General features: G+C 61.6%; 50 protein-coding genes, 1 other RNA gene and 2 pseudogenes (2 of these 53 running past the window's edge). 10 read left to right on the top strand and 43 right to left on the bottom strand.

From position 1 onward, the window contains the following. Positions 1-626, bottom strand: part of the annotated coding region (locus tag A9762_RS27780; RefSeq protein WP_305778323.1) for a biotin/lipoyl-containing protein (this coding region is incomplete at its 3' end). The annotated region extends 15 nt beyond the left edge of the window; 626 of its 641 annotated nt are in view. Positions 627-721: 95 nt separating this feature from the next. Further along, on the bottom strand, positions 722-3,409 hold the full coding sequence (gene aceE, locus A9762_RS27775) for a pyruvate dehydrogenase (acetyl-transferring), homodimeric type (RefSeq protein WP_069345160.1): 2,688 nt from the start codon (positions 3,407-3,409) through the stop codon (positions 722-724). A 343-nt stretch (positions 3,410-3,752) separates the two neighbouring features. Between aceE and A9762_RS27770 the strand changes: the two genes are divergently transcribed. From A9762_RS27770 to A9762_RS27755, 4 genes are all read left to right on the top strand, one after another. After that, positions 3,753-6,236: a PAS domain S-box protein gene (locus A9762_RS27770; protein ID WP_240493738.1), complete on the top strand. Its 2,484-nt coding sequence runs from the start codon at positions 3,753-3,755 to the stop codon at positions 6,234-6,236. Then, positions 6,233-6,901, top strand: coding sequence for a response regulator transcription factor (locus tag A9762_RS27765; RefSeq protein WP_069345158.1), 669 nt, complete (start codon positions 6,233-6,235; stop codon positions 6,899-6,901). The genes A9762_RS27770 and A9762_RS27765 overlap by 4 nt, the downstream gene beginning before the upstream one ends. A gap of 271 nt (positions 6,902-7,172) precedes the next feature. After that, the gene (gene folD / locus A9762_RS27760; RefSeq protein ID WP_069345157.1) at positions 7,173-8,024 is read left to right on the top strand and encodes a bifunctional methylenetetrahydrofolate dehydrogenase/methenyltetrahydrofolate cyclohydrolase FolD; all 852 of its coding nucleotides are present in this window, start codon (positions 7,173-7,175) and stop codon (positions 8,022-8,024) included. Between the two features lie 342 nt (positions 8,025-8,366). Continuing rightward, a complete protein-coding gene (locus A9762_RS27755) occupies positions 8,367-10,445 on the top strand; it encodes a M3 family metallopeptidase (RefSeq protein WP_069345156.1) in 2,079 nt (692 codons plus the stop codon). Between the two features lie 232 nt (positions 10,446-10,677). Here the strand turns inward: A9762_RS27755 and A9762_RS27750 are convergent, their stop codons facing one another. The 17 genes and pseudogenes from A9762_RS27750 to ndk form a co-directional block, all read right to left on the bottom strand. Then, a complete protein-coding gene (locus tag A9762_RS27750; RefSeq protein ID WP_069345155.1) occupies positions 10,678-11,310 on the bottom strand; it encodes a DUF4189 domain-containing protein in 633 nt (210 codons plus the stop codon). Positions 11,311-11,609: 299 nt separating this feature from the next. Then, positions 11,610-12,146, bottom strand: coding sequence for a phosphoribosyltransferase (locus tag A9762_RS27745; protein ID WP_069345154.1), 537 nt, complete (start codon positions 12,144-12,146; stop codon positions 11,610-11,612). Between the two features lie 27 nt (positions 12,147-12,173). Continuing rightward, a complete protein-coding gene (locus A9762_RS27740; protein ID WP_069345153.1) occupies positions 12,174-13,514 on the bottom strand; it encodes an adenylosuccinate synthase in 1,341 nt (446 codons plus the stop codon). Positions 13,515-13,587: 73 nt separating this feature from the next. Further along, positions 13,588-14,748: an ATP phosphoribosyltransferase regulatory subunit gene (locus A9762_RS27735; RefSeq protein WP_069345152.1), complete on the bottom strand. Its 1,161-nt coding sequence runs from the start codon at positions 14,746-14,748 to the stop codon at positions 13,588-13,590. A 42-nt stretch (positions 14,749-14,790) separates the two neighbouring features. Beyond that, on the bottom strand, positions 14,791-14,979 hold the full coding sequence (locus A9762_RS27730) for a DUF2065 domain-containing protein (protein WP_069345151.1): 189 nt from the start codon (positions 14,977-14,979) through the stop codon (positions 14,791-14,793). Between the two features lie 71 nt (positions 14,980-15,050). Next, complete coding sequence (hflC, locus tag A9762_RS27725) at positions 15,051-15,950, bottom strand: protease modulator HflC (protein ID WP_069345150.1); 900 nt, start codon at positions 15,948-15,950, stop codon at positions 15,051-15,053. Between the two features lie 12 nt (positions 15,951-15,962). Further along, positions 15,963-17,300, bottom strand: a complete 1,338-nt coding sequence (gene hflK / locus A9762_RS27720) for an FtsH protease activity modulator HflK (RefSeq protein WP_240493737.1) — start codon at positions 17,298-17,300, stop codon at positions 15,963-15,965. A 326-nt stretch (positions 17,301-17,626) separates the two neighbouring features. Next, positions 17,627-18,706, bottom strand: a pseudogene (gene hflX, locus A9762_RS27715) (GTPase HflX); the annotation flags it as partial. Positions 18,707-18,805: 99 nt separating this feature from the next. Beyond that, entirely contained in the window at positions 18,806-19,042 is a 237-nt protein-coding gene (hfq, locus tag A9762_RS27710; protein ID WP_010807283.1) for an RNA chaperone Hfq, read from the bottom strand. A 126-nt stretch (positions 19,043-19,168) separates the two neighbouring features. Next, positions 19,169-20,506, bottom strand: a complete 1,338-nt coding sequence (gene der / locus A9762_RS27705; RefSeq protein WP_069345147.1) for a ribosome biogenesis GTPase Der — start codon at positions 20,504-20,506, stop codon at positions 19,169-19,171. A gap of 79 nt (positions 20,507-20,585) precedes the next feature. Then, positions 20,586-21,779: an outer membrane protein assembly factor BamB gene (gene bamB / locus A9762_RS27700; protein ID WP_069345183.1), complete on the bottom strand. Its 1,194-nt coding sequence runs from the start codon at positions 21,777-21,779 to the stop codon at positions 20,586-20,588. A 98-nt stretch (positions 21,780-21,877) separates the two neighbouring features. Then, on the bottom strand, positions 21,878-22,507 hold the full coding sequence (locus tag A9762_RS27695) for a tetratricopeptide repeat protein (protein WP_069345146.1): 630 nt from the start codon (positions 22,505-22,507) through the stop codon (positions 21,878-21,880). 32 nt (positions 22,508-22,539) lie between these two features. After that, entirely contained in the window at positions 22,540-23,916 is a 1,377-nt protein-coding gene (hisS, locus tag A9762_RS27690) for a histidine--tRNA ligase (RefSeq protein ID WP_069345145.1), read from the bottom strand. Positions 23,917-23,992: 76 nt separating this feature from the next. Then, the gene (gene ispG / locus A9762_RS27685) at positions 23,993-25,273 is read right to left on the bottom strand and encodes a flavodoxin-dependent (E)-4-hydroxy-3-methylbut-2-enyl-diphosphate synthase (protein WP_069345144.1); all 1,281 of its coding nucleotides are present in this window, start codon (positions 25,271-25,273) and stop codon (positions 23,993-23,995) included. Positions 25,274-25,291: 18 nt separating this feature from the next. Continuing rightward, a complete protein-coding gene (locus A9762_RS27680; RefSeq protein ID WP_170836347.1) occupies positions 25,292-26,359 on the bottom strand; it encodes a RodZ domain-containing protein in 1,068 nt (355 codons plus the stop codon). 261 nt (positions 26,360-26,620) lie between these two features. Continuing rightward, on the bottom strand, positions 26,621-27,742 hold the full coding sequence (gene rlmN / locus A9762_RS27675; RefSeq protein WP_069345143.1) for a 23S rRNA (adenine(2503)-C(2))-methyltransferase RlmN: 1,122 nt from the start codon (positions 27,740-27,742) through the stop codon (positions 26,621-26,623). A gap of 59 nt (positions 27,743-27,801) precedes the next feature. Continuing rightward, the gene (ndk, locus tag A9762_RS27670; protein ID WP_039399079.1) at positions 27,802-28,227 is read right to left on the bottom strand and encodes a nucleoside-diphosphate kinase; all 426 of its coding nucleotides are present in this window, start codon (positions 28,225-28,227) and stop codon (positions 27,802-27,804) included. Positions 28,228-28,633: 406 nt separating this feature from the next. Between ndk and A9762_RS27665 the strand changes: the two genes are divergently transcribed. Beyond that, a complete protein-coding gene (locus A9762_RS27665; protein WP_069345142.1) occupies positions 28,634-29,335 on the top strand; it encodes a Bax inhibitor-1/YccA family protein in 702 nt (233 codons plus the stop codon). Between the two features lie 291 nt (positions 29,336-29,626). Here the strand turns inward: A9762_RS27665 and rlmD are convergent. The 12 genes and pseudogenes from rlmD to A9762_RS27610 all read right to left on the bottom strand — a co-directional run. Beyond that, positions 29,627-31,024: pseudogene (rlmD, locus tag A9762_RS27660) on the bottom strand (23S rRNA (uracil(1939)-C(5))-methyltransferase RlmD); the annotation flags it as partial. Between the two features lie 130 nt (positions 31,025-31,154). Then, positions 31,155-31,931, bottom strand: a complete 777-nt coding sequence (locus A9762_RS27655) for a 3'-5' exonuclease (protein ID WP_069345140.1) — start codon at positions 31,929-31,931, stop codon at positions 31,155-31,157. Positions 31,932-32,083: 152 nt separating this feature from the next. Next, positions 32,084-33,184 (bottom strand): RNA polymerase sigma factor RpoS, encoded by a 1,101-nt coding sequence (gene rpoS, locus A9762_RS27650; RefSeq protein ID WP_069345139.1) that lies wholly within the window; start codon positions 33,182-33,184, stop codon positions 32,084-32,086. Positions 33,185-33,199: 15 nt separating this feature from the next. Next, positions 33,200-33,988, bottom strand: coding sequence for a peptidoglycan DD-metalloendopeptidase family protein (locus A9762_RS27645; RefSeq protein WP_083254346.1), 789 nt, complete (start codon positions 33,986-33,988; stop codon positions 33,200-33,202). Positions 33,989-34,073: 85 nt separating this feature from the next. Further along, positions 34,074-35,210: a protein-L-isoaspartate(D-aspartate) O-methyltransferase gene (locus A9762_RS27640; protein WP_069345137.1), complete on the bottom strand. Its 1,137-nt coding sequence runs from the start codon at positions 35,208-35,210 to the stop codon at positions 34,074-34,076. Next, complete coding sequence (gene surE / locus A9762_RS27635; RefSeq protein ID WP_069345136.1) at positions 35,207-35,968, bottom strand: 5'/3'-nucleotidase SurE; 762 nt, start codon at positions 35,966-35,968, stop codon at positions 35,207-35,209. The genes A9762_RS27640 and surE overlap by 4 nt, the downstream gene beginning before the upstream one ends. 159 nt (positions 35,969-36,127) lie before the next feature. Further along, on the bottom strand, positions 36,128-36,946 hold the full coding sequence (locus A9762_RS27630; RefSeq protein ID WP_069345135.1) for an ABC transporter permease: 819 nt from the start codon (positions 36,944-36,946) through the stop codon (positions 36,128-36,130). A gap of 45 nt (positions 36,947-36,991) precedes the next feature. Then, entirely contained in the window at positions 36,992-37,114 is a 123-nt protein-coding gene (locus tag A9762_RS29310) for a hypothetical protein (RefSeq protein ID WP_256388795.1), read from the bottom strand. A gap of 6 nt (positions 37,115-37,120) precedes the next feature. Continuing rightward, the gene (locus A9762_RS27625) at positions 37,121-37,933 is read right to left on the bottom strand and encodes an ABC transporter ATP-binding protein (protein WP_069345181.1); all 813 of its coding nucleotides are present in this window, start codon (positions 37,931-37,933) and stop codon (positions 37,121-37,123) included. Continuing rightward, positions 37,933-38,964, bottom strand: coding sequence for an ABC transporter substrate-binding protein (locus A9762_RS27620; RefSeq protein ID WP_069345134.1), 1,032 nt, complete (start codon positions 38,962-38,964; stop codon positions 37,933-37,935). Before A9762_RS27620 ends, A9762_RS27625 begins: the two co-directional genes overlap by 1 nt. Before the next feature lie 108 nt (positions 38,965-39,072). Further along, complete coding sequence (locus A9762_RS27615; protein WP_083254345.1) at positions 39,073-40,371, bottom strand: CaiB/BaiF CoA-transferase family protein; 1,299 nt, start codon at positions 40,369-40,371, stop codon at positions 39,073-39,075. A gap of 246 nt (positions 40,372-40,617) precedes the next feature. Beyond that, entirely contained in the window at positions 40,618-41,343 is a 726-nt protein-coding gene (locus A9762_RS27610) for a LuxR C-terminal-related transcriptional regulator (RefSeq protein WP_069345133.1), read from the bottom strand. Between A9762_RS27610 and A9762_RS28770 the strand changes: the two genes are divergently transcribed. Together A9762_RS28770 and A9762_RS27605 are read left to right on the top strand one after the other, a co-directional pair. Continuing rightward, entirely contained in the window at positions 41,342-41,539 is a 198-nt protein-coding gene (locus A9762_RS28770) for a hypothetical protein (protein WP_139133438.1), read from the top strand. The two genes, A9762_RS27610 and A9762_RS28770, sit on opposite strands and share 2 nt — an antisense overlap. 195 nt (positions 41,540-41,734) lie before the next feature. After that, positions 41,735-42,205, top strand: coding sequence for a hypothetical protein (locus tag A9762_RS27605; RefSeq protein WP_069345132.1), 471 nt, complete (start codon positions 41,735-41,737; stop codon positions 42,203-42,205). Between the two features lie 209 nt (positions 42,206-42,414). Here A9762_RS27605 and A9762_RS27600 read toward each other — a convergent pair whose 3' ends face one another. The 12 genes from A9762_RS27600 to ffs form a co-directional block, all read right to left on the bottom strand. Then, a complete protein-coding gene (locus A9762_RS27600; protein ID WP_069345179.1) occupies positions 42,415-43,746 on the bottom strand; it encodes a hypothetical protein in 1,332 nt (443 codons plus the stop codon). Between the two features lie 333 nt (positions 43,747-44,079). Next, a complete protein-coding gene (locus tag A9762_RS27595; protein WP_139133437.1) occupies positions 44,080-44,829 on the bottom strand; it encodes a peptidase C39 in 750 nt (249 codons plus the stop codon). A gap of 12 nt (positions 44,830-44,841) precedes the next feature. After that, positions 44,842-45,552 carry a C39 family peptidase gene (locus A9762_RS27590; protein ID WP_240493735.1) on the bottom strand — a complete coding sequence of 237 codons (711 nt, stop codon included), beginning with the start codon at positions 45,550-45,552 and terminating at the stop codon, positions 44,842-44,844. Between the two features lie 52 nt (positions 45,553-45,604). Beyond that, complete coding sequence (locus tag A9762_RS27585) at positions 45,605-46,984, bottom strand: hypothetical protein (RefSeq protein ID WP_069345129.1); 1,380 nt, start codon at positions 46,982-46,984, stop codon at positions 45,605-45,607. A 30-nt stretch (positions 46,985-47,014) separates the two neighbouring features. Beyond that, positions 47,015-47,650 (bottom strand): hypothetical protein, encoded by a 636-nt coding sequence (locus A9762_RS27580; RefSeq protein WP_069345128.1) that lies wholly within the window; start codon positions 47,648-47,650, stop codon positions 47,015-47,017. Next, positions 47,647-48,153: a hypothetical protein gene (locus tag A9762_RS27575; protein WP_139133436.1), complete on the bottom strand. Its 507-nt coding sequence runs from the start codon at positions 48,151-48,153 to the stop codon at positions 47,647-47,649. The genes A9762_RS27580 and A9762_RS27575 overlap by 4 nt, the downstream gene beginning before the upstream one ends. Before the next feature lie 5 nt (positions 48,154-48,158). Next, positions 48,159-48,725, bottom strand: coding sequence for a hypothetical protein (locus A9762_RS27570; protein ID WP_069345126.1), 567 nt, complete (start codon positions 48,723-48,725; stop codon positions 48,159-48,161). Positions 48,726-49,428: 703 nt separating this feature from the next. Beyond that, positions 49,429-50,787, bottom strand: a complete 1,359-nt coding sequence (locus tag A9762_RS27565) for a sigma-54 dependent transcriptional regulator (RefSeq protein WP_069345125.1) — start codon at positions 50,785-50,787, stop codon at positions 49,429-49,431. A 250-nt stretch (positions 50,788-51,037) separates the two neighbouring features. Further along, the gene (gene recR, locus A9762_RS27560; protein ID WP_069345124.1) at positions 51,038-51,640 is read right to left on the bottom strand and encodes a recombination mediator RecR; all 603 of its coding nucleotides are present in this window, start codon (positions 51,638-51,640) and stop codon (positions 51,038-51,040) included. A gap of 34 nt (positions 51,641-51,674) precedes the next feature. Further along, positions 51,675-52,001, bottom strand: a complete 327-nt coding sequence (locus tag A9762_RS27555) for a YbaB/EbfC family nucleoid-associated protein (protein WP_010807314.1) — start codon at positions 51,999-52,001, stop codon at positions 51,675-51,677. Positions 52,002-52,170: 169 nt separating this feature from the next. Then, positions 52,171-54,081: a DNA polymerase III subunit gamma/tau gene (dnaX, locus tag A9762_RS27550; RefSeq protein WP_069345178.1), complete on the bottom strand. Its 1,911-nt coding sequence runs from the start codon at positions 54,079-54,081 to the stop codon at positions 52,171-52,173. A 312-nt stretch (positions 54,082-54,393) separates the two neighbouring features. Next, an RNA gene (ffs, locus tag A9762_RS27545) (signal recognition particle sRNA small type) lies at positions 54,394-54,492 on the bottom strand. Between the two features lie 302 nt (positions 54,493-54,794). On the opposite strand from ffs, the gene trxA reads away from it, so the two are divergent. From trxA to A9762_RS27530, 3 genes are all read left to right on the top strand, one after another. Further along, positions 54,795-55,121: a thioredoxin TrxA gene (trxA, locus tag A9762_RS27540; protein WP_069345123.1), complete on the top strand. Its 327-nt coding sequence runs from the start codon at positions 54,795-54,797 to the stop codon at positions 55,119-55,121. 190 nt (positions 55,122-55,311) lie between these two features. Further along, entirely contained in the window at positions 55,312-56,574 is a 1,263-nt protein-coding gene (gene rho, locus A9762_RS27535; RefSeq protein WP_039399112.1) for a transcription termination factor Rho, read from the top strand. Positions 56,575-56,809: 235 nt separating this feature from the next. Then, on the top strand, positions 56,810-57,671 hold the 5' portion of the coding sequence (locus tag A9762_RS27530) for a lipopolysaccharide assembly protein LapB (RefSeq protein WP_069345122.1). The gene runs 152 nt beyond the window's last position; only the first 862 of its 1,014 coding nucleotides appear in the window; its start codon is at positions 56,810-56,812; the stop codon falls past the right edge of the window.

Here is a 57,671-nt window from a genome sequence, read left to right as displayed (position 1 = left end):
GCAGGTGCCGCCGCTGCGGCACCTTCGAGCACCAGAATCAGCGAACCTTCGGAGACCTTGTCGCCGACGTTCACCTTCAGTTCCTTCACAACGCCAGCGGCCGGGCTCGGCACATCCATCGACGCCTTGTCCGACTCCAGCGTCACCAGCGATTGCTCGGCCGTCACGGTGTCGCCCACCTTGACCAGCACTTCGATCACAGGCACATCGTCGTAGCCACCGATATCCGGCACCTTCACGTCGATCTTGCTCGTGCCACCGGCCGCCTGCGGCGCCGCCGGCGCGGCAGCCGGTGCAGGCGCTGCGGCAGGTGCTGCCGGTGCGGCTTGCGGTGCAGCAGCAGGCACAGGTGCCGCGGCACCATTAGCTTGCGCGGCCGAGCCGTTCGCCGTCTCGAGCGTCAGAATGACGGAACCTTCGGATACTTCGTCGCCAACCTTCAGGCTAAGCGCCTTGATGACGCCCGCGGCCGGGCTCGGCACATCCATGGTGGCCTTGTCCGACTCCAGCGTGATCAGGGCCTGCTCGGCGTCGATCTTGTCGCCCGCCTTCACCAGCACTTCGATTACGGGCAAGTCCTTGAAGTCACCGATATCGGGGACTTTCACTTCGATCACTTGACTCATTTTCCACAGTCTCCTCGAGGCTGCGCTTGACATGCAGCATGCGCCTGCCTGCCGCTGGGGGGCGGCCAACAGGCGCTCGCTGCATGCAGCGGCCTTTAGACGGTCATCGGGTTGGGTTTATTCGGATCCAGGTTGTACTTGGCGATGGCTTCGGCAACCTTGCTTGCCGGCAGCGTGCCTTCGTCGGCCAGTGCCTTGAGCGCCGCAACCGTGACCCAGTTACGATCCACCTCGAAGAAGTGACGCAGCTTTTCACGCGTATCCGAGCGACCATAACCGTCGGTACCCAGGACCACGTAGCGGCCACGGACGAACGGACGAATCTGATCTGCGTAAGTACGGATGTAGTCGGTCGATGCAATGACCGGACCACGCGTTTCATTGAGGCACTTCTCGACATGCGACAGGCGCGCCGTCTCGGTCGGGTGCAGCAGGTTGTGACGCGTGACGTCGTTACCTTCGCGGGCCAGCTCCGTGAAGCTCGGGCAGCTCCACAGGTCCGACTCGACGCCCCAATCGTTCTTGAGCATTTCAGCGGCGGCAATCACTTCGTTGAAGATCGTGCCCGAACCCAGCAGTTGCACGCGCGGTGCCTTGCCGTTGTCCGTACCGCGACGGAAAGCGTACATACCCTTCAGGATGTCCTGCTCCACGCCTTCCGGCATGGCCGGGTGTGCGTAGTTTTCGTTCATCACCGTCAGGTAGTAATACACGTCCTCCTGATCCTGCACCATGCGACGCAGGCCATCCTGAACGATCACAGCGAGTTCATACGCGAACGTCGGATCGTACGGCAGGCAATTCGGGATCGACGATGCCCACAGCAGCGAGTGACCGTCTTCGTGCTGAAGACCTTCGCCGTTCAGCGTCGTACGACCGGCCGTGCCGCCCACGAGGAAACCGCGAGCGCGCATGTCGCCAGCAGCCCACGCCAGATCGCCGATACGCTGGAAGCCGAACATCGAGTAGAAGATGTAGAACGGGATCATCGTCTCGCCGTGCGTCGAGTACGACGTCGCGGCTGCGATCCAGTCGCACATACCACCGGCTTCATTGATGCCTTCCTGCAGAATCTGACCGTTTTCAGATTCCTTGTAGAACATCAGTTGATCCTGATCCTGCGGGATGTAGCGCTGACCGACCTGGCTCCAGATACCGATCTGGCGGAACAGGCCTTCCATACCGAAGGTGCGGGACTCGTCCGGCACGATCGGCACGATGCGCTGGCCCAGCGCCTTGTCCTTGAGCAGCACATTGAGAATACGCACGAACGCCATCGTCGTCGAAATCTCACGGCCTTCGGCGGTCGCCTTGAGCAGTGCATCAAACGCGTTCAGCGCCGGGACCGGCAGCGAGGCAGCCTTGGTACGGCGCTGCGGCAGATAGCCACCGAGCTCCATACGGCGAGCGCGCATGTACTCCAGTTCCTTCGAACCATCCTCAAACTTGAGGTACGGCACGTCGGCAATCTGATCGTCCGAAATCGGCAGCTTGAACTGGTCGCGGAACTTCTTGAGCGACTCCACCGGCATCTTTTTCTGCTGGTGGGTGATGTTCATGGCCTGACCGGCTTCACCCATGCCATAGCCCTTGATGGTCTTGGCCAGAATGACGGTCGGCTGACCCTTGTGGGTCGTCGCAGCCTGATACGCGGCGTAGATCTTGTGCGGATCGTGACCACCACGGTTCAGCGCCCAGATGTCCTCATCCGACCAGTCAGCCACCATGGCCTTCAATGCCGGCGTATTGAAGAAATGCTCGCGAACGAAAGCGCCGTCCTTGGACTTGTACGTCTGATATTCGCCGTCCACGCATTCCATCATGCGCTTCATGAGCAAGCCCTGCTTGTCGCGGGCAAGCAGCGAATCCCAGCGGCTGCCCCAGATCACCTTGATCACGTTCCAGCCGGCGCCACGGAATTCGGATTCGAGTTCCTGAATGATCTTGCCGTTACCGCGCACCGGACCGTCCAGGCGCTGCAGGTTACAGTTGATCACGAACACGAGGTTGTCGAGCTGCTCGCGACCGGCCATGCCGATCGCGCCCAGCGATTCCGGCTCATCCGTCTCACCGTCGCCGAGGAACGCCCAGACCTTGCGGCCTTCGGTCTTCACGATGGAACGCGACTCGAGGTACTTCATGAAGCGCGCCTGGTAGATCGCCATGATCGGACCCAGACCCATCGACACCGTCGGGAATTGCCAGAAGTCCGGCATCAGCCACGGGTGCGGATACGACGACAGACCGCCGCCGTCCACTTCCTGACGGAAGTTCTCGAGCTGGGTCATTTCGAGACGGCCCAGCAGGAACGCGCGGCTGTACACGCCCGGCGACGAGTGACCCTGGACGAACACCAGATCACCACCGTGCTTGTCGGACGGCGCATGCCAGAAGTGATTGAAACCGACGTCGTAAAGCGTTGCGGCCGAGGCGAACGAGGCGATGTGACCGCCGACGTTCGTGTCCTTACCGGCACGCAGCACCATCGCGATCGCATTCCAGCGGGTGTACGAGCGAATCGTGTGCTCGACGTCCTGATCACCCGGAATACGGGCTTGCTGGTCGACGGGGATGGTGTTGATGTAGGGGGTGTTTGCCGAGAACGGGTGATGCTCACCGTTGATACGAGCGAACTCGATCAGCTTCTCGAGCAGGTAGTGCGCGCGCTCCGGGCCTTCGGCAGCCAGCACGCCTTCGAGCGAGGCCAGCCATTCTTGCGTTTCTTGGGGATCGGCGTCCGCAGGGGATACGATCTTCAGGGCTTCTTCAGGTACGGCGGACATGGTGTCTCCTTGTCTGTCGTTAGCGGGTTGGCATTAATGGTCGTAACCCGCTTCATGGACGGGCCTACCGGCATTTTTACCGGGGCATTGTACGAAGGATATTCCCGCCTTCGCAAGCGAAATTTCAGATTACGATAGCAATTTTCACAATACGGAATTCTGCTGCGGTGCACATAAAATCAAAGGGTTGCCGACCCCATCAGATCACGAATCGCAAGCGTACCGGTCGGTCTTGAGAGGACTTTGAGCGGCATTCTTACCGAAAAGATCGGACACTTCCGAAAAGCAGCGCTCGACCGACTATGACAGCGGGAAACGGGCTGGCCTGCGCTACAATCTCGCCATGCTTTCGCCACGCCTCGCAAACTCCTCCCCGCCGTCCCGGTCCGCTGCTACGCCAGCCCGCTCCAACCGTTGGTTGCAGGGGTTTGCGGAGTCGCATTACTACTTGCTGGTGCCGCTCGTCTCCATTGTGATCTTCCTCGTGGTGATGAGCTTGATCCTGTGGAGTCTGAACCGCCGGGAAACGGAGCAGCAGCAGGACACCCTGTATCGGAACGTCGCGTGGGCGCAGCAGCAGATCCGCCTTAACATGCTGGCCATCCAGGACCAGATCAGTTCCCTTGCGCGCGACACGGCTGCCAAACCTCAGGACGTCGCGCACTTCCAGAACACGGCTAGCGAGTTGATGCAGAATCATGCGGACATCGTCTTCATGAACTGGCTCGACGCGTCGCAGCGACCGAAATGGGCCGTCCCCGCCGACTCCCCGTTCGCCTCGCGTCTGCAAGGCTCGGCGCAACACCCGATGGAGGACGAACTCCTGGTGGCGTTTCGCGCAGCGCGCGACTCCCGACGCTCCGCCTATTCCACGCTGATCTACGACGCCTCCGGGGCAAGCTACATCGTCGTGCAGGTGCCGGTATTACGGGAACGAGAGTTTCTCGGCACCATCAGCGCGGTTTATTCGGTCGAAGGGCTGCTGATCCACGAACTACCGCAGGAACTGGGCGACAAGTTCAAGGTGTCGTTCATCGACACGCATAACAACGAGCTCGCCACGACCCCCACCCGACCGCCGTTGCCTCGCGACGTCTCCTACGAACTGCTGCTGGATCCACCAGGGCATAGTCTCGCGGTGCGGATCTACTCGTATCCGGCCGTCGGCAACTTCGTCAACAACACGCTGGTATGGTTGATCGCGGGGCTGTCCTGCTTCGTGCTGTGGAGTCTATGGAGCCTGTGGCGGCACACTCGCCAGCGATTCGAGGCACAGCAGGCGCTGTTCAATGAGACGTCTTTCCGACGCGCGATGGAAAACTCCATCGTGATCGGGATGCGAGTGCTCGACCTTCAGGGTCACATCACCTACGTGAACCCGGCGTTTTGCCGCATGACGGGCTGGGACGAGCCCGATCTCATGAATCGTGCACCGCCCTATCCGTACTGGCCCAAAGACGATATCCACGAAATGCAACGCCGCATCGATATGACGCTGCGTGGCAAAGCGCCGTCTCATGGCTTTGAAATTCGAGTGCAGCGCAAGGACGGTACGATTTTCTATGCGCGCATGTTCGTCTCGCCGCTCGTGGATGCCCACGGCCGCCAGACCGGCTGGATGTCCTCGCTCACGGACATCAGCGAACCCAAGCGGGCGCGCGAAGAACTTGCCGCCGCCCACGAACGATTCACGACGGTGCTGGAAAGCCTTGATGCCTCGGTGTCGGTGCTCGCCGTCGACAAGGCCGAACTGCTCTTTGCAAACCGCTACTACCGGCAATTGTTCGGCACTCGCCCCGAGGGCCATCTCGAATTGTCCGGCGGCGGCGAACTATCACCGACATCGCTCGACCACATCGACATGGTCGACGCGTTTGCCGGACTGCCCGCAGCGTCGCTGACCGATACGGCCGCAGAAACGCAGGAAATCTACCTGCCCACGCATCAGAAATGGTTCGAAGTCCGACGTCAATACATCCAATGGGTCGACGGACACCTCGCGCAGCTGCAGGTGGCGACGGACATTACGGCGCGACGCCACGCGGAAGAGCTCGCCCGCCAGGAAGAAGAACGCCTGCAATTTACGGGACGTTTGACGACGATGGGCGAAATGGCCTCCTCGCTCGCCCACGAGCTGAACCAGCCGCTTGCCGCCATCAACAATTACTGCATGGGCACCGCCGCGCTGGTGCGTGCGGGCCGCACGTCGCCGGAAACCTTACTGCCTGCGCTCGAAAAAACGTCTCAGCAAGCCGTACGGGCTGGCATGATCATCAAGCGGATTCGCGCGTTCGTGAAGCGTAGCGAACCGAAACGTCAACCGTCATCGATCTATGAGATCGTGGCAGATGCCGTGGGCCTCGCCGAGATCGAGGCACGCAAACGCCGCATTCGCATCGTCACCGAGCTTCCGGCAGGACTGCCACAGATCAACGTCGACCCGGTGCTGATCGAGCAGGTCCTGATGAACCTGCTCAAGAACGCTGCGGAGGCCATGCACGGCTATACGCCGCCGCCCGGTCAGCGACGCGATCCGACCGTGCGCCTGCACGTGGAAAGACGGGACAAATCCGTCGAATTCCAGGTATCCGATCACGGGCCTGGCGTCGACGAAGCGACTATCGAACGACTGTTTGAACCGTTCTTTAGTACTAAGTCGGACGGCATGGGCATGGGCCTGAATATTTGCCGTTCGATCATCGAATCGCATCACGGCCGTCTGTGGGTAGAAAACAATGAAATCGACGGCGTGCGGAATGGTTGTACTTTTTGTATTCTGTTACCGTTAGAAAGCGATACGACATCCGGATCCGGGGGAGGACTATGACGACACCCAATATCAATACCGATCAAGAAACCGTCTTTGTCGTCGATGACGACGAGGCTGTCCGCGACTCGCTTCGCTGGCTTCTCGAAGCCAATGGGTATCACGTGCGAGGCTTTGGCAGTGCAGACGATTTTCTTCAGTTCTGCGGCGACGTGACCCAGAGCAATCGCCCCAACAACCTCGTGGGCTGCCTGATCCTCGATGTCCGCATGCCGGGCATGAGTGGTCTTGAGCTCCAGGACGCGTTGATCGAGCGAAACATCAATCTTCCGATCATCTTCGTGACAGGGCACGGCGACGTGCCGATGGCCGTCGAGACGATGAAGAAGGGTGCGATGGATTTCATCGAAAAGCCGTTCGACGAAGCCGAACTTCGTTTGCAAGTCGAAAAGATGCTGTCGAAGGCTCGCCAGGAAGCCAGCAGCCATCGGGAACAGCAAGCGGCAGAGGAATTGCTGAGAAAGCTCACCAGCCGCGAGCATCAGGTATTGGAACGCATCATTGCCGGCCGCCTGAACAAGCAGATCGCCGACGATCTCGGCATCAGCATCAAGACGGTCGAAGCGCATCGCGCCAACATCATGGAAAAGCTGAACGTCAACACCGTTGCCGATCTGCTTCGTCTCGCGCTGTCGAAGCGTTCGAGCGGCTCGCCCCGCCCCTGAGTCAGTCGAAGGCATGACTGCCGTTGCATGAACAGCGCCGCGCTCATTCGTTGACCGGCGTCTGATTTGGCAGCACCGACGGGCGCATCAGCCGCCCGTCGCTCCCTTCCGCGCTTGCACGCGCCTATCCCGCCGGGACGGCCGACAGCCCTCTCCCGCCGGCCCCATCGCGCCGCTATAATACGGTCTTTGCTCATGTCACCCACGTGACTGGCGCTGCTGCATCCGGCCTGCGGGCCTGCCCCCATCCTTCATACGACATCCACGCATCATGACCGCCACCCTCATCGACGGCAACGCCCTCGCCAAACGCATTCGCGCCGAAGTCGCCACGCGCGCCGCCGCCCTCACTGCCCGTGGCCACCAGCCAGGCCTCGCCGTGGTCCTCGTTGGCGAGGATCTCGCCAGTCAGGTCTATGTGCGCAACAAGGTTAAGGCATGCGAAGACAATGGCCTGTATTCGTCGCTCGATCGCTACCCAGCAGACCTGACGGAAAGCGCCCTGCTCGCGCGTATCGATGAATTGAACCGCGATCCGAAGATCAACGGCATTCTCGTGCAACTGCCGCTGCCCAAGCACATCGACAGCCACAAGGTGCTCGAAGCCATTGCACCGGAAAAAGACGTCGATGGCTTCCACGTGTCGAACGCTGGCGCGTTGATGACCGGTGCACCGCTTTTCCGCCCGTGCACGCCTTATGGCTGCATGAAGATGCTCGAATCGGTGGAATTCCCGCTGCGTGGCGCGGTCGCCGTCGTGATTGGCGCATCGAACATCGTGGGCAAGCCGATGGCCATGATGCTGCTTCAGGCAGGTGCGACCGTCACGATTTGCAACAGCAAGACTCGTGATCTGGCCGCGCACACCCGCAACGCCGACGTGATCGTGGCAGCCGTGGGCAAGCGCAACATCGTCACCGCAGACATGGTCAAACCGGGTGCCGCGGTCATCGACGTGGGCATGAATCGTGACGACGAAGGCAAGCTGTGCGGCGACGTCGACTTCCAGGGCGTCAAGGAAGTGGCAGGCTTTATCACGCCGGTTCCCGGCGGTGTTGGCCCCATGACCATCACCATGCTGCTCGTCAATACGATCGAAGCCGCGGAGCGCGCGCTGGGCTGATCATCAATCACCGGCACGAGATGGCTGCATGGCAGGGCGCGCACGACCGAGCGGTCGTGCGCGCCCTTTTCATTGGGGCTCAAAACAGCCCACAGGTTTTGACGGCGAAATGTCCGGCAATTGCATCGGAACATCCCGAAAAACACGTCCGCGGTGAGTGACAAATTGTGCGCTCACCCCAGCGTCTGTTGCATCTGCTTTGCCGAAAATCCATACAAAACAAGGTTTGGCAGCGTTTTCCCACCGATTATCACCAATCGCTTCGGTTGAAAAAAACGACTGGAAAATTCGACAGGTTGCCCCCACACTCTTCGTAAGCCCCTTCAAGTGGATAACGAACGCATGAATACGCCGCAAACCAATCCTCTTCTCGATATCGAAGGACTTCCGCGTTTTGCCGAAATCCGCCCGGAACACGTCACGCCTGCTGTTGACGTGCTGCTCGAGCAGGCACGCGCAGCGGTGGACCGGGCAGCAGATCCCACTACGCCGGCGACCTGGGCCAATATTCTCGACGCCGTGGAAGACGGCACCGAAGGCCTGGGCCGCGCATGGGAGATCGTCGGACACCTTAACGCCGTTGCCGACACGCCTGAGTTGCGCGCGGCCTATAGCGAGAATCTGCCCCGCGTGACGGAGTTTTCGGCAAGCGTCGGCCAGAACCTCGCGCTGTTTGATAAGTACAAGGCGATCGCCGCCGGGACGGAGTTTGCCGAACTCTCGTCTGCGCGCAAGAAAATCCTCGACAACGAGATGCGCGGCTTCCGGTTGGGTGGCGCAGAGCTCCCAGAGGATCAGAAACCGCGATTTGCCGAGATCCAGGAAGCACAAGCGGATCTGGCCAAACGATTTTCCGACCACGTGCTTGACGCCACAAACAAGTTTTCGCTGGTCATTACCGACGAACAGGAAATTGCTGGCCTGCCAGACGACGACAAGGCGGCCGCACGTGCGGCTGCGGAGCGCGATGGCGTTGAAGGATGGAAATTCACACTGCATTTCCCGTCGTATTTCCCGGTCCTTCAGTACGCAGACAATCGCGCTCTGCGGGAAAAGCTCTATCTCGCGAACGTGACTCGCGCCTCAGAACTCGGTCCCAAGTTTGGTGATGGTGATGCGGGCTGGGACAATACCGGCATCGTCGTCGAGCAGTTGGCGCTGCGTCGAGAAGAGGCGCAAATGCTCGGCTTCAAGAATTACGCCGAGGTATCGCTCGAACCGAAGATGGCCGAATCGCCGGCACAAGTCCTTGAGTTCCTCGAAGATCTCGCTCGCCGCGCGCGACCCTATGCCGAACAGGACTGGGAAGAACTCCAGGCTTTTGCCGCACAGTCGCTCGGCATCGACAAACTGCAACCTTGGGACACGGCTTACGCGTCGGAGAAACTGCGTCAGCAGCGTTACGCTTTCTCCGAAACAGAAGTTCGCCAATACTTCCCGCTGCCCAAAGTGCTGGACGGTCTGTTCCGTGTCGCCGGCACTTTGTTCGGCGTCACGATCCGCCCGCAAGACGCCGAAACCTGGCACCCGGACGTGCGCTTCTTCCGCATCGAACGCGATGGCGAACTGGTCGCGCAGTTCTACATGGACCTGTTCGCACGCGAAGGCAAACGCGGCGGCGCATGGATGGACAGCGCCCGTACGCGCAAGCGCCTGCACGATGGCTCGCTGCAAACGCCTGTCGCCTATCTCGTCTGCAATTTCCCGGCACCGGTTGGCGACAAGCCTGCATTGCTGCCGCACGACGACGTCATCACGCTGTTCCACGAATTCGGTCACGGCCTGCATCACATGCTGACGCAGGTCGAAGATGCCGGTGTCGCAGGCATCAACGGTGTCGAATGGGATGCGGTGGAGTTGCCGTCGCAGTTCATGGAGAACTTCTGCTGGGAATGGGATGTGCTCGAACACATGACGGCACATGTCGAAACCGGCGCTCCGTTGCCTCGCGAGTTGTTCGACAAGATGATCGCGGCACGCAATTTCCAGAGCGGATTGATGATGCTGCGTCAGCTCGTGTTCTCCGACTTCGATATGCACCTGCACTACGACTTCGATCCGCACGGCAAGGAGTCTGTGCTCGAGGTTGCGCGCCGCATCAACGATCGTTTGCATGTGACGCCACAGGCAGAATTTTCGCGTTGGCCGAACACGTTCAGCCATATCTTCGCCGGCGGTTATGCGGCAGGGTATTACAGCTACAAATGGGCCGAGGTACTGTCCGCAGATGCTTACTCGGCGTTCGAAGAAGCAGCCAAGGTCAGTGGGTCGGTGCTGGATACCGCGACCGGTGCGCGCTACCGCGATGAGATTCTTGCGGTCGGTGGAAGCCGGGAGGCCATGGAGTCGTTCGTTGCCTTCCGCGGCCGCGCTCCGCAAGTGGACGCCCTGCTTCGCCATAGCGGCATGTCGGCAAGCTGACACTCGGCGAGCGTGTCGATAAAAAACGGGCGTCTGACGAAAGTCGACGCCCGTTTTCCGTTCCCACACATGATGAGAGCAAGCCGCTACGTACAGGGTTGTGCTTCGCACTCACGCACGCGGCCCACACGGACGTCTTACCACCGCCCAGTCAGCGCCCTTGAGTCTACGATCGTGTCGCCCCCCTCCAGTTTTCTGCAAGCGGCACACTCCCTTACCGTTCACGCTGCCATTAGCTATCGTCGTCACATCCGTTGGGACGCCAGACGTAGCTATGCGTTTCCTTATCCAGGCATCTGGCCGCCTGAAACCGAACGGTGCAGCCATTCTCGTACGTCCGGGTGCATTCGCCGTTAATACACTGCGTCTGCATTCGCACCACCTGCCCCGTCGGGATCCGGCATTGCGTCGGTGCCGCCTGTGCCGCTTTGGGCGGCGGCAAACGCCGTCCCGGACGTTGCCCGCTGTCGAACCAGACCTGAGCGCTCTCCAGAGCGCATTGCCCTCCCCGCTGGCAGACCACGAACGCATCCTGCACGGCGGATTCTTGCGTGTCACCCAACGCGACACCTACCTCACCGTTGCTGGCACGCACAACAGCCCAATAGGCCGGGCCGTTCCCTGCCATCAGCACGTCGCACCGCCCGCCCCTGCTGCCCGGCGCCAATTGCGTCCGGCATCGATCCAGTGCCGCCACCTTGGCTTTGGCCATCGACGTCTGGTTGGTCACGTAGACATAGCGCAATCCATTCGCCGTGCGTAGCCCAGCCACGGCAGAGGCCGCGTGTGCCGACACGCTGATCAACGCGATCGCACTCGCAATGCCTACGGTACAAAGCAAGAAGAGGTGAAACAACCTGTTCATGACGAAACAGTCGGCCCGGAGTCAGCCATCAACGGAAGCAATAGCGCATCAGACCATACGACAAGCCCAAATGAAGCGGCAAACTAAAGGGGTTTTGCCCGCCTAATACACTGCCGATGGGGGATCAGTCCCGCGCAGCGCGTCTTCGATGGGGTCACCGCACACCGTCCAATGCGCGAACAATCCGTGGCCAAAAACAAAACAGGCGGTGCATCTTTCGATGTCACCGCCTGTCATGACCGGAGAGACCCCGATCAGGCATACCGGCATTCCGGCAAGCCCAGGTACCTCAGAACCTGTTAGGTCCCACGTTTGATCCACGCCGACAGGTTATGCGGGCGCAGCGTGTCGTACTCTTCGAACGGCTGGTGAATCCACGGATTCGTCGGCAGGAAATCGACCGCGTAGTCCGGCGCCACCTTCGAGCACGCCTTGTGCCACAGCACCGCCGAACGCACGTCCGTCACCTTCGGGAAACGCTCCTTGAGGTGCTTGCCAACACGCTCAAGCGTCACCCCGGAATCGACCAGATCATCGACCAGCAGCACACGGCCCTCAAGCTCGCCGCGCGTGATGGTGATGTACTGAGCGATGTCGAGGTCACCACGAATGGTGCCTTCGGCTTCCCGATACGAACTCGTTGCCAGAATCGCGAGCGGCACGTCGTAGATGCGCGCGAGCTGATCGCCCACGCGCAAGCCACCACGGGCCAGACACAGGATCTTGTCGAACTTCCAGTTGGACTCATAGACCTTGAGCGCCAGGCGCTCAACCAGTCGATGGTATTCGTCCCACGAGACCCAGAGGTTCTTATCGTCGTTTTGGGGCTGATTCATGGTGTGTCTTGCCAGTCCTGCTGTTTTTCAGTTCTTGAAGGGGTGGCGCAACAGGATCGTTTCGTCACGATCCGGACCCGTCGACACCATATCGATCGGAATACCGCTCACTTCCTCGATACGCTTCAGATAGTTCTGCGCCTGAACCGGCAGTTGATCCCACGACGTCACACCCACAGTGCTTTGCGACCAGCCCGGGAAGTCCTCGTACACCGGCTCGCAACGCGCCACGTCGACAGCGCCGCGCGGCAGGATATCCACCGACTTGCCGTCGATCTTGTAGCCCACGCACAGACGCACCGTCTCCAGGCCATCCAGCACATCGAGCTTCGTCATGCACAGGCCCGTCACACCGTTGATCTGGATCGAGCGCTTGAGTGCGGCGGCATCCATCCAGCCCGTGCGGCGCGGACGGCCCGTGACCGAACCGAACTCCTTGCCGACCGTTGCCAGTTGCAGACCGATGGCTTCCTGACGGGCGGCGTTATCCGCGTCGTACAGTTCGCTCGGGAACGGACCAGCGCCAACGCGCGTGCAATAAGCCTTCGTGATGCCCAGCACATAGTGAAGCTGCTGCGGGCCCACACCAGCACCTGCCGAAGCCGCGCCAGCAACACAGTTGCTGCTCGTCACGAACGGATAGGTGCCGTGATCGATGTCGAGCAACGTGCCTTGTGCACCTTCGAACAGCAGTTTGCCGCCAGCGCGGTTGACCGCGTAAAGCTCTTGAGAAACGTCAGCGATCATCGGACGCAGACGCTCGGCGTAGCTCAGCATCTTATCCAGCGTTTCCTGGAAGTCGACAGCCGGCGCGCCCAGATACTGGGTCAAAACAAAGTTATGGTAATCGAGGTTTTCGCGCAGACGTTCGGCGAACGTCTTCGGATCGAACAGATCCTGCACGCGCAGCGCACGGCGACCGACCTTGTCTTCGTAGGCCGGGCCAATGCCGCGACCGGTCGTGCCGATCTTGCTCGCGCCGCGACGGGCTTCGCGCGCCTGGTCGATGGCAACGTGATACGGGAGGATCAGCGTGCAGGCCTCGGAAATGCGCAGACGGCCACAAACGTTCAGGCCGGCGCTTTCGAGCTCTTCGATTTCCTTGAACAGCGCTTCGGGCGACAGCACGACACCGTTACCGATGTAGCACGTGACGTCCTTGTGCATGATGCCCGACGGAATCAGACGCAGGATGGTCTTCTTACCGCCGATGATGAGCGTATGTCCGGCATTGTGGCCCCCTTGGAAACGCACCACGCCTTGCGCGTGATCGGTCAGCCAGTCGACGACCTTACCCTTACCTTCGTCGCCCCATTGGGTTCCGATAACGACGACGTTGCGTCCCTGATTCAAAGCATTGCCGGACATAACAATAGTTGGTTTGGTTAAAAACGTATTCTACCCGTGTTGGCGCAGGCGAGTGCCGCTTTTTTCAGCGAATTCACCGGGGCGTCACAACCCACTGGCCATCTTTTTCGACGAGAACACGGTCTCCCGTGAATTCCTCGAAATCCTGAGCGTGGCCCGGCAGCATGCGGATGACGACCTCCCCCGCATCACGCAGGCTGTCGATTTTGGTACGCAAGCCCGGCACATCGTCCGCCGGCGCCAAAATCGCGTTACTACGCGCTTCGACTGGCGAAATCGCCGCCAACTCGCGCAAATCGAGCGAAAAACCGGTCGCCGGCCGATCACGACCGAACGCTTGACCGACCTTGTCGTAACGGCCTCCGCGAGCGATGGCGTTGGGAATGCCGTCCACGTAGGCGGCGAACATCACACCGCTGTGATATTGATAGCCACGCAGATCGGCCAGATCGATCGACAGTACCGCCGGGCCACCCTGGCCTTGCGATTCAGCCAGATATGCCAGGTCGTTCAATGCCGACGTCACGCCGGGCAGGTCCGGCAGAACCTTACGCGCACGAGCGAGTGTTTCGGCCGGCTCACCATACAACGTGGTCAAGCTTAGCAGGGCATCGCGAACATGCTCGGGAAGGTCGCGCGTCAGCTCCTGCAACTGCGGCACGTCTTTGGTCGCCAGTGCGCCAAACAATTGGCTTTCAATAGCTTCGGCCGCCGGAACCCCCTCCAGCAACGCCTCCAGCACGCCCGCGTGGCAGAGATCGATACGAATCTGTTTCAGGCCAGCCAGTTGCAAGCAGAACAGCAACAATTCCTGAATTTCGAGATCGGCCTCCAGCCCACTGTGACCGAAGATTTCGGCACCGATCTGGAACGGCTCGCGCGTCGCAAGCAGATTGCGCGGACGGGTGAACAACACGCTTCCCGCATAGCACAGACGCGTCACGCCCTTCCGGTTCAACAAATGCGCATCGATCCGCGCGATCTGCGGCGTGATGTCCGCGCGCAGGCCCATGGTACGCCCCGAGAGCTGATCGACGAGCTTGAACGTGCGCAGATCGAGGTCATGACCGGTACCGGTGAGTAGCGACTCGACGTACTCGAGCATCGGCGGCATCACGAGTTCGTAGCCATAGGTACGGAAGCGATCGAGCATGAGACGGCGCAGATCTTCGATCTTGCGCGCCTCGGACGGCAGCACGTCGGCGATATTTTCGGGAAGTAGCCAGTTAGGCATGGGAATTTCGGAATTCAGACGGCGCGCAAAAAGCGCCTTTGATTAATCGACCAGCAGCATCAGAACCAGCCCTAGCAGGACAGCGGCCAGGCCGAAGAAACGAATCTGGCCGGACGGCATTTCCGTTATTTTACGAAAACTTTGCCGCCACCGGTCCGGGGCGACAAACGGAAACAGTCCCTCGACGATCAGCATGAGGGCGAAAGCGAGAATGATTGTGCTGCTGGTCACAGGGGGACTCGGCCAAAACGCCACCGCCCGCGTTGACGCGGGCGGTGGCAGCTACTCGGATGTCAGAGGCGTTATTTTCCCGCTTTTCCGGCCGGCGCGCCAGCACCACCGGAACCGCGCATAAATCGGAAGAAATCGCTGTTCGGGTCGGCGATGATCACGTCCCTCTTGTCACGGAAGGTCGCCTTGTACGCTTCGAGACTCTGATAGAACTGAGCGAACTGCGGATCACGGCCGAATGCCTGCGCATAGATGTTTGCGGCAGCGGCGTCGCCCTCACCCTTGACCTGCTGGGCTTTGGCATACGCTTCGGCAACAGTCACATCACGCTGACGATCGGCGTCGGCACGGATCTGCTCGGCTTCGGCAGCGCCCGTCGAACGCAGTTCGTTCGCCACGCGCTTACGCTCGGCGGCCATCCGGCTATACACCGAATCGCTGATACCGGCGGCGAGGTCGACCCGACGCATACGCACGTCGACAATTTCGATACCCACCTGCGCAGCTTCGTCGCCCACCTTCTGCTTGACCCACTGCATCACCTGATCACGCTGCGTCGACACGACTTCAGTCACAGTGCGCTTCGTGAACGCTTCCTGCAATGCCGAGCGAATCTGCTGCGTCAGACGATCCTGTGCAAGGCGGTTATCGCCCTTGAAGCTCACATAGAACTTGCGCGGATCGATGATGCGCCACTTCACGTACGAGTCGACAATCAGGTTCTTCTTCTCGGCCGTGATGAAGCGCTCCGGCTCCGGGTTGTCGATGGTCATGATGCGCTTGTCCAGATACAACACGGTCTGGAGCGGCGGCGGCAACTTGAACTTCAGGCCCGGCTGGTTATAGACATCCTTGATCTCGCCAAGCGAGAACACTACGGCATAACGGCGCTGGTCCACCACGAACATGGTCGAGGCGAGCACGATCAGCAAGACGATCAGCGCGACAATAACGGTTCCAATACGGTTCATGCGCTTATCCCCTTAGCGTGAATCGCGGTCGCGGTTGCGCAGTGCCGCGCGCGATCGATCATGGTCGACATCATTGTTGTCATCAGCGGCAGGCGCTCCCGCAGCCGCCCCCGTACCTGCACCGGATGCCGGCGCCGGGGTCGACGCGTCGCTGCGCGTGCGTTCCATGATCTTGTCCAACGGCAGATACAACAAACTGTTGTTCTTCGAATCCACCATGATCTTGGTGGTGCGCGAGTAGATCTGCTGCATCGTATCGAGGTACATACGCTCGCGGATCACACCGGGCGCCTTGGCATAGGCTTCCTGCACCGACTTGAAGCGATCGGCGTCACCTTGAGCCTGTGACACCACACGCGCCTTGTAACCGGCGGCCTCTTCCGTCAGACGCGACGCCGTACCCTTAGCACGCGGAATCACGTCGTTGGCATAGGCTTGCGCTTCGTTCTTCGCACGCTCCAGATCCTGACCGGCCTTCACGGCATCGTCGAACGCCGCTTGCACCTGCTCAGGCGGTTGAACGCTCTGCATCGTGACGCTCGTTACGAGAATGCCCGTCTTGTAGCTGTCGAGAATGCGTTGAATCGACGTCACGAGTTCGTTCGCGATTTCTTCACGACCGGCGTAGAGCACGAAGTCCATCTTGCTCTTGCCGACGATCTCGCGCACAGCCGTTTGCGCCGCCAGATTCACCGACGCTTCGGCGTCCACGTTATTGAACAGGAACTCGGTCGCGTCCTTGATCCGGTACTGCACGGCGAAGCGCACATCGATGATGTTTTCATCGCCCGTGAGCATCGACGAGTCCTTGAGATCCGTATCCCGAATCGTGTTGGAACGACCGATTTCCACGGACCGGATCTGCGACATGTTGACGACCTCGACCGACTGGAACGGGTACGGCAAACGCCACTGGATACCCGACGTCGTCGTGTACTTGTACTTGCCGAACTGGGTGACGACACCGACCTGACCTTCCTGGACGATGAACACGCCCGTCGCCAGCCAGATCAGGAACGCGAGTGCGACGACAACGCCGACACCGATACCCGAACCTCGCGAGCCACCGGAGAAACTATTGTTCGAACCGCCATTACCGCCCCCGCCGTTCTTACGGCCGAAGATACGGTTCAGACGGCGATTGAAATCGCGCCACAACTCGTCGAGATCAGGCGGGCCGTCCTGCTGCGGGCCTTGCGGTCCGCGCTGCGGTTCCTTCTGATCTTGCGAATTCGGATTGTTCGCCCGGTCGGGGCGATTCGGCTCCTGATTGCCGGACGGCGTATCGCCGCCGCCGTCCCGCCCCCAGCGCGGGTCGTTCAGGGAGAAAATCAGGCCAACTCGTCGCATCAAAGCTCTTGGAAGCATAGGTAGAAGCGTGGTGACTGAAGCGGGTTGGGCGTTGCGACCGGCGCGCCTCGCATCGGAGCACGCATGTTGCCGGTTCGCGCGTGGTTCCCGAATCTGGTTTGCCGATCGGCGGCCTTTCCCGGCCTCCGTCTAGTCTCTTGCCAGTTCGTCACCCGCGTCGGAGTGCTGCCGGTATTCCCCGGGGCAACCCACCCTTCGCGGTGCGACGTCTCGTGTTATCTGTCTTCTGCGCGCGGCACATCGTCCCAACGGTCGATGAGCCGGACATCGGGCGCTTCGTGCTGCGATTGTAACCCACCAGTGCCGGCCACAACCGCCTCGCTGATGGCCTCGCGTAGCAGGTCCAGACCCTGGCCAGTACGCGCGCTCAAAAAGACACGCGTAATGCGCCCGTCTTCGTCCCGCTCGATTCTCGGCCCTTGTGCCGCCAGTTCCGGTACTGCGTCGATCTTGTTCCAGACGAGAATCTGCGGGATGTCGGCCGCATCGATCTCCGCCAGAACGGCATTGACCTCGGCCATTTGCTCCTTGCGCACCTGACTCGACGCATCCACCACATGCAGCAGCATGTCGGCGTGCACCGTCTCCTCAAGCGTCGCCCGGAACGCCGCGACCAATTGGTGCGGCAACTCGCGGATGAATCCGACAGTATCAGACAGCACGATGTTCCCGACATCGCCAAGATAAACGCGACGAGAGGTCGTATCGAGCGTGGCAAACAACTGGTCGGCGGCGTAGGCATTGGCCTTCGTCATCGCATTGAACAGCGTGGATTTGCCTGCGTTGGTATAGCCCACGAGCGAAATCGACATCGTGCCGCTGCGCTGACGAGCGCGGCGCTGCGTGTCGTGCTGGCGCTGGAGCTTTTCGAGCCGGACCTTGAGCGACTTCACACGCTCGCCCAGCAGACGACGGTCGGTTTCCAGCTGCGTCTCACCCGGCCCCCGCAGACCGATACCGCCCTTCTGGCGTTCCAAGTGAGTCCAGGCGCGCACCAGACGCGTAGATAAATACTGCAACTGCGCGAGTTCGACCTGCAACTTGCCCTCATGACTCTTCGCGCGTTGGGCAAAGATATCGAGAATCAAGCTAGTACGGTCGACCACACGGCGTTGCAGAAGGTGTTCGAGGTTACGCTGCTGACCGGGTGTCAGTGCGTGATTGAAAATCACCAGGTCGACGTCGAATTCGGCAATGGCTTCGCGCAGCTCTTCAGCTTTACCGCTGCCGATGAATAATTTGGCATCGGGGCTGTGGCGACGACCTGTAATGGTCACGACAGGCGTCGCGCCTGCGGATTGCGTCAGAAGGTCGAGTTCCTGGAGACTGGCTTCGAAATCGAGTTTGCCGAAATCGATGCCGACGAGCGCGGCGTTGGTGGTCAAGCTACGCTGGGAATGGGTATTGGGACTGTTGGACAAGAGCGGGCGGCGGGGAAGATAAATTCGCCCGGCCGGAGAGACTCCCGGTCGGGCGAGCCTGAATCAGGACTGCTCGGCTTCCGGATGGAAATTCACCGGACGCGCAGGAACGACCGTCGAAATGGCGTGCTTGTAGACCATTTGGGTGACCGTGTTGCGCAGCAGGACGACATACTGGTCGAACGACTCGATGTTTCCCTGCAGCTTGATACCGTTGACCAGATAGATCGAGACGGGAACATGCTCCTTACGCAAGGCGTTCAGAAACGGGTCTTGTAGAAGTTGCCCTTTGTTGCTCATAAGTTACTCCATTGTATTTTTAGCAAATGACCGTAAGCCAGGGCGTGTGCGCGCTTCCCACCCTGACTTCCACACTATAGCCGATTTTGCTAGCGTCGCCAGCAAAACCCCGCCCCGGACTGGCTTTCACTCGCCCTTGGCGTAAGGGTTCGCGCTGTTGCGGAACTCTATGCGTAATGGAGTGCCCTTCAACTTAAAAGTTTCGCGGAAACGGTTCTCGAGATAGCGGCGATAGCTATCGGTCACACCATCCAGACTATTCCCGTGGATGACGATGATCGGGGGGTTCGAGCCCCCTTGGTGTGCGTAGCGCAACTTGGGACGCGAGAAGCCCGAGCGGCGCGGTTGCTGGTGTTCCACGGCCTCAATGAGCGCCTTGGTCAGCTTCGGCGTCGGCAGCTTGCTCATCGCCGCTGCGTACGCTTCGTCCACCGAGCGCATCAACGGGCCAATACCCGTCGCCTTTACGGCCGAAATGAAGTGGAAGTTCGCAAAACCGAGGAATTTGAGCTTTCGCTCAAGTTCCTGCTTCGCCTGCTCACGCGTGTACTCGTCCAGGCCATCCCACTTGTTCACGCCCACGACCACGGCACGGCCGGACTCCAGAATGAAGCCCGCGATGTGCGCGTCCTGGTCCGAGATGTCCTGACGGGCATCGAGCATGAGGATCACGACGTTCGCATCCGCGATCGATTGCAGCGTTTTCACAACCGAGAATTTCTCGATCGCCTCGAAGACTTTTCCGCGACGACGCAGACCCGCCGTATCGATCAACGTGTAGTTCTTGCCCTGACGCTCGAAATCGATATGAATCGAATCGCGCGTAGTGCCGGGCATGTCGAAGGCGATCACGCGCTCTTCGCCGAGCAGCGTGTTGACCAGCGTCGACTTACCGACGTTCGGACGCCCAACGATGGCGATCTTGACGCGCCCGTCGTTCTTGCCGTCGTCTTCGCTTTCATCCGGGTTGGCGTAGAACGGCGCAATCGCCTCGTCGATGACTTCCTTCACGCCATCGCCGTGGGCGGCCGAAATCGCCAGCGGGTCGCCGAGACCCAGCTCGTAGAAGTCGTTCGCCACCGTGGTGTACTTCATGCCCTCGGCCTTGTTGACCACGAGCATGATCTTGCGCCCCGTCTTGCGCAGGTAGTCGGCGATGATCTGATCTTGCGGCGTGAGGCCCTGACGGCCGTCGACGATATAGATCACCACGTCGGCTTCGACCACGGCCTGCCGCGTCTGCTTGGCCATTTCGTGGAAAATGCCTTCCTTGGCCACGGGCTCAAAGCCACCGGTATCGATCACCAGATACGGATGCTCGCCAACGCGCCCCTCGCCATAGTGACGGTCGCGCGTGAGCCCGGGCATGTCGGCGACGAGCGCGTCGCGCGAGCGGGTCAAACGGTTGAATAGCGTCGATTTGCCGACGTTGGGGCGCCCTACGAGCGCGATCACGGGTTTCATGAATAAGCCCTAAAAACGAAGACGGCCGGCGCGCTGCCGGCCGTTCCCGGAAAATGCCCGGGTGCTTGCCGGTTACCGGTTATTCCGGACGGAAGCCATAAATATTGCCATCGCGGGTTTGCACGACCAGTGTCTGGCCGGCAATGACCGGCTGCGCACTGATGGCGCCGCTCAGCTTGACGCGGGCGAGGAACTCACCGTTGTCCCGCGACAGGAAATGCAGATAGCCCTGCTTGTCGCCCACGACCACGACACGGCCGAGCGCCAACGGCGCCGACAGATCGCGGTACTTGAGCTTGTCGTTCTGCCACAGTGTACTGCCATCGGCAGCGTTGAACGCGTAGACGGCGCCATCGGTATTGACAGCCGCCACCACCCGCTCATCCTGCGTCACACCATTCGGCGACGAGAAATCACGCGCCCACAGGCCGTTGCCGGTCTGCACGTCGGCACATCCCACACGACCCTGGAACGTCGCGCCACACACCTGACGACCGAACACGACCGGCGCGCCCGTCACGTCATTCACACGCTCGACCTCGGTCACACCCTTCGGATACGAGAGCGGCGTGATCCACTGGGGGTTGCCCGTATTGGCGTCGAGTGCGACCAGTTTGCCGCCGGGGAAACCGGTAATGACCGAACGATCGCCCAGGAACGTCATGCCGGTACCCGTGCGCAGCGTCAACGTCGTCGACGGCTGCGAGTACGACCAGCGCACCGAACCGGTGCCCGAGTCGAACGCCGTGACGCGGTTGTTGATGGCACGCACCACCACCAGCCCCCGCCCGACCAGCGGTGCAGTGAGGACTTCGCTGCCCGCGTTTGCCTTCCATGCCGGCTTGCCGTCGTGGTCGAACGCGATCACGTCGCCCTTGTGCGTGGCCACGACGGTCGTCTCACCATCGCTGCCCGGCCCGGCCGTAATGTCCGTATCGGCCTTGGCGGACCAGTTCGAAGCGCCCGTTTCCGCATCCACACGTACGATGCTGCCGTTTGCACCTGCCGCGAACACGGCGTTGCCAACGGCCACCGGCGCGAAGCTGTAAGCACCGGCCTTGCCAACGCTCGCCGTCCAGATCTGCTTGACGGTCAACGCTTGCTTGATCTCCGTGAGGGGCGTCGGTTCATGCGCGGGCTTGCTGCCGAAGAGTCCGCAACCACCCAGCGTGCCGAGTACGGCCAGCGTCAGCACCGCAGTGCCCGCACGCTTGAAAATGCCCCGGCGCGACGAGGCCGCCAGGCTAACCTGTGCAGACTGAGACGTAGCCATCGTTTGCGGCATCGATCGACGGAAGTCGTTAAGGATCATCATGTACCCGGTTATGCGTTATGGGAGGGTAATACTTGCCAACGGATTGCCGACGCGCGTCAGGCCCCCAGCGCGTCGAGCTTGAACTGAACAAACTGGCGCATGCCCGAGTCCTGCTTGTCGAGCTTGTCGAGCGCGAGCTTGTAAGCCGTACGAGCGTCGGCCACTTTGCTCTGCGCGACGAGCACGTCGCCGCGACGGTCGGCAAACACGCCAGCGTACGGCGCCGGCGGATTGTCCAGTAGCTTGAGCGCCTCGTCATACGCCTTCTCGTCGAGCAACACCCCCGCCAGACGCAGTTTGGCGAGTTGCTTGTACTCGTCGTCCTTGGCATTCGACACGGCCCATTGCAGTTGCGCCTTTGCACCTGCCGCATCGCCAGCATCCGCCAGCGTCTTGGCGGCGAGCAGTGCCGTCATTTGCGCATACGGCGTACCGCTGAACTTGCTCTCCATATCGGACGCGATACGCGTGACCTTCGCCTTGTCCTTCGCGTCGATGGCGGTTTCCAGCTCGCCATACAGCACACCGGCTTCCACCGTCTGCTTACGCTCGTAATAGCGCCACAGATTCCAGCCGCCATAGGCGAGCATGATGACGACGAGCGTCCAGATAACGTAATTGCCGTACTGCTTCCACCAGGCCTTTACGTTCTCGATCTGTTCCTGTTCCTCGTGATAGCTGCTCATTCGCCGGTATTCTCCGTGTCTGGCGTCGTGAATTAATGAAGGGTTTCGTTGCCCGGACCGTCTTCGCCCAGGCTTTCGTTCACGCTTTCGTCCGCACTGGCGACGATAGCGTCGATCAGATACTCGGCGAGCCCGTCGAACGGCACGCTCGTCTGATTGTTCGTCTGCTCGGCGGCACGCAGATGCTTGACTTCGGCAGTGCCCGAAGCCACTTCGTTCTCACCGATAATGACCGCGAAATTCGCACCGCTCGCATTTGCGCGCTTCATCTGCGACTTGAAGCTGCTGCCATTGCCATCCGGGCTGCAGTGGAACACCACGTTCAAGCCCGCGTCGCGCATGCGTTCCGCAGCGATCAGCGCCGGCGCCACCGCCGATTCCCCCTGATGCACGACGTAGACATCGGCACCTTCGGCCTGCGGCACGAGATCGTCTTCGCGCAGCAGTTCGAGAATACGTTCGACGCCCATCGCCCAGCCGCATGCCGGCGTGGCGTCACCACCCAGTTGTTCGATGAGCGGATCGTAACGGCCGCCACCGGCCACCGTGCCCTGCGCACCCAGCTTGTCGGTCACCCACTCGAACACGGTCAGATTGTAATAATCCAGACCACGCACCAGACGCGGATTGATCGTGAACGGAATGTTGTTTGCCTTGAGCAGCGACTGCACGCCCTCAAAGTGCTTGATGGACGCTTCGCCGAGGTAATCGATGAGCTTCGGCGCTCCTTCGACCATCTCCTGCATTGCCGGGTTCTTCGTGTCGAGCACGCGCAGCGGGTTCGTGTAAAGGCGACGCTTGCCGTCTTCATCCAGCAGATCGACGTGCTTCTCGAGGTAAGCGATCAGATCGGCACGATGACGCGCACGCTCTTCGCCCTGCCCCAGGGAATTGAGTTGCAGGTGGATACCGGTCAGACCGAGATCGTCCCACAGACGCTGGCACATCAGAATGATTTCGACGTCGGCGTCCGGCCCCGCCAGACCGAGTGCTTCCACACCGACCTGATGGAACTGACGATAGCGGCCGCGTTGCGGCTTCTCGTGACGGAACATCGGGCCGAAGTACCACAGGCGTTTCGGGCCGCCGTACAGCAGGTTGTGTTCGAGCGTCGCACGAACGGCCGCTGCGGTGCCTTCCGGGCGCATCGTCAGTTGCTCGCCGTTGAGCGAGTCGGTGAAGCTGTACATCTCCTTCTCGACGATGTCGGTCACCTCACCGATGCCGCGCGTGAACAACTGCGTATGCTCGAGAATCGGCGTACGGATCTGTTGGTAGCCATAGGCGCGCAGCATGGCGCGCACGGATTCCTCGAAAAACTCCCACAGGGCTTCGTCCTGCGGGAGGATATCGTTCATGCCTTTGACCCCGGCCAGTTTGGCGAGGCGATTCTTCTTTGCGTCAGTCATATTCTCTTGTGTTCTGCCTGCATGCTGCCGGCGTCCAGCCCAAATGCCGGCTTGAATGCCGACTTGAATGCCCGACTTACGCGGCAACGACGCCTTCGGCCTCACCGTAGTGGGTCTTCACGTAGTCGTCGACGATCTGCTGGAACTCTTCCGCGATATGGTCGCCGCGCAGCGTGCGCACCTTCTCGCCGTCGACGAACACCGGTGCCGCCGGCGACTCACCCGAACCCGGCAAGCTGATACCGATATTCGCGTGCTTCGATTCGCCCGGGCCGTTCACGATGCAGCCCATCACCGCAACGTTCATGTTCTCGACGCCCGGATATTGAGCCTTCCACACCGGCATTTGTTCACGCAGATATTTCTGAATACTCGCTGCCAGTTCCTGGAACACGGTACTCGTCGTGCGTCCACAACCCGGACAGGCGATGACCATCGGCGCGAACGCGCGCAGGCCCATCGTCTGCAGGATTTCCTGCGCCACCACAACTTCGCCCGTACGCGCGCCGCCCGGTTCCGGCGTCAGCGAAATACGGATCGTGTCGCCAATCCCTTCCTGCAACAGCACCGACAACGCTGCCGTCGAGGCGACGATGCCCTTCGAGCCCATACCGGCTTCGGTCAGCCCGAGGTGCAACGCGTAGTCGCAGCGCTTGGACAGTTCGCGGTACACCGCGATCAGATCCTGTACCGCGCTCACCTTGCACGACAGCAGAATCTTGTCGGCGGACAAACCGACACGCTGCGCCAGATCCGCGGATTCCAGTGCCGACGTGATGAGGGCTTCGTACATCACGCTCTGTGCATCCCAAGGCGTAGCACGCGAAGCATTCTCGTCCATGATGCGAGCGAGCAACGTCTGGTCCAGGCTGCCCCAGTTCACACCAATACGCACCGGCTTGTCGTACTTGATCGCCATTTCGATCATTTGCGCAAACTGCGTATCGCGTTTCGCACCTTTGCCGACGTTGCCCGGGTTGATACGGTACTTCGACAACGCTTCGGCGCATGCCGGATAGTCGGCAAGCAACGTATGACCGTTGTAATGGAAGTCGCCGACCAGCGGCACGGTCACGCCCATGCGATCGAGCTGGTTGCGAATCTCGGGCACGGCAGCCGCGGCTTCCGGCGTATTCACCGTAATACGCACGAGTTCCGAACCTGCTTGCGCGAGTTCCTTGACCTGAATGGCCGTACCGATCACGTCTTCCGTGTCGGTGTTGGTCATCGATTGCACGCGAATCGGCGAATCGCCGCCAACCGTCACAAGCTGGCCGCCCCAACGAATCCCGACCTTACGGGATTTGCGACGGGGTGCCGGACCACCGATGATCGGCATGCATTCTACAGAAGCCATGATTACCCTCTTTCGGTCTTACTGGAGCGTCAGACGCGCCACATTGCCCGCATTACGGGACTTGATCTCGACCGGTTGACCGTTGAATTCCAGCGATTCGACGCCCGCGACGTTACCCACAACGACTTTGAGCGGCGCATCGCCCGTAATTTCCTGTTCGGCACCTGCACGCATCAGTTGGGAGAACAGCACCTTGCCGTCCTTCGAACGCACTTCCACCCAACTGTCTGCCTTCAGGCGCAACGCAATCTTGCCATTGCCCGGCGCACCTGCGCTCGACGCCTTCACGTCGGCCGGCGGCGTCGCTGTGACGGCGGGCGCCGTAGCAGCGCTGGCCAGCCCGGCGACCACGTGCGTCGGGTCGACCGCGGCAAGCAGGCCAGGCCCCGCGGCGGCCGCACTGGCCGACGCGTTATTGACCGTACTTTCCGTATTCCCGTTGTTGGCCGAATTCGTACCATCCGCACCCGGCGGCGTGCCATTTGCATCGGCAACGACCGGCTGACTGGCGGGTTCCGCCGCTTCCGTCGCGCCTTGGGCCGACGCACCGCTGGCCAGTTCCGCCGGCTCGGTCGCACCGCGCCCAGCCTTGTGGGCATTGCCGAAGTACCAGGCAGCACCGGCGATCACCACCAATGCCGCGAGCGCCCACGGCCATTTCGCTTGCGACGCGGCCACCGGCGAACGGAAACGCACAGGGCTCTTCGGGATGCTCGGCTGCCCCGACTGCGGCTGCGGAATCTCGATCGCGGCCTGGGGCGTTCCGCCAACACGGCGCAACGATTCGATCATCGGCTCGGGATCACCGCCCACCATACGGGCATAGCTACGCACCACACCCTGAATGAACGGCATTTCCGGCAACGCGTCCCACTCGCCAGCTTCAAGACGCTTGAGCTTCTGCACGGAGACTTTCAATCGCGCCGACACGTCTTCGACCGACATGCCGCGCTTCTCGCGCAATGCCGCCAGTTGCGCCCCCACTTGCGCGCCCAGCTCAGCCCATCCGGCAGGTGCTCCCTGCGGCAATCCCTGGCCTTGAGCCCCGGCTTGTCCGCCTGCATCCGCCTGATTCTGGTTATCCATCGATACGCCCCCGTTCGTAAGCAGCCGCCCGCAGCGGCTGAGGATATGCTGGCGACAGTCCCGCTGCATCGTCCACCGTGCGCGCAACGTGAAGATCTGCGCGACGCTCCGGAAGACTCGACAAGGAACTGACGGAATCGCGCGGGGCATGAAACATGTCCCGCGCAAGGAATGCTGTAGTGCAAGACTGATCCGACGGACGGCATGGTGCGTGCGGGGCCGACGGCCCTCGCCACGGTCCACGCCCGCCCATGCGCCCCGTCATACGGTACGCACCTCGACCGCGATTTTCCCGAATTTGCCACGCTGCGCCAACCGCGTGCGATCCTGCACTTCGCCGGCCAGCTGGCCACAGGCGGCGTCGATGTCATCGCCACGCGTCTTACGCACGGTCGTGACCAGGCCTGCATCGAGCAGAATCTGCGCGAAACGCTTGATCTGCGGATCCTTCGATCGCAGCAGACCGGACTCAGGGAACGGATTGAAAGGGATCAGATTGAATTTGCACGGCAAGTCGCGCGTCAGGGCGACGAGCTCGCGCGCATGCGCTTCGGTGTCGTTCACACCGTCGAGCATGCAATACTCGAACGTGATGAAGTCACGCGGCGCCACTTCAAGGTAGCGCTCGCACGCGCCCATCAGCTCGCGTAACGGATATTTTTTGTTGAGGGGCACAAGCACATCGCGCAGCGCATCGTTCGGCGCGTGCAGCGAGACGGCCAGCGCCACGGGCAGTTCCTGCCCCAGACGGTCCATCATCGGCACCACCCCCGACGTCGACAACGTTACGCGGCGGCGCGACAGCCCATAGGCATTGTCGTCGAGCATGAGGCGCATGGCGCCCACCACATTGTCGAAATTGAGCAGCGGCTCGCCCATGCCCATCATCACGACGTTGGTGATGACACGCTCGTTCTTGCCCTCGCGCCCGAGGTCACGACGCAGTGCGAATTCGGCCATCCAAAGCTGACCGATGATTTCGCCGAGCGTCAGATTGCGCGAGAACCCCTGCTTGCCGGTCGAACAGAACCGGCAATTGACGGCGCAGCCCGCTTGTGACGAAACACAAAGCGTGCCACGCGTCTCCTCGGGGATGTAGACGGTCTCAACGGCGTTGCCGTTGCCTACGTCGAGCAGCCATTTGCGCGTGCCATCGGCCGACAAATGATCGGTGATGGCCGCAGGCGCAATGATGTTCGCGCGCGTCTTCAGCTTCTCGCGAAGCGATTTGGCCAGATCGGTCATGCCGTCGAAATCGGCGGCTCCCATCTGGTGGATCCAACGCTGGAGCTGGCGCGCACGGAACGGCTTTTCGCCGAGCGTGCCGCAATAGGCGGCCAGACCGTCCGGATCGTAATCAAGCAGATTCGTAAGGTTGGTCATGGCCCTGGTCCGTCAACATCCCTTCGGTATCTTCCTGCGATTGAGCGACTATACGCGGCTTAGCGCGAGTAGACGTTCATGCCCGGGAAGAAGAAAGCCACTTCCACAGCGGCGGTTTCGGCAGCGTCCGAACCGTGCACGGCGTTGGCGTCGATGCTGTCAGCGAAGTCAGCGCGGATCGTGCCCTTCTCTGCCTTCTTCGGGTCGGTGGCGCCCATCAGTTCGCGGTTCTTCGCGATGGCGTTTTCACCTTCCAGTGCCTGGATCATCACCGGGCCCGAGATCATGAAATCGACCAGGTCCTTGAAGAACGGGCGTTCCTTGTGAACAGCGTAGAACTGCTCGGCTTCTGCGCGCGACAGATGCACCAGCTTGGCAGCGGCGATCTTCAGGCCTGCGGCTTCGAAGCGGCTGTAAATCTGGCCGATCACGTTCTTAGCAACGGCATCGGGCTTGATAATCGACAAAGTGCGTTCGACTGCCATGAAAAACTCCAAAAAATTAAGCAGTTATATAACCAACATGAACCCGTAATTGTAGCACGAAGGCTGTTATGATGGGGATGGAACCTACAGTGCGCGTACCGCTCAAACGCAGGACGGCCGGGACTATCCGGCTTTTCGCGAAGTGGACACAGGGATGCGCTTCCCAGACCTTGCCTAAATGGGAGGGTTTGGGTGCTGACGGTGGATTGAAATTCAGGCTTTTGCCCAGAGATTTCAGGAATCGTCCGAGCGCTTTCCCGGATATCTTTGGGTATCCTTAAGCTTCGACGACAAGCCGGAACAACGGCTGCGGGGGATTCGCCGGCAGGAGTGCCGGCCATCGTATGCGTCATGAGGCGCCTGCCGGCCCCGCCAACAGGCACAACGACCACGGAGAACACAATATATGAACCAGGATTTCCAACGCTTCGGCTACGGCGGGACGGGTGGCGTCTCGACCGCACAGGGGCGCAACAAGGGGCTGCGCAATACGTATTGGCTGCTCGCGCTGTCGATGCTGCCGACGATTGCGGGGGCCTGGCTGGGCGTGACGTACGGCTTCGCGCTGTTTGCGGGCAGCCCGATGGTCAGCGTGATCTTGTTCCTTGCCATCGCTTTCGGCTTCATGTTCGCCATCGAGCGCTTCAAAAATAGTGGCGTGGGCGTCGCCCTGCTGCTGGGCTTCACGTTCTTCATGGGCCTGATGCTCACGCGCCTGCTGAGCTTCGTGCTCGGCTTTTCGAACGGCGCATCGCTCATCATGCTGGCATTCGGCGGCACCGCTGTGATCTTTACGGTGATGGCGTCGGTCGCCACGGTCAGCAAGCGCGATTTCAGCGGCCTGGGCAAGTGGCTGTTCATGGGCGTGATCGTGATCCTGCTGGCGTCGGTCGCCAACATCTGGCTGCAACTGCCGGCCCTGATGCTGACGGTGTCGGTGCTCGCCATCGCGATTTTCTCGGCGTACATCCTTTTCGACGTGCAACGCGTGGTGAACGGCGGCGAAACGAACTACGTCACGGCGACGCTGGCGATTTACCTCGACCTGTACAACATCTTCACCAACCTGCTCGCCATTCTTGGCGTGCTGGGCGGGAACCGCAACTAAAGCGCGGAACGTAGCGACGGCGCCAGTTTTCCGGCGCCATCCGTCGGCTCGACGGACACAAAAAAGCCAGCCTTTCGGGGCTGGCTTTTTCTTTGCTCGGCGTCTTTGCGCCGCGCCCTTAAGCGCCGCGGGAAGCGCCCGAACATGCTTCGCAGATCAGGCTTCGGGCGCGTCGTGGATCACGCCCTCGCCGTCAGCAGCGCCGGCAATGGCTTCTACGCCTTCATCGCGCCCGGTCACTTCGGACGCTTCGGACACGCGAATACGCGGCACCCACGGCTGACCAATGCTTTCGTGTTCGAAAACGGCCATCGACTCCACGTGCGACGTGTGCGGGAACATATTGACGACACCCGCGAGCGTGAGACGGTAGCCAGCCTCGTGCACCAGCAGGCCCGCGTCACGCGCCAGCGTGGCAGGGCTACACGAGACATACACGATACGCTTGGGCAAGCCTTCATAACCTTGTTGCGCCAGCTCTGCAAGCGCCTTCGAGACGGCCAGCGCCCCCTCACGCGGCGGATCGATCAGATAGCGATCGAATGCTCCCAGCGCCCGGATATCTTCCGCGGTAATGTCGAACAGGTTCCGGCAAGCAAATTCCGTGCGTTCGGCGACGCCGTTGCGCTGTGCATTCGCCAGCGCACGCTCCGTCAATGCCGTACTGCCCTCAATGCCCATCACCGTACCGGCGCGACGCGCCAGCGGCAACGTGAAGTTACCCAGCCCGCAAAACAGATCGAGCACACGCTCGTTCGACTGCGGCGCGAGCAGGCGCAGCGCCCGATGCACGAGCACGCGGTTGATCTGGTGATTGACCTGCGTGAAGTCCGTCGGCTTGAACGGCATGCGGATCTGATATTCCGGCAGCGTGTAGTGAAGCTCCGGCGTCAGCGGGTAGAACGGCACTGCCGTATCCGGCCCCTTCGGCTGCACCCAGAACTGCACGTGATTCGCGTCGGCAAAAGCCCGCAGAATATCTTCGTCAGCAGGGGTCAGCGGCTCAAGGATTCGCAGGACGAGCGCCGTGACATCGGCGCCGATGGCCAGTTCGATTTGTGGCAGACGCTCACGAATCGACAGCGACTCCACCAGTCGACGCAACGGCACCAGCATGTCCGACACGTGACGCGGCAGCACTTCACATGAATCCATGTCGGCCACGTAACTGCTCTTACGCTCGTGGAAGCCGATCAGTACGCCGCCCTTCTTCGGCACGTAGCGCACTGTGAGGCGCGCCCGGAAACGGTATCCCCAGTCCGGCCCCTGAATCGGGCGAAGCATCGCCTCGGCCTTCACCTTTCCGAGACGCGCCAGATTATCCTCCAGCACGCGCTGCTTGATAGCGATCTGGGCACGCGGTTCGAGATGCTGCATCGAGCAGCCGCCGCATTTGCCGAAATGCGGGCACTGCGGTTTGGCGCGCATCGAGCTGGAGCGCAGCACGCTGATCGTCTCGGCTTGCTCGAACTTGGGTTTGCGGCGGTAACTGAGGTACGTGACACGTTCGCCCGGCAGTGCGCCTTCGACGAAGATCACCTTGCCGGGCTTGAATTCCGGCGTGTCCGGCTCACCCTCGGGCGCAGTACGGCCAACGCCGCGCGCCTCCATGTCGAGCGATTCGATATCGATAATGCCGGGCTCGGCGCTAGGCCGATTGCGCGAAGAGTTTCGGGAGGAACGGGTCACGTCTTTATTCTCATATGCGACAGCAAACCCGGCATTTTAATCGATTCGTCCGCGAGTTATGCACGGCGGATGTTTGTCGGGTTTTCGCTGGCGCACACGCCCGTTGCAAAAACGGGCAAATCCCCCCGGATCACCCCCACGCGCCAAGGTATTCCTTCCAGTGCGCCGCCGGCTCCTGCTCGAGAGAGCGCCTCACGAAGTCGATCTCCTGCTCGTATTCGGCCTGACGCAATCCACCGCGCATCAACTGGTAGCGGCAGTACACCAGATAGGTGTTCACCACGTCCGTCTCGCAATAATTCCGGATCTCTTCGAGCTTGCCGTCGCGATAGGCCTGCCACACCTTGCTGCCGTCCATGCCGAGCTTGCCCGGGAATCCGCACAGCTTGGCCAGATCGTCGAGCGGTGCATTCGCGCGCGCCTGATACATCGCGAGCAAATCCATCAGATCCAGATGGCGCTGGTGATACCGGCTGATGTAGTTATTCCACTTGAACTCGCGGTCGTCCTCGCCCATGTCCCAATAACGCGGCGCGGAAATGCCGTGGATCATCGCGCGATAGTGCAACACCGGCAAATCGAAGCCACCGCCATTCCAGGACACGAGTTGCGGCGCGTACTTCTCGATCGTGCGATAGAACCCCGACACGAGCGCCCCCTCCCCGTCCTCCAGCGTGCCCAACGACTTCACGCGAAAACCGTCGCGATCGCGAAAGACACAGGAGATCGCCGCAACGCGCTGCAAATGCAACGGCAGGAAGTCATGCCCCACCTTTTCGCGGCGCGCGGCAAACGCCGCTTCGGCGACTGCGTCATCCGTCAGTCCGGCATACGCAGGCTCAAGTTTGCGCAGGCCATCGACATCGGGAATCGTTTCAATATCGAAGACGAGAACGGGAGATGACATAGTGAAATTCAGAGGAAAAAATCAGAAGGTGTCGCCATTCGACGTCGATTCGTCCGCCCATCACGGCCCTTCATGGCCCGTCAGACCGCGACCCATCGCCATGAATCGTCAGGCGGGCGAGAAACGTTGGTGTGGGCGACACGCCTCGCCGGTCAGAGCACGGCGTCCTTACGCACACCGTTCGACGCGAAATAGCGCTTGAGTTTGACGAGTGCCTCTTGCTGGATCTGCCGCACGCGCTCGCGGGTCAGCCCCATTTCGTCGGCCAGTTCTTCCAGCGTTGCGGGTTCCACTCGGTTAAGACCGAACCGTCGCTCGATGACATAACGATGCTTGGTCGACAGTCGCGACAACCAGAGCCGCATGAGGTCTTCCAGTTCGCGATGCTGCACTTCCTGCTCGGGCGCTTCGCTGTGATCGTCGGAAAGCAGATCCAGCAGGCTGCTACCCGGGTCGATATCGAGCGGCGCATCGAGCGAAGCCACATGCTCGTTGAGCGCCAGGATATCGGTGATCTCCTCCGGCGTCTTGCCCGTGAGATCGGCGATATCCTCGATGCTCGCATCGCGCTGCTCGCCACCATCGACGTATGCCGCGCTTTTCTCGAGGTGACGCTTGGCCCGCAGCACCTGATTGAGTTCGCGAATGACGTGCACCGGCAAACGCACCGTGCGGGCCTGATTCATGATGGCGCGCTCGATACTCTGCCGAATCCACCACGTTGCGTACGTCGAGAAACGGAATCCACGGCCCGGGTCGAATTTCTCGATGGCGTGCATCAACCCGAGATTGCCTTCCTCGATCAGATCGAGCAACGGCACGCCGCGATTGAGATAGCCCTTGGCGATGCTCACGACGAGACGCAGATTGCGCTCGATCATGACCTGACGCGCCGCGAACTCGCCGGCTTGCGCGCGCGTGGAGTAATCGAGCTCCTCCGCGGGCGTGAGCAGCGGTTTGACACTGATGCGATTGAGATAGTGCTGAACGGTGTCGGCCGTGAGTTCGGCCTGCAGCACGGTGCCGAAGTCGTCGGCGTCGGCGGACTTGCGCTTGCGGCCCGATCCGGAACCGGAACCTTCTTCGCCAGCCTCACCGTCGGATGACGAGGCGTCGTCATCCTCCGCCTCGCGCTCGTCGAAAGCGTCGTCCACGTCCTCTTCCTGCCGGGATTGCCGATCGTCAACGTCCTGATCGGTCTCCGGGGCAGCGAGGTCTTCCTCTTGCGAAGTACGACGCTTTCTCTTGAGCATTCGACCCTGCCTAATTTAGTGAGGCGGCAAATACTTCATCGGATCCACAGGCTTACCGTCCTTACGCACCTCGAAATGCAGCATGACACGATCTGCATCCGAATTGCCCATTTCGGCGATTCTCTGACCCCGCGTCACGGAGTCGCCTTCCTTGACCAACAGTTTGCTGTTGTGCGCATACGCCGTCAAGAAGGTGGCATCGTGTTTGATGATGATGAGGTTGCCATACCCGCGAAGGCCGGCCCCCGAGTACACCACTTTCCCCGCGCCAGCGGCGTAGATCGGATCCGAAACCCTGCCACCGATGTTCAGCCCCTTGTTCTTCGAGTCGTCGAAGCGGCCCACCACGTCGCCCTTGGCCGGCCACGACAGTTGCAAGTCACCGCTGGACACTGCCGACGGCGCCCCCGAAGCAGCCGAACTGGTGGCCGGCGGCGTCACGACAGCCGGCGGCACGGCAGCGGCATTATTGCCAGTCGAGGCCGGCGTGCTGGCCACCGGCGGCGGCAGCGGCGTACCGGTGTCGCCCGCAGGCGGCTTCACGCGCAGCACCTGACCGACTTCAATCTGGTCGGGGTTCTGGATATTGTTCCAGCGCGCGATATCGCGGTAATTCTGTCCGTTCTCCAACGCAATGCGATAGAGACGATCACCCGGCTTGACCCGGTAAAACCCCGGCGGTACCGGCGTGTTGTCGACGATGGGCGCGGTAGCGCCAGGTACACTGCTGTCGGTCGTCGTACCGCCTACGGTACGGTCGACGACCGGTGCGCCGACTTGTCGCGATGCGCACGCTGCCAGCATGCTCAGCAACAGGACACTGGCGACGCGTTGTTGGAAACCCGCTCGCAAATTCACTCAAATCCTCCGCAGAATTGGCCCGACGGGCTCAAATGATGCCCGATTTTAAGGGGACGAATAACACCCTATCAAGCTGCGTCTCGCGCCATTGGCGCGCACCGATGCGCTCGATGAGGGTCAAAATTTGTTGCTCACCGCCAACAGGGGCGACAAGACGCGCACCCACCGCAAGCTGATCGACCAGTGCATCCGGAATCTCGAGGCCTGCCGCGGCGATCACAATGCCGTCGAACGGCGCCACCGCCGGCAGCCCCAGTCGCCCGTCTCCGTAATGCAGACGGATATTCGGCACCCGCAACGGCCGAAGATTGGCTTTCGCACGTTCGTGCAGCGGCCGCACCCGTTCGATCGAATAAACGTCCTTCGCGACACAGGACAGCACTGCCGCCTGATAACCGCAGCCGGTACCGATCTCCAGCACCTTCTCCAGCGGACGCCCGCCGGCGAGCAGCAGTTCAATCATGCGCCCGACCACGGACGGCTTCGAAATCGTCTGCCCATGACCGATCGGAAGGGCCGCATCCTCATAAGCCTGATTGGCCAGCGCCGCGTCGACGAACCCGTGACGGGGCACGGTCGCAAGCGCCGCCAGCACGCCCGGGTGTTTGACGCCCGAGGCCGCCACGCGTTCAGCCATGCGGGCGCGCACGCGCTCCGACGTCAGACCGATCCCGTCGGGGGAAACACCGGCCGACGACATCCCGGCCGACACTTTCACACCAGTCGTGGGCCGCACCGTACCTTTGCCCGAAGGCACACCAGAGGCCGGTTTGGACACAACGGTGGCATTTGGCGCCTTACCGCCCGGCCTTGCCGGACTTTTCACACCATGAGGCGCAGGCTGCGCGTGTGGCGCCGCCGCCGGGCGCGCCAGCCCTTTGGGCACCACCGCGTGCGAAGCGTGCGCACCGGCGGGACGCGCCGACGCACCCGCCATCGGCGTCGAAGCCGCACGCAAACTATTGTGACTACCTACCGCCGACGTCTTCCCCGCACCTGAATTCGCCGATGTCGCCGTGCCATTCGGCGCCTTGCGCGTCATGGCCGCAGGCGGCGCCCCGGCCGGACTCGCACGCGACGACTTGTCGAGCACCGGCGCCTTGCGCTGCCGACGGGTCATCACTTCGGCCAGAGGGAGGGGAAAACGCTTCGGCGGTGTCGTCATCGTTGGGCCACCCCTGCGCTGGCCAGCCAATCGTGCACGACGCCAAGTCGTGCGGTATGCGTGAGATCCAGTTGCAAGGGGGTGACCGAGACGTAATCGTGCGCCACGGCGTGGAAATCGGTGCCTTCGCTGCTATCGCGCGCGTCGCCGGCAGGGCCGATCCAGTAAATCGCTTCGCCGCGCGGGTTTTCCTGACGGATGACCGGCTGCGATTGGTGTCGTTTGCCCAGACGCGTCGCCAATGCACCTTTCAGGCGCTCGTACGGCAAATTGGGAATATTGACGTTCAGCAGGAACGGCGCGCCCAACGGCCGCTCCATATAGCGCTCGACCACCTCGCGCGCCACACGTGCCGCGCTATCGAGATGCCCCCAGCCTTTGTCGACCTGAGAGAACGCGAACGAAGGGATCCCGAAAAGAAACCCCTCGGTGGCGGCGGCCACGGTCCCCGAATAGAGCGTGTCTTCGCCCATGTTCTGACCGTTGTTGATACCCGAGACCACGATATCAGGACGTTGATCGAGCAAGCCGGTCAACGCCACGTGAACGCAATCGGTCGGCGTGCCGTTGATAAAAGTGAAATCGTTGGGCGCTTTGAAGACGGAAAGCGGCCGTTGCAGGGTCAAGGAATTGGACGCACCGCTACAGTTCTGTTCGGGCGCCACCACGGTAATGTCGCCAAGCGGTGCCAGCGCTTCGTAAAGCGCGGCCAGGCCTGGCGCCTGATACCCATCGTCGTTGCTGAGCAGGATTCGCATGCGGCAATTGTAACCGAGGAAAGGTGCTCCGATATGACGCCATGCCGCCAACTTTGGCGTTCTGCCCTGCCCCATGCGCAACCGTGTCGCTGCGTCATCACGCTAGCGTCACGACGACGACACCGTGACGGAACGGCGTCGCCGTGACGCCGGATTCCGCTACATCTTCTCCGTTTCTCCGGCTTGCGGCTGCCAGACGAGCAAACGTCGCTCGACCACGCCCACCAGCCCATCGAGCACCAGTGCGAACGCGGTGAGAATCAACACCCCGGCAATGACAGCATTGATGTCGAACGTGCCTTCCGCTTGCAAAATGAGATAACCCACACCGCGCGCCGAGCCCAAGTACTCCCCGACCACCGCCCCGACGAACGCCAGACCGACCGAGTTGTGCAGGCTCGAGAACACCCAACTGGTTGCGCTGGGCAGATACACGCGACGCAGCAACTGACGTTGGTTCGCCCCGAGCATGCGCGCATTGGCGAGCACCACCGGGCTGACTTCCTTCACGCCCTGATACACGTTGAAGAAGACGATGAAGAACACCAGCGTGACGCCAAGTGCCACCTTCGACCAGATGCCAAGCCCGAACCACACGCCGAAGATCGGGGCGAGGATCACGCGAGGCATCGAGTTGGCCGCCTTGATGTACGGGTCGAGCAGTGCACCGGCGCTGGGCGAGAGCGCCAGCCACAACCCCACGGCCAGACCGAGCACGGTGCCGATAGCAAACGCCAGCATCGTTTCGAGCAAGGTCACGCCAAGGTGCAGATAGATCTCTCCGCTAACGAACCACTGCCAGATCTGAAGCAGCACCTTTTGCGGCTCGCCGAAGAAAAAGGCGGCCTTGTCCGGGCTGTCGAAATAAAACGCAGGCAGCAGCGTGGGACTCGTGAGGACATACCAGACGAGAAAGGCCACCACGAGCAGCAGCCATTGCCACAGCCGCAGGTGCCGCATGAACGAACGATTACGCATGACGAACGAATTCCGGGAATATCAGACGAGCGACAGGCCGAGTCCTCAGACCAGCCAGTCGAACAAGCCAAAGCCGTCCGGCAAATCGAACCAGTCCATCCAGTCGAGCCAACCCGGCCAGTTGAGCCAGCTTAGCGAGACGGTAAGAAAACCTGCGATTTGCCACATGACGAATCAGACCGCCTTTAACTGTTGTGCGTAGCCCTTGAGGACTTCCTCGCGCAGCACATCCCATATCTGGGCATGCAACTCGGTGAAGCGGGGATGATTCCGGATTTCCGCTACGTCACGCGGGCGCGGCAGATCGATCCGAAACTCTCCGATCGGGTGCGTACCCGGCCCGGCCGCGAGCACCACGACGCGATCGGACAAGGCAATGGCCTCATCCAGATCGTGCGTGATGAACAACACGGCACGGCGCTTGGCCGCCCACAACTCCAGCAACTCGTTCTCCATGAGCTGACGCGTCTGAATATCGAGTGCCGAAAACGGCTCGTCCATCAGGATGATGTCCGGATCCAGAATCAGCGTCTGCGCCATGGCGACACGCTTGCGCATGCCCCCGGAGAGTTGATGCGGGTACCGGTCGCCGAAACCGCCCAACCCGACACGCTTGAGCCACTCGTGCCCGCGTGCCTTCGCTTCGTCCGGTGCCACACCGCGAAACTCCAGCCCGGCAGTCACGTTGTCGATCGCGTTGCGCCAGGGCATCAGGGCTTCGGCCTGAAACATATAGCCGGCCCGGGCGTTGATCCCCTTGAGCGGCTCCCCGAACACCTTGACCGATCCGGACGACGGCGCCAGCAAACCCGCGGCCACGTTGAGCAGCGTGGACTTGCCGCAGCCCGTCGGCCCGACGACGGAGACGAATTCGCCGGGCGCGATGTCGAGCGACGTATCGGCCACGGCCGTATAGCGTTTGGCGCGATCGTCGCGCGCGACGAAGGTACAGTTAATGCTGTCGAAACTCAGAGCCGGCGCAGTCATCATTTGTACTTGGCGTCGGCTTTCTTGGTGAATTCGTTCGTGAACGTCTTCGACAGATCGATCGGCTTGCCCTTGACGGTCTCGTCGAACGCCTGCAACGTGCGCAGCGCAGTCGCCGGGCCGTCCGCCGGAATCAGCCCGTCCGGCGAGATGGCTTCCTTCACCCGGCTCCACGCGTCGAGGTACAACGCGCGATCACCCAGCAGATAAGCATCGGGGACCGTCTTGATGAGGTCGGCCTGCCCTGCCGTCTGAAGCCAGCGCAGCGCGCGGACCATGGCATTGGTCAGTGCTTGCGTGGTGTTCGGATTCTTCTGAATGAACGATTCGTTCGTGTAGAGGCAACCGGCCGGCATGTTGCCGCCGAACACGGACACCGTTTCCTTGAGCGTGCGCGTATCCGAGATCACACGAATCTCCTTGTCGCGCTCGAGCATGGTGATCACCGGGTCGAGGTTGACGATCGCGTCGATGTTGCCCGAACGGATCGCGGCCAGCGCGCCCGACGACGCGCCGACACCGACGAAGGCCACCTCGTTGGGCTTGATGCCGCCCTTGGCCAGCACGAAGTTCGCCATGATGTTGGTCGACGAACCCGGCGCCGTCACACCGATCTTCTTGCCACGCAGATCGGCAATCGACTTGTAATTCGGCATCGTCTTGTTCGACACGCCGAAAACAATCTGCGGTGCACGCCCCTGCAACACGAAGGCGCGGATGAACTGGTTCTTCGCCTGCAACAGAATCGTGTGTTCGTAGGCCCCCGAGACCACGTCGGCACTGCCGCCGACAAGCGCCTGCAGGGCTTTCGAACCGCCAGCAAAGTCGGAGATTTCGACGTCGAGTCCTTCGTCCTTGAAGTAATTCAGGCGCTCGGCAATCGTGAGGGGCAAGTAATAGAAGAGGTTCTTACCCCCGACCGCGATGGCGACCTTGGTCTTCTCCAGCTTGTTTTGCGCGAAGCCGGGGCGAATGCCTGCGCCAATCAGGCCGGTAGCGGCCAGTGCCGTGACGAACTGACGTCTTTGCATGGTGTTGTTGTCTCCGTGGTTGCAGCGTACTTTCTTTGTTTGTTCGACGTGCTTTATTCACGGACCGCGGCCACAACCGCGCCCCGTGGTGCTGCGCGTAGCGACGCCTCAGATAACGCCGTTCTCGCGCAATGCTTTGATTTGCCCGGCATCATAACCCAGTTGCCCAAGCACCTCGTCCGTGTGTGCGCCCAGCTCGGGGCCGAGCCACTGGGTCTCGCCGGGCGTGTCGGAGAGCTTCGGCGAGATGTTGGGCAGATCGATCGGCGTACCGTCGGGGAACGTATGACGCTGGATCATCTGACGCGCGATGAACTGCGGATCCTTGAACATATCGGCCACCGTGTAGATCCGGCTCGCCGGCACGTCGGCGCCCTGAAGCACCGCCAGTGCCTCGTCGATGGAACGCGCCTGCGTCCACCGACCGATAGCCTCGTCGATCTCCTGCGTGCGGGGCACACGACCATCGTTATGGGCCAGCCCCGGATCTTCGGCCAGATCGGTGCGTCCGATAGCGTGCATCAGACGTTTGAAAATCGGATCGCTATTGCCACCGACGACGATCATGCCGTCCGCGCACGGATAGGTGTTCGACGGCACGATGCCCGGCAGCGACGCACCGGTACGCTCCCGCACCATGCCCGCCACGCTGTACTCCGGCACCACACTCTCCATCAGATTGAATACCGCCTCGTACAAGGCGACATCGACGACCTGCCCTCGTCCGCCATTCATGTTGCGGTGATGCAGGGCCATCATGGCGCCGATCACACCATGCAGCGCGGCAATCGAGTCGCCGATAGAGATGCCGATGCGCGGCGGCGGCAGTTCCGGGTACCCCGTGATATGACGTAGCCCACCCATCGATTCGGCAATCGCACCGAAACCGGGACGGTCACGGTACGGGCCCGTCTGGCCATAGCCAGAAAGCCGCACCATCACCAGCCCGGGGTTCTCGGCGGAGAGTTGCTCGTAACCCAACCCGAAACGCTCGAGCAGTCCGGGCCGGAAATTCTCGACGACGATATCGGCCTGCGCCGCGAGCTTGCGCACGATGGCCTGCCCTTCCGGCGACTTCAGATTGATCGTGACCGACTTCTTGTTGCGCGCCTGCACGGCCCACCAGAGGGAGGTTCCCCCTGCGTCGGGATGCAGCTTGCGCCACTTGCGCAGCGGATCGCCATGCTGCGGGTCTTCGATCTTGATGACCTCGGCGCCGAACTCGCCCAACATGCGAGCCGCGAACGGGCCGGCAATGAGCGTGCCGAGTTCCAGCACTTTGACGCCGGCAAGCGCACCGAAGCCCGGCACGCCAGCGGTCTGCGCGGAACGATCGGGAGCACCGGAAGACGGCGAGGAGGATGTGGCAGATGGCGAGGATGCCGAAGCAGCACCCTGCGGCGGCATAGATTCGAACGGCGTGGACGACTTGGACAACGCTGGGACTCCTGAGCCTGGCCGACACGCATCGCGGTCGGCGCTCGAGACGCTGCCGGTCGGCGGCGCCCGTGCAAATAGTTGGCAAATGAAGTTCGTATAGTAATTCGACAGCGGGGATCGGCCAACAAACTCAGGGGAAATCCGGAATCGTCCGAGCCGGTTTGTCGCAATATCCGATATCCGCTAACCGAACCGAGTCCTGACGAAACCTCCTCAGGTCTCGAACAGATGGCGCGCACCGCGCTGCGCTGCAATATAAATTGCCTCACCGCGATTGCGCGCGCCGAGTCGCCGGTACAGCGCAGACACATGGGTCTTCGCTGTGCCCTCGGAGATCACCAGTTGCTGGCAGATCGTCTTGATGGAAAGGCCGCGTGAGAGGAGCGCCAGAATTTCATATTGCCGTTGAGAGATGCCGAGCAGTGCCGACTCGGCAAGCTGCGTCGCCTTGTCGCCCCCGAGCGGAAACACCGGCAGGCGAGATAGTGGCAACGCGTCGCCCAGTGCCTCTTGCCGCCAGAGCACCAGCAGCGCCGAGAGCGCTTCTTCGGGCACGAAACGACCGCCCGAGAATGCCAGATCGAACACGGAGCGAACACGCGCGACGGAATTAGGCCACGGCAGGCAGGCGGCCACGCCAGCCTGCAACCACCGAATGATCTCGTCGGGAAAACCCGCATCGCCTACGACGACGACGGGCACAGGTGGCACACATTCGGCGGCAATCGCGCACAGTGTGTCGACCGCCGGCGTCCGCGCGATGGCCTCATCGAGCACCAGCGCGCGACGCGACGGCAACTCGCGCAGCCAGACCCAGTCCTGCGTGGCCACATGCTCGACGTGCCGCAAGACCGGTGGTGTCACGTTCGCATCGGTTTGCAATGCGATTTGCAGGCCGCTCAGCCAGGTGGCAGCCTCACCTACGACCAGCACACGCATGATTTCCCCTGATATTCCGGTCGGCACCCCCGCGCCGCCGCCCCATTTTTGTCATGCTCACCGCGCCTTTGGCTTTATTGATATGCCGGTGACATGCACGTCGCATCTCACCCGGACAAAAACCGAAGAAACCCTCCAGTTCTCGCACACTTTACGCATAAGGCGTCGTCTTGCTTTCAAGGCAGTTTATGCGTGAAGCCCGCGCAACGGCGAGTCCGCCGGTCACGAATGCCTGCGCTTGTTGCCTGAGCGCGACAAACCGCAATCTGCGTAAATTATTTACTCAATTTTCGGAGATTCCGCTATTACTTTTTTCCCTTTCTTTTCTCAAATCGCGCAATAAAATACAAAAAGTCTGAGAGGACAGCACACGGAGGCCGGGGGGCACGCCATGTTCAAGATCACCGTCAGCACGACGCGCAGGGCGATATTTTGTGTTGCTGCTGCGTGTATCGCGAATACTGCACAAGCCGATGTCAATGGCCTTGGCGGTATTGGCGGCACCGTTCCGGCAGCCGTCAGCGATGCACTGCTTGCCAGCACGCACGCCGCCAACCTGCAACGCAGTCTCGTGACCAGCGTCGGCAATGCCGCGCCTACGGCCCTCGCGCCGCCCCATTCGACGACGATCAATACCGCCAACAATGTTCGCTTGTGGGACGAAGTGATTCCGCCGGCCCCATCTCCTAAGCCGACGCAAGCGTCATTGCCGCCCTCAGCGCAGCCGCGCGCCATCGTTGCCATCTCGGCGGCACAGCCGATGCCGCAGGTGCAACAGGCGCCGGCCACCATGATGGCGACGAGCTTCAAGGCAAATGCCGGCGCTGTCGTCACGCGCATGCAAGCCGGGCCCGCACGCTAACCGAATCACCACCGGGCGCCGCGACATACGTCAACGCCCGGCCCCCCACTGACCCTTCGGTCACATCGTTACCTGTTCAGAATGCGCAAACCTGTGCGCACCGATGTCGGATGCACGTAAGACACGCGCGCGTCCGTTCCTGCTGACGGAACCAAAAGGCGCCGCCCCTACGGATGAGAGGCGAGCGCCGTTGACAGCTTTCGCTACGTTCAGAACGTGTACGGGAAGCGGACACCGATCACATAGTTCGGTGCATCCGGCGACATGCCGGCGTTGACGTACCCGTTCACTGTCCAGTGCTTGTTGATGGCGTAGTTGATGCCGAAGTTGAGCGACGCAGCGTTGGTCGTACTGCCCGCCACCGTCGTCCAGCCCGCGCCCGGCGACGCCGTCTTGGTCGCCCGCGAAATCGCAGTCGAGTACGAGATCGACAGTGCCGTCTTGTCGTTGAGCGCCAACGCCATCCCCGCGCCGACCTGCACGATATCGCCCAGCTTGACCTTCGCCGGGGACGTGGTGCCTTCGATGGTCGAAATGTCGTCGAACGAGCGCGCCACGTTGTACGTGTAGGCCACGTTCGCAAACAACACGATCGGATCGTAAGTCCGCAGGAACGACAAGCCCGCCGTAATTGCCCAGATGCCGTTCCCTGTGGGCAGACGCGACGGCGTGGTCAGGTTGTTGTTACTCGGGTCGGGCGTGCCGAGCTTGATGCCGAACGGCGACGTGCCGGTCGGGGCCGTCACGCGCAACGACGCCACGATATCGGGCCAGTTCGCATTTTCCTTGACGAGCTGGTAGTAGATCGACGCGTTCACGTCGCCGATATTCGCGGAGTTCTTGCTGATGTCGCTGATCGACGACGCGGCACCACCCACGCCCCCGGAGATGAAGTCCGAGTTGCGATACAGGTACGGCACATCGAACGACACGCTCAACCGGTCGGTGATCCCGTAACGCGTATTGACGTCGAACGTCCACACGTTGGCCTTGGTCTGGCCGAGGTTCAACTGACCGAGGAAGATGGCATCGAGCGCGAGAAAACCGCTCAGCACCAATTGACGGCGATCGTAGTAGCTGTAGCTGATACCGGCGTCGATGGTGAGCTTGCGGTCGAACAGCGGGGCGTGCTGCGCCTGCACCACGGCTTCTTCGGCCGGCGTGCGCTGCGATTCGGTCTCGCTCTTCTGCATTTGCTGCGTCTCGCCGATCGGCGTGGCCGAGGTCGGCCCGGCTGCCCCGGCAGCGCCGCCGCCCGGTGTGCCTGCCGAGCCGGCGGCAGAGCCGTCACCTGGCGAGACTTGCGCGATCTGCGCGGTATCCCATGCGGTCAGACCGCGCCCGCGTTGCGCCATCTCGATATCCGTGAGGCGCTGCTTGAGAGAAGAAATTTCCCGCTGCTGCCGGTCGACCATGTCCATCAACATCTGGATACGGTTGTCCGGCGATGGGTTCGTATGCTCCTGAGCCTGGGCCGATAGCGTGAAAAGCAGTACCCCCAACGGAATAGCGGCAACGGGAAAAAAGCGGTGAGTGTTCATGATCCCCCCCGGGTGAAAAAGCGGACGGGCGTCCGCGCGCAATCCAACAAACACGTATTGCCAACAACGGTTGTCCTTGCTGCTCGACTGCGGGGTGATGCGTGCGAAACCCGGACCGGGCCCTGCCGACATCACCTTCTTGTACGCCGCGAGTGCTCTGCGGCGGCGCCCCACTTCTTGTTGTCATGGCGTCCTGTCGGACGTTGCGGCCGAAGCCAGACGGTTCATGCACGACAGTCCGGCGACGTCACTACGCTTGCACTTCGATCCCTGCGATCACGGCTTTCACCGAGGCCACGGCAACGACTGTCGTGACCTCGCGTGTCCTCAACTTCAATGGCGCACGGCGACCATGTTCGCCATCGCGTTCTGCACGCCGAGCTGACGCAGCCCTGCCGACGTAAGCGCGCCCGTCTGCAAGTTCAGTTGCAGCGTGTTCATCACCTGTTGCGCGTTGCCTGCAACTTGCACGACCTGCATGATCTGGTTCATCGCGCCGCCCGCACCACCGGCGATGCTCTGTCCGAGGTTGCCGTTCGGCGTGTTGAGCGCGAGTTGCATGCCTGCCGACGAGATCGCCACGCTGGCGCTCAGATTGCCCACCGTGGTGTTCGAGCTACTGGAACTGCTTCCGCTCACCGGCACCAGCAGCGCGAGCGATATGCCCGGGCCGTACTGGATGATGGCTTTGTTCATGGCGTTGTTTGCGTCGCCTGCGACCTGCGTGATCTGTGCGACGCCGTTCATCAGAACGTTGGCGCCACCGGTCACCGATTGCGTCGTGGGCGCCGTCGCATTCACGACACCGGGGATGATCGCCGTCGAGCTACCGGTCTGGACCTGGCCGTTAGTCACGCCGAGCACACCGGTCGCCATCAGGCTCGCCCCGGTCGGCATCTGCCACTGCGATTGCATGACGAGCTGAAAGCCCGTGATCATGTTCTGTTGTGCGTATTTGCCGGTCGCATGCGAGAGGACTTCATCGCTTACAGGCGTCCAGCTCTCGGGCACCACACTCGACGCAAATGCCGGCACGGCGCTTGCGAACAGCGGGATGGCCAGCATCGGGACATATCGATTCATGATGGTCTGGTCTCAAAACAGATCCGCCCGGATGATGCCGAAGTCCACCATCGGGGTCGGTGACGTCCCGGTCGCCAGCGCGCCATCGCGCAACTTGGCTGCCAGGGATTCATTGCCTTTGAGCAGCGGTGAATCCTCCAGAAACGGCTTGCCGATGACCGCCAGCACCAAGCCATTCCACTGCTTGGCAAAATCGGCCTGCTCGATGATGCGATTGCCCAGCGCCGGATCGGAGACGAACACCCGACCGTCCTTCGCCGCCTTCACGACCACGAAGTGCTGATATCCATTGACGTCGATGAGCGCAATGACCGGGATCTTCAGGTCGTAGAGCGCACTGACATCGACTTTGAAACCCCGCCCCTCGAGTCCCAGCGTCTCCACGAATTTCTTCATGTCGAGCATCGAGAAGCCGTTCTTGATGACCGTGTCCGGATTGGAGAAGGCCATCATTCGCTGAATCATTTCGGTCTCGGGAATGTTGATCCCGTAGCCGTATCGCAGCAGCGTCGAGAGCGCTGCGGACCCACAACTGAAGTCGTATTCCTGCTGGACCAGATTCACGTAGTGCATCGACTTGAACGAGCGCATCTTCTTGACCGCCGGTACACCGATCGAAGACTCCAGGTTCACCGATGCATACTGCGCGTGCCCGGCCACGCTTGCGCACGCCAGAGCGCAAACCGTAGCGATCCTTACGACGGCACGACGCGTATCGCTCATGACACACCTCATGAAAAAACCGGTCCGGGATTCCCCGGACCGGTCAGGTACATCACTTGATTGCCGAGATGGCGAGGCTGTTGGCCTGAACGTTGCCGATACCGGCTGCCACGTTCACACCCACGTTGCCGCTGGCCCATTGCATGGCGCCGTTGCCAAGGGAAGCATTGGCGACGAAGTCACCCGAGGCCTTCATGCCTGCGACCTGGTCGGTTTGTACCGTCGAGTTGGCAGCACCGCCCTTGTACCAGCCGCTCGCACCTTGCGAGACAGCGGCCGACAGGTTGTTGCCCTGCACGTTGCCGACACCCGAAGCCACGTTCACACCGACGTTGCCGGTCGCCCCTGCCAGTGCACCGTCACCCACGCTGGCGTTGACCATGAACTGCGAGATCTTGGCCGAGCCTTGCGACGACTGGTTCGAGAACACCTGGGCCGACGCATACACCGGCTGCGCGTTGAGCGAGGCGATGGCGACGTTGTTGGCCTGAGCGTTATCGGCACCTGCTGCCACGTTCACACCGACGTTGCCGTTGGCGTTACCCAGCGCGCCGTTGCCGAGCGTTGCGCCCATCGTCTGATACGTTGCCGTATTGACGTGGAGCGTGAGCGCGCCCTTCTGCCACGTGGTGGCCTTCGTGTAGGTGTTCGAGAAGCCCCACAGTGCGCCCGCCGCGATCGACTCGCTCGAGACCGAAGCCTGACCTGCGTTGAACAGACCATGGAAGGCGGCATCGAAGCTCTTCTGCGTGTTCAGGAAGCCACCCGCGAGGAAGCCCGCAGCTTGTTGCGACTGTTGCCCGTAGGCGTAGCCACCCCATGCCGAAGCCTGACCGGCGCCAGCGTTGCCGACGATGTATCCGCCATACAGGGCGAGGCCGCCCGGCAGCGGAATGATGCCGCCACCGATGATGCCGCCGCCGGCTGCGATGTTCGAATACTGATATCCGCCGCCTGCCACGAAGCCGCCCGAACCGGAGCTCGACTGGCCTGCGACATACCCGGCACCGGCCTGGAACGACTGGCTGGTGTTCAGGTGGCCGTTGGCCTCGGCATTCACCCACGACGTCGTGTTGTTATACGACGTGGTGGTTGCGCCGCCGATCAGGTACGCGCCGCCCGTATCCGAGACCGTCGTGGTCTTCGAATTGACGCCCGTCGTCACATGTCCCGTGACATAGGAGCCGAGCAGCGGGCCCGTCAGGTTCACGTGATGCACGTCGACCTTCTGGTTGTTCTGCACGACGGCGTTGCCGGTGTTATCCACCGTGACGCAGCCGCGAATACCAACCAGACCGAAAATGCCGACCAGGTTCAGAACGTTGGTCTCGTTGCCGATGAACGAGAAGCTATATTGCTGGTGATGGGGCGACGCCATGGCGGTACCCGTTGCTACCAGCAGTGCAGCCGCTGCAATTGCTTTCGTTTTCATGACCATCTCCTTGACGAGAGAGTTACCCAGTTAAAAAGATGTGCCCGCCGGGGGACGGAGCACAAAAACATTTGCGGTTACATTGCCTATCCCAGCCGACTGGTTCACCTGCAACACTCCACTGGCTCCACGGAAGGCGTCACTGGAAATCGACGCCGTGCGGAACTGATCGTTGAGGTTGTGGTGGCCAGCCGGGCCACCCTTGGAGATCGCAGCGGATAGTGCCGTATCCGATACGCTCGCCACTCCAGACGCATCGCCAGTCACAATGACGGTCGCGTTGCGTTGAAGATTGCCGGCACCGCTCGCCTGGTTGACTTGCGTCAGCCCCGAGGTGCCTGAAAATGCGTTGCCCTGAATTGCGGCGCTCGCGGCGCCCGTCGTCGTCGTGACGAGTGCCTGTTGATTCGTGCTCGACATGCCGGTCGTCACACTGCCGCCGTTGGCAATGAGCGCGCTGTTGGCCTGCGCGTTGTTCACACCGGCGGCCTGATTCACGCCCAGTGCGCCCGATACCCCCACGGCCACGCCGCTTTCGACGGTGGCGTGCGTGCCGGCAAGTTCACCGCTCACGAGCCACAGGTCTTGCGCCTGACACGTTCCGGCGACGGCAGCCACTGCCGCAGCCAGCGCGATGGCGCGCATCACTTTGCGATTTGCGCTCATTTGGCGGCTCCTGCTGCACCCAGCGTTGTGAGCGGCGCCAGCGCCGAGTTGATGACCGACGGAACGAGCGTGCCGATGCTGCCGATACCGCCTCCGCCGCCGGCGCCTGCGCCAAAGCCGCCGCCGACGCCGTTAGTGGTGTTCAGGCCGTTGCCGCCGCGAGCGTTACCGACCAGCACACCCATCACCGGATTGATGCCCGACTGCACGGAACTCGTGACGAGGCCGGCATTGGCGCGGCCCGTGAGCTCACCATCCGTCACCTGACTGACTGCGCTCATTGCCGTATTGAACGGTCCCGTCGGGAAAGCCGGGACGGCGATGCCGATCGGATTCTGTTCACGGGGCAGGCCGCGGTAGGCGATCTGCGGGCCGATGTTGCGTTCGATCACCAGATCGCCCGGCGTCGCCGGTTCGGCCTTCGCCTGGCCGGGGATCATGGCCGGGGTCAGCGCCACGAGCATCGTGGCGAGGACCGCAGGCGAGAGAGAGAATTGGGTCATGTCGATCACCGCGTGGTGTAGGTCACACGCGTCACCTGGACGTTGCCCACGCCGTTCGACAGTTGTTGCGGACGCGGCGTCGGGGCAATACCACCCGGCAGTTCGTCCCACAACGTCACGCCGTTGGCGAGCGCCATCCCAGGCGACTTGACCATCGCAGCGCCCTGCAAATTGCGGCCGCGCTGGCTTCCGAGTTGTTCGTCGTCGATACGGGCTGCAGCAAGCGGCATTCCGGAAGCGCCAACGCTCTGGCTGTCGTCGTTACCGGCGACCACCGGGGTTTGTTCCGCTGCCGGTGCCGCCGCGCTGTCGCTAACCGGCGCGACCGAGGCCGTCGGCATCACGAGACCGACATCGGCGTCAGAGATCTGCGCTGCCGGCAGCGTCGGCGTCGAGAACGAGGCCGGCACCATCGATCCGGTGAGCATCGCCACTTGCATGAAGGCGGCACGCGAGACGTCCTGCGCCTGTGCCGGTGCGGCGCACAGTCCGAGCGTCACGACGACGGCTGCGCTCAGAGCGCTTGCGCCTTGTCGTACGCGGTACTGCATTTCGGTGGTGAGAATTCGCATCGCTTTGTCCTCCTTGCCCGGACCAATAAAGCGACTTCCGTGCCACCCGGCTTAAGTGATTGAAAACATTGACGGAAATTTTTTCGACTCACACGTGTGCCCGGCCGGGTCGCTGAAAACGTTTCAGCATTGATACGTGGGCCCGGTCCATCCCCGGCTGTCACGTCATCGACGCACTTCGCAAACATTCCGAACTGCGAACGATATCGGCGTCAGTAGCGACGCATGCCGCAGACGCCCTGTTTGCAAGGGTTTCGCGTGACACTTTTGCGGCGGATCGAGAGCGATCGACGAAAACGACATGGAGCAGTCACATTCGGGCGAAGAGATCGCGACGGCGCTACAGGCCCCGGATGTTTCATCTTTGATGTGCGTGCGGGACAACCCTTGCCCGTGATTTTCACGAATCGACGCCGAAGGCAGCGGGCCTTTTCGAAACACTTCCAACGGGGGAGGCCACGCATTGCGTACGACGCAGCGATGGCATCGCACGGCATGGAAATCGCCGGAATCGCCCGTCGTTATTGACGATGACAGGAATCGCGAAACGCGAGGACAGGGAGAAAAGCGAAGGGAGAAATGCGTGTTTCACACAGATGGGAAGCGCTTCGGAGACACATCGACCACGCAATCTTCAGGACCCCAAAAAGAAACGACCGCCCTGCTCATCACAGGACGGTCGCCCTCTCTTCGCCAGAAGATATCAGGCCGGCACGCCCGATTCGTCACCGCGCAATCCATACCGGCACATGAGGCGGTATAGCGTGATGCGCGAAATTCCCAACTCTGCGGCCACATCCGTCAAACGGTGACAGTGGCGCAGCAACGCCTGCTCGATGGCCGTTCGTTCGGCCTCCGCGCGAATTTCCTCGAGCGTGCGCACCAGTGTCGGCACCCACGGCAGGAGGTCGAGATCCTTGGCCGAGATCATGCGGCTATCGGCCATCACGATGGCGCGGCGCACACGGTTGATCAACTCGCGCACGTTACCCGGCCAGTGATATTCATACATCGCCTGAACCGCGCATTGCGTGAAGCCACGGATCTTGCGATGGTTGTCGCCTTTGAAGCGTTGCAGCACATGATGCGCAAGGATCTCGATGTCCTGGCCACGTGCACGCAGCGGCGGCTCGTCCACGCGAAGCACGCACAGACGGTGGAACAGATCCATGCGGAAACGCCCTTCTTTCACGGCGGTTTCGAGATCGACGTGCGTCGCAGAGATGATTCGGACATTGACCGGAATCACTTCGTGGCCGCCGAGGCGCTCGATCGCACCCTGTTGCAGGAAACGCAGCAAACTCGCCTGACTCTCGATGGGCAGGTCGCCGATTTCATCGAGGAACAGCGTGCCGCCGTTGGCTGACTCGACGCGACCGACCTTGCGGGCGTTCGCCCCTGTAAAGGCACCGCGCTCGTAGCCAAATAGTTCGGACTGCATCAGATGTGGCGGAATGGCGCCGCAGTTGATCGCGACGAACGGCCCCTTGGCACGCAAGGAGCGCTCATGAATCGCCACTGCGCTCAGTTCCTTGCCGGTTCCTGACTCACCCGAAATGAACACGGGGGCGTCGGTATTGGCCACTTTGCGAATGGTGCGGAAGAGCTGCTGCATCGCTTCGCACGTGCCGACCATCTCCTGATCGCCACCGACTTGCGGCGTGATGATCGGCACTTCCGACAGCGACGCCATGCCCCATGCGTGCCCGATCGAATGCGCGAGCTGATCGTTCGTACAAGGGACATTGACGTAGTCGAAGCAATAGTCACGAATGAGCCGTCGGATCGACGTCGTCGTGAGTTGTTCGGGATTTGTCGCGGCAACCCAGCCAACCGTTGCCGGTTGCATGCAGGACTCGAATGCGCCCATCTCGCGGTCGCTATAACCGCTCGCCAGGTCAATGAGTGCTGCGCTGGTAACCCCCGGATTGAGAATGCGACCGACGTCGCTGGCGCTCTTGGCCGGCACAACCTGCCAGCCTTGCTCTCCCAGGAACGACAGCAATCCATCGCTGTGCTTTCGGGAGGCGTAAATCAGGGTGCGCCCGGTATCGTAAGCCATACCTTAACTCCCTGCCTAAGCAGTGCCTGCACGCAGTTTTTTGGTCTTAGACCGGGATCTGCGCGACAGGTTATACGGCCCCACGCCGCCCGGGAGTTATGGTGTTCCCCGTGTAGTTGGGTCCCCAAGTCGGCAGGTTTAGTCTAGAAGACAGGGATATGCGCAGATATAGCGAATAACAGCTAATCCGATTGGATGAGAGTACGAGTACCTACGCGCAAAGGCGGACGACGTCACGTCCGCGTCATGCTCAGAGCGTATGCCTGTCGAGCACGGCACGGGCGATCGTTCCGGCATCGACGTACTCCAGTTCGCCCCCGACCGGCACGCCTCGCGCGAGCCGGCTCACGCGCAAACCGCGCGCCTTGAGCGTCTGTCCGATGTAGTGTGCCGTGGCTTCACCTTCGTTGGTGAAGTTGGTGGCGAGCACCACTTCCTTGACCACGCCGTCGGTAGCGCGACGGATCAATTGCTCGAAATGGATCTCGCCCGGCCCCACGCCGTCGAGCGGCGAGAGATGGCCCATGAGGACGAAGTACAACCCTTTGAAGGTCATCGTCTGCTCAAGCATGTTCTGATCGGCGGGCGTTTCCACCACGCACAGCAGGCTCGTGTCGCGCTCGGGATCGAGGCACGTCTCGCAGATTTCGACTTCGGTGAACGTGTTGCAGCGCGCGCAATGGCGAATCTGCTCGGACGCATGCATCAGCGCTTCGCCCAGCCGCACCGCGCCCTTACGGTCGCGTTGCAGCAGATGGTAAGCGATGCGTTGGGCGGACTTCGGTCCGACACCCGGCAATGCGCGCAGGGCATCGACGAGTTCCTGCAGGCTCGAGAGCTGGGGCTGAGGCATGCGTCGTCTTTCTATCGAGGCTGGCGAAAAATGCTCAGAACGGCATCTTGAAGCCCGGCGGCAGCGGCAGACCCGCCGTCAGACCGCCCATCTTTTCCTGCGCGGTGGCTTCGGCCTTGCGCACGGCGTCGTTGAATGCCGCCGCGACGAGGTCTTCGAGCATGTCCTTGTCGTCAGCCAGCAGGCTCGGATCGATGGTCACGCGACGCACGTCGTTCTTGCAGGTCATCACGACCTTCACGAGGCCCGCGCCCGACTGCCCTTCGACTTCGATCTGCGCGAGCTGCTCCTGCGCCTTCTTCATGTTTTCCTGCATTTGCTGGGCCTGTTTCATCAGACCTGCGATGTTTCCTTTCAGCATGTTGGCTCCTGAATAAATCGTGTGGGGTGTCGTCTGAGGTGTCGTGTAGGCTGCGGGCCGCGCAGCGTGCCGGCGTATTCGCCATGCTCGCTGCACGCACCGAACGCGCCAAACACGCGTTTGGGTGCCGGATTCGAAAACCCGGAACCCTTTACGAAAGCGAACTTGCTTATTGTACCGGTCGAATGCTTCCCGGAAGGATCTGCGCGTCGAATTCATCGATCAATTCGCGCATGACCGGATCGTCGGCGATGGCCTGTTCGGCCGCGCGCTGGCGCGCCGCCGCCGCTTCTGCGGCGAGCGAAGCCGCCGTCGTACCGACCTGCCCCAGTTCGACGTGCAGTTGCACGTCGTCGCCGAAATGCTCGATGAGTGCCTGACGCAATTTGTCGGCGGTGGCGGCGTCGGCCAGTTGGCGAAGCGGCACGCGCAAATGCAAGGCGCGTCCCGCGACTTCCGTCAGTTCGCTCTGAAATGCCAACTGCTGTGCAAGACCGCGCGCCGGCAGCGCTTCCGCCAGAGCCGGCCATTCACCGGTAAATACCGGCGGCACACCGTCAGCTTCGCGATAGACGCAAGCGCGCGGTGACTGGGCAGGCGCGGTAGCGGGAGCCGCCGCAGTACCCGCAGGCTCAGGTTCGGGGTCGGCACCGGCAGGCGCTTCGTCCGATGCGCGCGGCGCGCTGGCGCGGTTGGCGCCGGCAGCACTTCCGGTGCGACCGGCCGTCCCCTTGCGTCCGGCATTGAGCGCGGCGAGCGCAGCCCGTGCCGGCGACATCGGGGCACCGTCGGCCGGGGCGCCCGGCGCACTGCTGCGGGCTGCCGGTGCACGACGCGCTTCCGGTTGCGCCGCAGGGGCAGAAGCAGGTGACGACGGCGCAGAGGCACGTGGCGCCGGCTCCGCCATCGGCGCACGCGCCGGGGCGCTCGCGGCGACTGCGCGCGCAGATTGCGCGGCTTGCGGCGTCGGCGGCTCGGCAAGCGTGCCACCGGCGAGCAGCGGCGTGAATGCCGCCATGCGCAGCAGCGCCATCGAGAAACCGGTGTATTCGTCGGGTGCGAGACCAAGCTCGCCGCGCGCCCGCGTGGCGATCTGGTAATAGAGCTGAACCGCCTCCGGCGAGAGCGCTTCGGCCAGTCGTCGCACGTCGGCGGCTTCGGGCCAGTCATCGGACACGGCTTGCGGCGCGTACTGCGCCAGCGCGATCTTGTGCAGCAAGCTGCCCAGATCCTGCAAGCCCGCAGCAAACGAGAAGCTGCGCTCTGCCATTTCGTCGGCAATCGCGAGCAAATCGGTGCGCGACTCGCCCTTCAGGGCATCGAGCAAGCGCACCAGTACGCTCTGGTCGATGGCGCCGAGCATGCCGCGCACGGCCGTCTCAGTGAGGGGGCCGGCCGCATAGGCGATGGCCTGATCGGTGAGCGACAACGCATCACGCATACTGCCGCCCGCGGCCTTGGCGAGCAGACGCAGCGCCTGCGGCTCGTTCTCGATCCCTTCTTCGCCGAGAATGTTCGTGAGGTGCGACACGATGTGCCCGGCCGGCATCTGCTTCAGATTGAATTGCAGGCAGCGCGAGAGCACCGTGACCGGAATCTTTTGCGGATCGGTCGTCGCGAGAATGAATTTGACGTGCGCGGGCGGCTCTTCGAGGGTTTTGAGCATCGCATTGAACGCGTGCCCCGTGAGCATGTGCACTTCGTCGATCATGTAGACCTTGAAGCGCGCGTCCGCCGGCGCGTAGACCGCCTTTTCGAGCAACGACGTCATTTCGTCGACGCCACGGTTCGACGCGGCATCCATTTCGACGTAATCGACGAAGCGCCCTTCGTCGATGGCCTTACAGGCCTTGCAAACGCCGCACGGTTCAGCCGTGATCCCCGTCTCGCAATTGAGCGCCTTGGCCAGAATGCGCGAAAGCGTGGTCTTGCCGACGCCGCGCGTACCGGTAAACAGATAGGCGTGATGCAGGCGCTGTTGCTCGAGCGCGTGCGTCAACGCACGCACGACATGCTCCTGGCCCACCAGGGTCGAGAAGCCTTTGGGGCGCCATTTGCGCGCGAGTACTTGATAGGTCATGCCAAATTGTAACAGTTCGGCGTTGGGCTTCTGCACCGATGTCAACGCCCGATCGAACGTCGAACGGCGCCGTTTTTCATGCCGGAATCGGCACGCTATCAGTGCAATAGAAAAAAATGTTGGGCGATTCTACCAAGCCCGTCCGCCCCACGCGAGGCGCGGAGCCACGTAATCGCTTTCCTCACGAAAACGAATGCGCCAACGACGATGAACGCGTCGCCGCCCATCGACAATGGGGACGATTCGTGCAGGCTTCAAGCGGTGGAGATATTTGCGCAGAACGCGCGAGAACATCGGTAAAACAAGGAATTAGGTGACGAGCCTGACCCTCGGCACTGGTAGAAAACGGCTGTGGCTGCTTCGTTCCCGACCTGACCAGATTGGCCGCGCCACCATGCGAGGAGGCCCGTCAGGAAAAGATTCTACCAGAGTCGACGCGCCAACAGAAGCCCAAAGCGCGAGATTATGGGACGCGATACGCCGCCGGGCACCTCTCAGCCTGTGTGGGCAGCGCGCGCAAGCCTTGGAAATTTCCGCTAAGATGATCGCAAACTGCATTGGCGGGCGCTATTGAAGCCGCGATTGCAGCCTCCATATGGAGAATGCACGCCCGGGAAATGCTGGGTGACATCTCCAGCGTCGGTGAAAGCGAACGGTGCCTGACGCCACTTTCATCGGACGTTTCCGAATAGTTATACGAGGCAACAATACTCATGAGCGAATCTATCAAGCACATCTCCGACGCCAGCTTCGACGCGGACGTTCTGAAATCCGACAAGCCGGTGCTGCTCGACTTCTGGGCGGAATGGTGCGGCCCCTGCAAGATGATCGCCCCGATCCTCGACGAAGTGTCGAAGGAATACGGCGACAAGGTGCAGATCGCCAAGATCAACGTGGACGAAAACCAGGGCGTGCCGGCCAAGTTCGGCATTCGCGGCATTCCGACCCTGATTCTGTTCAAGAACGGCGCTGTCGCCGCACAGAAGGTCGGCGCCCTGTCGAAGTCGCAACTGACCTCGTTCCTCGACGGCAATCTGTAATCGATCGTCGACGGTAAGTGCCGGGGCCTTTGTCGCCACAGTGCGACACCCCGGCGCCGGGCAAACGGCGCAGTGCTTGCGCATGACGCTGCTTGCTATATAATCCGCCCAAAAGCACCCCAAAGTTCTTCGAGCGTTCGCTCACTTTTCCCTGATCCTTCACTTGTCGTCCAGTGGACGGCACCTCCGTATGCATTTATCCGAACTAAAGTCCCAGCACGTCTCCGAGCTGCTAGAAATGGCGAACGGTCTCGAAATCGAGAACGCCAACCGCCTACGCAAGCAGGAGCTGATGTTCGCCATTCTGAAGAAGCGCGCAAAGTCCGGCGAAACCATCTTTGGCGACGGTACGCTCGAAGTGCTGCCGGACGGCTTCGGTTTCCTGCGCTCGCCTGAAACGTCGTATCTGGCCAGCACGGACGATATCTACATCAGCCCGTCGCAGATCCGTCGCTTCAACCTGCATACCGGCGACACGATCGAAGGGGAAGTGCGTACGCCGAAGGACGGCGAGCGTTATTTCGCGCTGGTGAAGGTCGACAAAGTCAACGGTCACCCGCCCGAGGCCTCGAAACATAAGATCATGTTCGAGAACCTCACGCCGCTGCACCCGAACAAGCCGCTGCTGCTCGAGCGCGACATTCGCGGCGAAGAGAACGTGACGGGCCGCATCATCGACATGATCGCCCCGATCGGCAAGGGCCAGCGCGGTCTGCTGGTCGCCTCGCCGAAGTCCGGCAAGACCGTGATGCTGCAACACATCGCACACGCCATCACGGCCAACCATCCGGAAGCCAAGCTTTTCGTGCTGCTCATCGACGAGCGCCCGGAAGAAGTGACCGAAATGCAGCGCTCGGTGCGCGGCGAAGTGATCGCGTCGACGTTCGACGAACCGGCCACGCGTCACGTCCAGGTCGCAGAAATGGTCATCGAGAAGGCCAAGCGCCTGATCGAAATGAAAGAAGACGTGGTGATTCTGCTCGACTCGATCACACGTCTGGCCCGCGCCTACAACACCGTGATCCCGGCATCGGGCAAGGTGCTGACCGGCGGTGTGGACGCCAACGCCCTGCAACGTCCGAAGCGCTTCTTCGGCGCCGCACGTAACGTCGAAGAAGGCGGCTCGCTCACGATCATCGCCACGGCACTGATCGAAACCGGCAGCCGTATGGACGACGTGATCTACGAAGAATTCAAGGGCACCGGCAACATGGAAGTGCACCTCGAGCGTCGTCTGGCGGAAAAGCGCGTCTATCCGTCGATCAACCTGAACAAGTCGGGTACGCGTCGCGAAGAGCTGCTCATCAAGCCGGAAATCCTCCAGAAGATCTGGGTGCTGCGCAAGCTCATCTACGATATGGACGAGGCCGAAGCCATGGAATTCCTGCTTGGCAAGATCAAGCAGACGAAGAACAACGCCGAGTTCTTCGACCTGATGCGCCGCGGCGGCTGATCTCGACAGCCCCGCCCTGCATCACGAGAAAAAGCCGCGACACCCTGTCGCGGCTTTTTCATTGCGCGTCGTCAGACGTGCCCCTCCCCCTGTTCGCCATCATCCCGCCAGACGGCATCGCGGATCACACCGCGACGATGCTGGCTGTCACGATGCCTGTTATATGATGGGACGATACTGCGCGCGAGCCGCCGGTACGCCTTCCCCCCAAGCTGTTCCCGAAGGAGAAATTGCAATGTCCGAGAAAGACGAATTGATGGCGGAAGCGTTCGCCCACCTGGAAGCCGGCGATCCCGAAACGGCCCTGGAAATCGGCAAACGGCTTGAGTCGCTGCAGTACTCGGGCGCCTATGAGGTGCAAGCCATGGCCTACGCCGACATGGACGACACGGAGCAGGCCGTCGCCGTGCTCGAAGCCGGTGTGGCGCATGCCCCGGGCGTCTGGCTGCTCTGGCAATTGCTGGGCAACTACCGCTCCGATCTCGGACGCTTCGACGCCGCCATCGAAGCCTACGAGGCCGCCGGCAATTGCGCGCCGGACGAAGACCTCGTGATCGTCGACTTCAATCACGCCAACGCCCTCGCCCGTCAAGGCGATCTCGCGCTCGCTCAGGCTCGCCTCGACCGCACGCTCGAAAGCCCGCACCTCGCACAGGCCGGACGCGCCTTCATCGAGAATGCCATCGCGCTACGCATGCACCTGTTCGTCGCTCAGGGGGAGCCGAAGGCCGCCATCGCCACGTACGAGGCCCTGGCCAAGCAGGAACACGACGAGGAAGGCAGCAACGTATCGATGGCGGATGTGCTCGCCGAACTCTCCCTGGCCTACAAGCAATCGGGCGACAACGCCAAGGCCCTGGCAACCGCCCTCGACGCCGTACAGTCGTACAAGTGGAGCGACGCCGCCCTGTGGGCGCTGCGCGCCGCGCGCGACGAGCAATCGGAAACCGCCCGCGCCATGCATCTGATCGTGGAAGGCCAATGGTACGAGCCGCTGGAAGATGAAGATCCGGATGGCCCCGCACCGGAGTTCGTGACCACGTATGACGTCGTGGCCGAAGATGAAGCCGAAGCCCTGCGACTGATTGCCGAATGCG

Origin of the sequence: Pandoraea sp. ISTKB, from assembly GCF_001721285.1 — a bacterium.
GTDB lineage: Bacteria > Pseudomonadota > Gammaproteobacteria > Burkholderiales > Burkholderiaceae > Pandoraea > Pandoraea capi.
Note: the sequence above shows the minus strand (reverse complement) of the source record. Positions and strands in the feature narration are given on the sequence as shown.

What these genes read in the sequence shown, in the direction of transcription:
- aceE (WP_069345160.1), bottom strand. Translation starts at nt 3,409, where the DNA reads ATGTCCGCCGTACCTGAAGAAGCCCTGAAGATCGTATCCCCTGCGGAC.
- A9762_RS27770 (WP_240493738.1), top strand. Translation starts at nt 3,753, where the DNA reads ATGCTTTCGCCACGCCTCGCAAACTCCTCCCCGCCGTCCCGGTCCGCT.
- A9762_RS27765 (WP_069345158.1), top strand. Translation starts at nt 6,233, where the DNA reads ATGACGACACCCAATATCAATACCGATCAAGAAACCGTCTTTGTCGTC.
- folD (WP_069345157.1), top strand. Translation starts at nt 7,173, where the DNA reads ATGACCGCCACCCTCATCGACGGCAACGCCCTCGCCAAACGCATTCGC.
- A9762_RS27755 (WP_069345156.1), top strand. Translation starts at nt 8,367, where the DNA reads ATGAATACGCCGCAAACCAATCCTCTTCTCGATATCGAAGGACTTCCG.
- A9762_RS27750 (WP_069345155.1), bottom strand. Translation starts at nt 11,310, where the DNA reads ATGAACAGGTTGTTTCACCTCTTCTTGCTTTGTACCGTAGGCATTGCG.
- A9762_RS27745 (WP_069345154.1), bottom strand. Translation starts at nt 12,146, where the DNA reads ATGAATCAGCCCCAAAACGACGATAAGAACCTCTGGGTCTCGTGGGAC.
- A9762_RS27740 (WP_069345153.1), bottom strand. Translation starts at nt 13,514, where the DNA reads ATGTCCGGCAATGCTTTGAATCAGGGACGCAACGTCGTCGTTATCGGA.
- A9762_RS27735 (WP_069345152.1), bottom strand. Translation starts at nt 14,748, where the DNA reads ATGCCTAACTGGCTACTTCCCGAAAATATCGCCGACGTGCTGCCGTCC.
- hflC (WP_069345150.1), bottom strand. Translation starts at nt 15,950, where the DNA reads ATGAACCGTATTGGAACCGTTATTGTCGCGCTGATCGTCTTGCTGATC.
- hflK (WP_240493737.1), bottom strand. Translation starts at nt 17,300, where the DNA reads ATGCGACGAGTTGGCCTGATTTTCTCCCTGAACGACCCGCGCTGGGGG.
- hfq (WP_010807283.1), bottom strand. Translation starts at nt 19,042, where the DNA reads ATGAGCAACAAAGGGCAACTTCTACAAGACCCGTTTCTGAACGCCTTG.
- der (WP_069345147.1), bottom strand. Translation starts at nt 20,506, where the DNA reads ATGAAACCCGTGATCGCGCTCGTAGGGCGCCCCAACGTCGGCAAATCG.
- bamB (WP_069345183.1), bottom strand. Translation starts at nt 21,779, where the DNA reads ATGGCTACGTCTCAGTCTGCACAGGTTAGCCTGGCGGCCTCGTCGCGC.
- A9762_RS27695 (WP_069345146.1), bottom strand. Translation starts at nt 22,507, where the DNA reads ATGAGCAGCTATCACGAGGAACAGGAACAGATCGAGAACGTAAAGGCC.
- hisS (WP_069345145.1), bottom strand. Translation starts at nt 23,916, where the DNA reads ATGACTGACGCAAAGAAGAATCGCCTCGCCAAACTGGCCGGGGTCAAA.
- ispG (WP_069345144.1), bottom strand. Translation starts at nt 25,273, where the DNA reads ATGGCTTCTGTAGAATGCATGCCGATCATCGGTGGTCCGGCACCCCGT.
- A9762_RS27680 (WP_170836347.1), bottom strand. Translation starts at nt 26,359, where the DNA reads ATGGATAACCAGAATCAGGCGGATGCAGGCGGACAAGCCGGGGCTCAA.
- rlmN (WP_069345143.1), bottom strand. Translation starts at nt 27,742, where the DNA reads ATGACCAACCTTACGAATCTGCTTGATTACGATCCGGACGGTCTGGCC.
- ndk (WP_039399079.1), bottom strand. Translation starts at nt 28,227, where the DNA reads ATGGCAGTCGAACGCACTTTGTCGATTATCAAGCCCGATGCCGTTGCT.
- A9762_RS27665 (WP_069345142.1), top strand. Translation starts at nt 28,634, where the DNA reads ATGAACCAGGATTTCCAACGCTTCGGCTACGGCGGGACGGGTGGCGTC.
- A9762_RS27655 (WP_069345140.1), bottom strand. Translation starts at nt 31,931, where the DNA reads ATGTCATCTCCCGTTCTCGTCTTCGATATTGAAACGATTCCCGATGTC.
- rpoS (WP_069345139.1), bottom strand. Translation starts at nt 33,184, where the DNA reads ATGCTCAAGAGAAAGCGTCGTACTTCGCAAGAGGAAGACCTCGCTGCC.
- A9762_RS27645 (WP_083254346.1), bottom strand. Translation starts at nt 33,988, where the DNA reads ATGCTGGCAGCGTGCGCATCGCGACAAGTCGGCGCACCGGTCGTCGAC.
- A9762_RS27640 (WP_069345137.1), bottom strand. Translation starts at nt 35,210, where the DNA reads ATGACGACACCGCCGAAGCGTTTTCCCCTCCCTCTGGCCGAAGTGATG.
- surE (WP_069345136.1), bottom strand. Translation starts at nt 35,968, where the DNA reads ATGCGAATCCTGCTCAGCAACGACGATGGGTATCAGGCGCCAGGCCTG.
- A9762_RS27630 (WP_069345135.1), bottom strand. Translation starts at nt 36,946, where the DNA reads ATGCGTAATCGTTCGTTCATGCGGCACCTGCGGCTGTGGCAATGGCTG.
- A9762_RS29310 (WP_256388795.1), bottom strand. Translation starts at nt 37,114, where the DNA reads ATGTGGCAAATCGCAGGTTTTCTTACCGTCTCGCTAAGCTGGCTCAAC.
- A9762_RS27625 (WP_069345181.1), bottom strand. Translation starts at nt 37,933, where the DNA reads ATGACTGCGCCGGCTCTGAGTTTCGACAGCATTAACTGTACCTTCGTC.
- A9762_RS27620 (WP_069345134.1), bottom strand. Translation starts at nt 38,964, where the DNA reads ATGCAAAGACGTCAGTTCGTCACGGCACTGGCCGCTACCGGCCTGATT.
- A9762_RS27615 (WP_083254345.1), bottom strand. Translation starts at nt 40,371, where the DNA reads ATGCCGCCGCAGGGTGCTGCTTCGGCATCCTCGCCATCTGCCACATCC.
- A9762_RS28770 (WP_139133438.1), top strand. Translation starts at nt 41,342, where the DNA reads ATGATTTCCCCTGATATTCCGGTCGGCACCCCCGCGCCGCCGCCCCAT.
- A9762_RS27610 (WP_069345133.1), bottom strand. Translation starts at nt 41,343, where the DNA reads ATGCGTGTGCTGGTCGTAGGTGAGGCTGCCACCTGGCTGAGCGGCCTG.
- A9762_RS27605 (WP_069345132.1), top strand. Translation starts at nt 41,735, where the DNA reads ATGTTCAAGATCACCGTCAGCACGACGCGCAGGGCGATATTTTGTGTT.
- A9762_RS27600 (WP_069345179.1), bottom strand. Translation starts at nt 43,746, where the DNA reads ATGAACACTCACCGCTTTTTTCCCGTTGCCGCTATTCCGTTGGGGGTA.
- A9762_RS27595 (WP_139133437.1), bottom strand. Translation starts at nt 44,829, where the DNA reads ATGAATCGATATGTCCCGATGCTGGCCATCCCGCTGTTCGCAAGCGCC.
- A9762_RS27590 (WP_240493735.1), bottom strand. Translation starts at nt 45,552, where the DNA reads ATGAGCGATACGCGTCGTGCCGTCGTAAGGATCGCTACGGTTTGCGCT.
- A9762_RS27585 (WP_069345129.1), bottom strand. Translation starts at nt 46,984, where the DNA reads ATGAAAACGAAAGCAATTGCAGCGGCTGCACTGCTGGTAGCAACGGGT.
- A9762_RS27580 (WP_069345128.1), bottom strand. Translation starts at nt 47,650, where the DNA reads ATGAGCGCAAATCGCAAAGTGATGCGCGCCATCGCGCTGGCTGCGGCA.
- A9762_RS27575 (WP_139133436.1), bottom strand. Translation starts at nt 48,153, where the DNA reads ATGACCCAATTCTCTCTCTCGCCTGCGGTCCTCGCCACGATGCTCGTG.
- A9762_RS27570 (WP_069345126.1), bottom strand. Translation starts at nt 48,725, where the DNA reads ATGCGAATTCTCACCACCGAAATGCAGTACCGCGTACGACAAGGCGCA.
- A9762_RS27565 (WP_069345125.1), bottom strand. Translation starts at nt 50,787, where the DNA reads ATGGCTTACGATACCGGGCGCACCCTGATTTACGCCTCCCGAAAGCAC.
- recR (WP_069345124.1), bottom strand. Translation starts at nt 51,640, where the DNA reads ATGCCTCAGCCCCAGCTCTCGAGCCTGCAGGAACTCGTCGATGCCCTG.
- A9762_RS27555 (WP_010807314.1), bottom strand. Translation starts at nt 52,001, where the DNA reads ATGCTGAAAGGAAACATCGCAGGTCTGATGAAACAGGCCCAGCAAATG.
- dnaX (WP_069345178.1), bottom strand. Translation starts at nt 54,081, where the DNA reads ATGACCTATCAAGTACTCGCGCGCAAATGGCGCCCCAAAGGCTTCTCG.
- trxA (WP_069345123.1), top strand. Translation starts at nt 54,795, where the DNA reads ATGAGCGAATCTATCAAGCACATCTCCGACGCCAGCTTCGACGCGGAC.
- rho (WP_039399112.1), top strand. Translation starts at nt 55,312, where the DNA reads ATGCATTTATCCGAACTAAAGTCCCAGCACGTCTCCGAGCTGCTAGAA.